This is a genomic window from Pseudomonas sp. FH1 (genome assembly GCF_000510895.2).
Lineage (GTDB): Bacteria > Pseudomonadota > Gammaproteobacteria > Pseudomonadales > Pseudomonadaceae > Aquipseudomonas > Aquipseudomonas azotoformans_A.
Window position 1 is genome coordinate 57,672 of sequence record NZ_AOHM01000005.1, and the last position, 56,455, is coordinate 114,126.

Consider the following 56,455-nt stretch of genomic DNA (forward strand, 5'->3'; position numbering starts at 1 on the left):
CCAGCCCCACGCCGGCTTGCCAACACTTGGCTAAAACATAAATGGCCATGACCTCACCAGCGTTTGCTCCGGCAGCTTCTTCGTCTCGACTGGCACCGACCGATATCCAGCCGACGACTTGCCCACCCAGCTCGGCGACCCACACATCGGACTCGCCCGACTCAATCGAGCGAACCCAAAAGGATTCACGCCGAGCCAGCGTTGCGTCCAACCCCTTCAAGAACTCGGCAGGCATCAGGTCGCGATAGGCTTCCTGCCAACTGCGGATATGCACCTGGGCGATGGCGTTGGCGTCGCCAGGTAACGCTTTGCGGATCATTGATCGATTCCTTATTCAGTCAATGTCCTTCAAGTAAACCCAACCTTCATGACCGTTTACCCTCATGGTATGTTTCGAGCCCCATACGCAAAAGGAGGTGCCATGCAATCGTTAGCCACCAACGCTGCACTGCTGATCATCGACATGCAGCAAGGCATGAACCAGCCCAAGCTGGGGCGACGCAACAATCCGGATGCTGAGGTGCAGATGCAGCGCCTGCTGAATGCCTGGCGCCAATCCGACCGCCCTGTCGTGCATATCCGGCACATGTCCCGCTCGCCCAACTCGGTGTTCTGGCCGGGTCAACCGGGCTGCGAATTCCAGCCAGCGCTGCAACCGCTGGCGCATGGGCATGTGGTCGAAAAGAACGTTCCGGATGCCTTCGTCGCCTCAGGGCTGGAACGCTGGCTGCATGCACGCGGCATCCGACAGTTGGTGATCGTCGGCGTGATCACCAACAACTCGGTCGAGGCCACGGCACGCTCCGGCGGTAACCTGGGTTTTGCGGTGACGGTGGTTTCAGATGCCTGCTACACCTTCGATCAAACCGATTTGTCCGGGCGCCTGTGGCCGGCTGAAGACGTGCATGCGCTGTCGCTGAGCAACCTGGCGATGGACTATGCCGCCGTGATGGAGACCGACGAAATCCTGGTTCATTGTTGACCACGACGGTCAGGTAGCGGGTTGAAACACGCCCTCTTTCACAAGCATATCGATCAGTGATTGCGGCCAGACTGTCTCTTCGGTAGAGCGCAGCGCATTGACAGACCACCAACGATGATCCGCCATGACCTGCGTCTCATGGGCGGTCCATTCCGCTTTTGACAGGTCCTCATCGGGTGCGTGAACCAGATAATACTGCTCAATCGCCAACACCGTTTCCCCGCAAGGCAGCATCAAGGGGACCTTGCGGTCCGCAATGGGCGCCGCAACAGTGTCAACCTTGATTCCCGTTTCCTCACGCAGCTCGCGTATTGCAGCCACCTCGAAGGTTTCACCAGCCTCTACGCCACCGCCAGGCGTAGCCCAATAATTTTGCCCGGCCAATGGTCCGTCTTTATGGACGAACCTGAACAGAAGCACCTCCTGGGAGGGGTTGATCACCAGCAGGCGTGACGCCTTTCGTTCGCGCATTGAATCCATCCCTTCCTTAGGCCGATGTCGTCATATTCAACAATTGCGCAATCGCTTTGCGTAATTCCCCATGCTCACTTTCCGCATACTGCACCGCGTTTTTCCAGTCATAAAACCACGCCGGCATCTTGCGTTTGTCGTCCGGTTCCGAGGCGTAGCGCGGGAAAATGTGACAATGCAGTTCCGGCTCGGAATTGCCTAAAATCTCGTAGTTCATACGCAGCGCACCAGTGGCCTGCAACACCGCATCGCCCAGGAGGGCCATGTCCAGCAGGTAGGCAGTGCGGGCCTCGGTATCGAGGTCGTTCAGACTGGCAACGACCGGGTCAGGCAGCAGCAGGCAGTAACCAGGGAGAAACTGTACATCACCCATGACCGCCCAGCCCGAGGCCATGCGGCATATAACCTTGTCGTTGGTGCTGTTACGGGCCTGTGCTACACGTTCGGTGATAAGCGCCATGCAAAATCCTTGATCAACCTGAAGTCCAGGCGGCATCTTAACGCGATTTCAAGCACTGCCATCCACCTGCGCGCACGGCATAACCTGCTGAAGGTAAGCGTCCAGGACATCGGTATTCGCTGACGAACCCATCGCACCGATATACCCATCAGGTCGCACCAGCACCCACTCGCCCATCGCCAGTTCGTAGGCATGTTTAACGTAGCCATGGTCGTCGAGCACATCACCCTCAGGTCCAACTCTATGGACATGCAAGCCCGGCCGAGTAGGCACCACCCCGCGCGCTACGCCATAACTGAGCACCGTCCAGTGCGTTCCCTTGAACAGATGGAACAGCCGCAACGCCTGCCCAGCGGCACCTCGGACTGGCGCGTCCGGCGCCCGGTCACCCGCTGCAACGCCGTTACGCACGGGGCTCTTCAACGTCAGCGAGGACTCTGGATAGGCAATATCCAACTGATGCACTTCCCTGCCCCGACGCAGTTCGCCGTTCTTCATCTCACCCAGCAGTTGGGTGGACAAACCAAGCACGCAAGCGGCGACAGGCCGACGCTCCGCTTCATAGGTATCCAGTAAATCATCAGGTGCCCCCTGTACCACCGCCGCCAGCTTCCAGCCCAGGTTGTAAGCGTCCTGCACGCTGGTATTCAGGCCCTGGCCACCGGTGGGTGGATGGATATGGGCGGCGTCCCCCACCAGCAGCACCCTCCCCACGCGGTATTGATCCGCCAGGCGGGCATTCATGGTGTAGGCCGACGACCAAGACACCGCGTGCACCTGGATATCGGCGCGACCGGTGCGATGGGCGATGATTACGGTGAGCCCCTCGGCACTGAAATCGACGTCAAGATCCGCGGGAATCGGCCCCTGAATCTGGAACAGCTCGGTGCCGGCCAGGGGGCATATCGCAATTTGGCGCTGCATATCGCCGTCACCAAAACGGTGCCAGGCATCACGCGTGAGGCCGCTAAGTTCGACATCCGCCACCAAAGCGCGTACGCCAAGGGTCTTGCCGGGAAAGCCGATATCCAGGGCATGTCGAACAAAACTGCGCCCCCCATCAGCACCCACCAACCAACGCACACGGATGTGTTCTTCACCTGCGTTGCCGATCAGCCGTGCGGTGACTGCGTTGCCGTCCTGCTCAAATCCAACCAGTTCACAAGCAAATTCAGGCTGATGCCCCCACTCAAGCAGACGTTCGCGCATCACGCGCTCGGTCAAAAACTGCGGCACCATCAACGGTTGTCGGTAAGGCTCGGCGGGCATCGACGCCTTGGATTCTGTGAATTCTGTTTCGCTGTAGCTGCCATCGTCGCGGTAGCGCCGGTCAGTCGGATAGACTCCACCCACTGCCATCAGACGGTCGAGAATACCCAGGTCTTCGAACACTTCCTGAGACCTTGGCTGGATACCTTTACCGCGTGAACCCTGGAAGGGATGCGCATTTTTTTCGATCAGCCGAAAAGTGATACCCCTTCTCGCCAGGTCGATTGCCAAGGTCAGGCCGGCGGCACCGGCACCGCAAATCAGTACATCGACAGCGAATTGCGCTTTCATACTGGATCACCTATATGTGCAATACGCACATATTAAGAGAGGCGAACACCGTGTCAATTAAAAATGTGCAAAAAGCACATATATCCGCCCAACTGCGCGACCTGCATGGTTCATTGGTTGAGATCGTGGGGGTGATGAACCGCCCGCAGCGCGACGAAGCGATGGTGCGCGAAGCCGGGATTTCACTGGATCGCGCCCTGTTTCCGCTGCTGGTGCTGGTGGAAAGGTTGGGGCCGATCGGCGTAGTCGAACTGGCTGACCGCGTGGGCCGTGACTACACCACCGTGAGCCGGCAGGTGGCGAAGCTGGAAAGCCTGGGCTTGGTTCTGCGCCAGGCAAGCGCAGTCGACCGCCGCGTACGCGAGTCGGTGATTACCGAGAAAGGCAAAGCCATGACTGACCGCGTCGACGACGCGCGGGAGAGGATCGGTGTGTCGATCTTCTCCACCTGGGATGAAGGCGACTTCGACAATCTGGTGCGGCTGATGCGCAAGTTTGCCGAGGATATCAAGGATGATTCGGTGCGTGCGACGAAGGGCATTTCCTAAGGCCATGCACGCTTCCTGTGGCAAGCGGGTCAAGCCCGCTTGCCACACAGCATCAATCCAATGCCAATTCCACCACCCCAGCATTCAACCGCACCGGCCAAACCCGCAGCCTCTGATCAGGCGCCTCCAGGCACTGCCCATCCTCGAGCCGGTAATGCTGCTTGTAGATCGGTGCCGCCACCACCAGGTCACCCTTGATACTGCCGATCAAGCCGCGCCCGATCACATTCGCGCCGGATTCCGGGTCATGGTTGTCGATGGCGAACAACGTCTGGTCCTGCGCACCCGGCAGGTAGAACAGCGCCACTTGCGCGCCGTCCAGCCACACCACCACGCCGGAGTTGCTCACCAAATCGTTTTCGCTGCACACACTTTTCCAAGTGGCCAGGTTGCGTTGCGGGTTGGCTTGGCTCATCAGGCAATCTCCTCGGTGACGGGAATCAGGTTGAGTTCGGCGGCCATGATCGGCCGACGTTGACCGCGTTCCTGGACGAAGTGGATGTCCGGGTCGGGGCGTTTGTCGTTGACGAAGGTTCGGAAGCGCTTGAGTTTTTCCGGGTCTGCGAGGGTGTTGGCCCATTCGCATTCGTAGCGGTCGACCACCAGTTGCATCTGCGCCTCCAGCTCTACGCCGAGGCCCAGGCTGTCGTGCAGGATCACGTCCTTGAGGAAATCCAGGCCGCCTTCGAGGCTTTCGCGCCAGACCGAGGTGCGTTGCAGCTTGTCGGCGGTGCGGATGTAGAACATCAGGAAGCGGTCGATGTAGCGGATCAGCGTGGCGTCATCCAGGTCAGTGGCGAACAGCTCCGCATGGCGAGGGCGCATACCGCCGTTGCCGGCGATGTAGAGGTTCCAGCCCTTCTCGGTGGCGATCACGCCGACGTCCTTGCTCTGGGCTTCGGCGCATTCGCGGGTACAGCCGGACACTGCGAACTTGAGCTTGTGCGGCGAGCGCAGGCCCTTGTAGCGATCCTCGATCAGCAGCGCCATTTTCACGCTGTCCTGCACGCCGTAACGGCACCAGGTGCTGCCCACGCAGGACTTCACTGTGCGCGTGGATTTGCCATAGGCATGCCCGGTTTCAAACCCGGCGGCGATCAGTTCGCTCCAGATGTCCGGCAATTCGTGCAGTTGCGCGCCAAACAGGTCGATGCGCTGGCCGCCGGTGATCTTGGTGTAGAGGTCGTATTTTTTCGCCACCTCGCCGATCACGATGAGTTTATCCGCGGTGATTTCGCCGCCTGGAATACGCGGTACCACCGAGTAGGTACCGTTCTTCTGCATGTTGGCCATGAACGTATCGTTGGTGTCCTGCAACGGCACCAGGGACGCGTCCATGATCGGCTGGTTCCAGCACGACGCCAGGATCGAGCCCACCGCCGGCTTGCACACGTCGCAGCCGGTGTGACCACGGCCGTGTTTGGCCAGCAGTTCGTCAAAGGTGAGGATGCCTTCCACGCGCACCAGCGCGTACAACTCCTGCCGGGTGTAGGCGAAGTGTTCGCACAGGCTCTTGTCGACGCTGACGCCACGGGCGATCAGCTCATGCTCGAACACCTGCTTGAGCAAGCCAGCGCAGCCGCCGCATCCGGTGCAGGCCTTGGTCTGGGTTTTGAGCAGGCCGAGGTCGCTGCAGCCGCCGTCGATGGCCGAGCAGATCGCGCCCTTGGTCACGTTGTGGCAGGAGCAAACGGTGGCCGATTCTGGCAGCGCGCCGGGGCCGAGGGTCGGGGCGCCGCTGGACGACGGCAGGATCAGGCTGGCCGGCTCGGACGGCAGCGTGATGCTGTTTTGCATGTATTGCAGCAGGGTGTCGTAGTAGCTGTTGTCGCCCACCAGCACCGCGCCGATCACATGTTTGCCCGACGCGTCCACCACCAGGCGCCGGTAGCTGGCGCTGGCTTCGTCGATGAACTGGTAGCTGCGCGCGCCCGGCGTGTGGGCATGGGCGTCACCGATGGAGCCCACGTCGACGCCGAGCAACTTGAGTTTGGTCGACATGTCGGCACCCACAAACGGCTCGGCGGTTTGCGCGCACAGCAGCGCGGCGACGCCTCGGGCCATCTGGTAGCCCGGCGCGACCAGGCCGAACAGGCTACCGTTCCAGGACGCGCATTCGCCAATCGCGTAGATGTTCGGGTCGATGCTCAGGCATTCGTCGTTGATCACCACGCCGCCACGCGGGCCGATGTCCAGGCCGGCCTGGCGGGCCAGTGCATCCTGGGCGCGAATACCGGCGGAGAACACGATCAGGTCGGTTTCAAGGAACTCGTCATTCGCAAAATTCATACGGTAGCGGTACTGCTCCCCCGCGCTGATGGATTGGGTGGCGCGCGACAAATGCACGCCCACGCCCAGCCGCTCGATCTGCGCCTTGAGCGCCAGGCCGCCGAAGTCGTCGAGTTGCACCGGCATCAAGCGCGGCGCGAATTCCACCACATGGGCTTCAAGGCCGAGGCTTTTCAGGGCGTTGGCAGCTTCCAGGCCCAACAGGCCACCGCCCACTACCACACCGCGTTTCGCATTGGCGGCGGCCTTACGAATCGCGTCCAGGTCCTCAAGGGTGCGATACACCAACCGCGAATCGCCTTCGGCGCCTTCGATAGGCGGCACGAACGGATACGAACCGGTGGCCAACACCAGCTTGTCATAGGCGACGCAGCCGTTGGCGGTGATCACTTCGCAGCGCGCGCGGTCGATCTCCAGCACCGGTACGCCCAGGTGCAGGGTGACACCCGGCGTCTGGTACAACGCGGCGTCGGACAAAGCCAGCGACTCGGCATCGCGACCGGTGAAGTATTCAGACAGGTGCACCCGGTCATAGGCGCGCATCGGCTCTTCGCTGAACACGTGCAAACGGTAGTGAGCCAGTGCGCCGCGCTCGATCAATTGCGCCACACAGTGGTGGCCGACCATGCCATTGCCGACGACGATCAAGGTTTTGAGATGGTTCATAGTAAGCACCCGACAACGCTCATCACGGTTTTAAAAAAGCAAAAAAAAACGCCTGAAACCTTGCGGTTCCAGGCGTCTTTGCCTGTTCTTATGCGGGTTCGGATCGGGCGACTGCGCCGGATTCACCGCTATATGCCCCTGGTGTCGATCTTCGTTGACCGAAGTGGGTTGAGGGGGAGCTTGCAGGGTCTGTGCCAAGCCATCTGATAGCCCGTTACAACAGCCAATGTCGTCGCTTAACCCCGCCAAACGCATTGTTCAGCGCCTCCAACTGGTGCGCTCCGCTTCATAAATGTGCACGCCCCACCCTCTGCTGAACATTTTATTGTGGTGAGCGGGCTTGCCCCGCGCCCAAGTCACCTCGGTCTCAAGAGGGCTGCTGCGCAGCCCAGCGCGGGGCAAGCCCGCTCACCACAACAAGCTCTGCTCACCACAGCAGCCCACTCACCAAAAAACGCCCGTTCACCTAACAAACCCCTCGTGAAAAACCTGGCGCGTGACTTGCTAGGAACACTCCAACCAAGCAGTCAACGCTGACTGCCCTCTCACGACAAAGGCGCCGTGTAATCCCCGTTCTGAACGGAGGGTTGCAAGGCGCCTTTTTTGTTTACGCAGGTTTCAGATGGCCAACCAAAGCATACGCAGCGTGTGTCCTTATTGTGGCGTGGGCTGCGGCATCGTCATGCAGGTGCAAGACAATAAAGTGGTCAAGGTGATCGGCGACAAAGCCCACCCCACCAACTTTGGCCGCCTGTGCACCAAGGGCACCACCTGCGGGCAAGCCATCGCCGAGTCCGGACGCATGGAAAACGCCTATGTACGCCAGGCCCGGCAGAATGACCCGGTGCGCATCGGCATGGACAACGCCCTCCGCGAAACCGCGCGCCGCCTGCGTCACACCCTCGACACCCACGGCCCGGACGCCTTGGCGTTCTACGTGTCGGGCCAGATGTCACTGGAATCCCAATACCTGATCAATAAATTGGCCAAGGGCTTCGTCCGCACATCCAACATCGAGTCCAACTCTCGGCTGTGCATGGCCAGCGCCGGCAGTGGCTACAAACTCTCCCTCGGCGCCGACGGCCCGCCGGGGTCCTATGAAGACTTCGATCGCGCTGAGCTGTTCTTCGTGATCGGCGCGAACATGGCTGACTGTCACCCGATCCTGTTCCTGCGCCTGATGGACCGGGTCAAGGCCGGGGCGAAGCTGATCGTGGTCGACCCCCGGCGCAGCGCCACGGCGGACAAGGCCAACCTGTTCCTGCCGATCAAACCCGGCACCGACCTGGCGTTGCTCAATGGCCTGCTGCACCTGCTGGTCAAAAACGGCCATACCGACCCTGCCTTTATCGCCGCCTTTACCCAAGGCTGGGAGGCGATGCCCGAATTCCTCGAGGACTATTCGCCAGAGTACGTCGCCGCCATCACCGGCCTGGCCGAAGCCGATATCCGCCAAGCCGCCGACTGGATCGGCCAGGCCGCCGAGTGGATGAGCTGCTGGACCATGGGCCTCAACCAGAGCACCCACGGCACCTGGCACACCAACGCCCTGTGCAACCTGCACCTGGCGACAGGCGCCATTTGCCGGCCGGGCAGCGGGCCGTTTTCCCTCACGGGTCAACCCAATGCCATGGGCGGGCGCGAAATGGGTTACATGGGTCCTGGACTGCCGGGGCAACGTTCGGTGTTGGTCGAGGCCGACCGCGCCTTTATCGAAGACCTGTGGCAGATCCCCCACGACAGCCTGCCGCGCCAGGCTGGCAGCGGCACCGTGGCGATGTTCGAACAGATGGCCGCCGGGCAGATCAAGGCCTGCTGGATCATCTGCACCAACCCGGTCGCCAGCGTGCCTAACCGACAAACCGTGATCAAAGGCCTGCAAACCGCCGAACTGGTGATCACCCAGGATGCTTTTCTCGATACCGAAACCAACCGCTACGCCGACATCCTGTTGCCCGGCGCGCTGTGGGCCGAGGCCGAAGGGGTGATGATCAACTCCGAGCGCAACCTGACCCTGATGCAAAAAGCCGTCGACGCGCCCGGCGAGACCCTGCCCGACTGGCAGATCATCGCCAGGGTCGCCTGTGAAATGGGCTTTGCCGACGCGTTCACCTATGCATCCGCCGCTGACGTGTTTGAAGAAATAAAACGTGCCTGGAACCCCAAGACCGGCTACGACCTCCGTGGCGCGAGCTACCCGCGCCTGCGTGAGCAGCCGCTGCAATGGCCCTGCGCATCGGAGGATGGCGCGGACCGCAACCCGATCCGCTACCGGGACACAGGCGCCCTCACCTTCGCCACCGAAAACGGCAAAGCCCTGTTCTTCGCCCGCCCGCATATGCCGCCCGCAGAGATGCCCGATGACGTGTTCCCCTTTGTGCTCAACACCGGCCGCGTGCAGCACCAATGGCACACCCTGACCAAGACCGGCAAGGTCGCGACCCTGAACAAACTCAACCCCGGGCCCTTCGTGGAATTACACCCCGAAGACGCAGCCAATCTGGGCATCAAAAACAAGGATCAGGTCGAGATACGCTCCCAGCGCGGCCGCGCCGTACTGCCCGCCGTGGTCACCGACCGTGTACGGCCAGGCAACTGCTTTGCGCCGTTCCACTGGAACGATGTGTTCGGTGAACACCTGGCCATCAACGCAGTGACCAACGACGCGGTGGACCCGATTTCCTTGCAGCCGGAGTTCAAGCACTGCGCTGTCGCCCTGGCCCGCGTCGAGCTGATCGACCATCAATTCCTGGACCGCCCTTCCCCCGTAGCTGAGGACACTCCCATGTCGCGCCTCGACGCCTTCGCCGAAATCGCCGGCATCCGCAACCTCCCCGCGCCGCCACTGAGCGAGGGTGAGCGTACCTACCTCGCCGGCTTCCTCAGCGGCTTGCAAGCCAATACCGCACGCCAGGCAGTAGACGTGCCGACCCTGCCCGCCAATGCACCGCTGGCCGATGCGTCACGGCTTTGGTTGAACGGCTTGCTCGGCGGTTTGTTCAGCCATACGCAATCCCCCGCAGCGCCCTCCCCGGGCGTCACCTTGTTGTGGGCCTCGCAAACCGGCAACGCCGAAGCCTTGGCCGAGCGTTTTACCAAACGGCTGCGCGACGCGGGCATTACCGTGGAACTGAGCGCGATGGCGGATTTCCCGGCGAGCAAACTGGCAAGCACCCACACCCTGGCGCTGATCAGCAGCACCTTTGGCGACGGCGACCCACCGGACAATGGCGAAGGGTTCTGGCACAGCCTCAGCACCGCCGAGACGCGCCTAGAGTCCCTGCGCTTCGCGGTGCTGGCCCTGGGCGACCCGAGCTACGAGCAGTTCTGCAACCACGGCAAACAACTCGACCAACGCCTGTTGGAACTGGGCGCCACCCGCCTGTTGGAACGCGTCGACTGCGATACCGAATTCGAAGCACTGGCCGATGCCTGGCTACTGCGTTTCCAGCAGACCCTGGCCCCGGCAAAGCCCGTCGCGCCCGCCACCCCCGCCGGGAAAACCAAGCTGTACGGCTCACGCCTGCTACTCAACCGACACCTGAACCCGCACAGCGTCCACAAGGAAACCCGCCAATTTGCCCTAGACCTGACCGACTCCGGGCTGACCTACGAAGCCGGTGATGCCCTGGGTGTGCGGCCGCGCAACTGCCCCGAACTGGTCAGCGAGTTGCTCGACCTCACACGCTTGAACGCCAGTACCTGCGTGAACATCGACACCTTCGGCGACGTGCCCTTGCAACAGGCCCTGACCCAGCACTTCGAAATCGCCCGGCCCAGCAGCGACACCCTGGCTTTCATCGCCGAGCGCAGCGCCAACCCTGGCCTCAAGCACTTGCTCAACCCCGAACATAAGGCCGAACTGAATGACTGGCTCTGGGGTCGGCAACTGGCGGATGTGTTGCTGGAGTACCCCGTCGAGTGTTCGGCGGATGAGCTGCTGGGCACCCTCAAGCGCCTGCAACCGCGCCTGTATTCAATCGCGTCCAGCGCCAAGGCCTATCCTCAGGAAGTGCACCTCACCGTGGCCGCCGTGCGTTACGGCAAACGTAAAGGCGTGTCCTCGACCTTCCTGGCTGACCGGGTCGGCGACGGCGAGGTGCCGTTGTTCATCCAGCCGTCCAAACACTTCCGCACGCCCACTGACGGCGACGTGCCAATGATCATGATCGGCCCCGGCACCGGTATCGCGCCCTTTCGCGCGTTCTTGCAGGAACGTCGCGCGCTGGGTCATCAGGGGCGCAACTGGCTGTTCTTCGGCGAACAGCACGCCGCCAGCGATTTCTACTATCAAGACGAACTGCAAGGCATGCAGCGCGACGGCCTGCTCAACCACTTGAGCCTGGCGTTCTCGCGCGACCAGGCGCAGAAGGTCTATGTACAAGACCGCATCCGCGAACAGGGCGCCGAGCTGTGGCGCTGGTTGGAGGACGGCGCCAGGCTGTATATCTGCGGCGACGCCAGCCACATGGCCAAAGATGTCGACCAGGCCCTGCGCCAAATCGCGCAAACCCACGGCGGGCTTGGCGTCGAGGGTGCCGTGGAGTACTGGCGGCAGCTGAGTGAGCAGAAGCGCTATCTGCGTGATGTGTATTGATTGGATACAGAACAATAAGCAGTTTGTATTGTGTACAAAAAACCCTAAAGATTTATCGAAGTCGGGCCGAAACAGCGGTGATAGCAAATCGCCGCAATCCTGATCGAGGTGCACGACGATTTGGCCGCCCTTCACGCTGATGGTCGTCTCGATGAAAATAAAAAATAAGCTGGTACTCGCATTTGTCTCCGTTGCTTTTATCCCGGTAAGCCTGGTGGCCTTGATTTCGGTCATGAACACGCGGACCCAGGCGGTGGAGCAGTTCATCGACGGCAGCACCCGGGAAATCCGTCAGATTGATGGCAACATCCGCCAGTTCTTCGACGGCACGCTGCAAAACGTCGATCAAATGGCTACTGATCCTGTATACACCTCCGTGAACACGCTGAAGAACTACCAGCCTGCCGACGCCGCAAGCCAGCCCATGCCCGCCGAGGCGCAAGCAGTGATCGACCGCTTCGCGCGCTTTGGCGCCACCCACCCAGCGGCGGCGATCCTGTCCATCGGCCTGGAAGACGGCACCTACGCCAAATGGCCGGATGACCCGCAACTGGCCAAGTACGACCCGCGCACCCGCCCCTGGTACAAAGCGGCCATGGCCAGCCCCGGCAAGACCGTGCGCACCCCCGCGTATTACTACGACAAAGACGACGTCGCCCTGGTGGGCACCGCACGCGCATTGCTGGAAAACGGCAAGGCCAAGGGCGTGTTCGTGGTCAGCGTCTCGCTGAAAAACCTCACCGAACTGGTCAAGAGCATCAAGCTGGGTGAAAGCGGTTACGTGATGCTGGTCGAGGACGGCGTGGTGCTGGTGGATCCGCGCAACGCCGCCCACAACTTCAAGCCGCTCAAGGACCTGGGCACAGCCTATGCGCCGTTGGCCGACACCGCACAGGGCTCCACTGAAGTGGTGATCGACGGCGTGCGCTATATGGCGAACGTGTGGACCTCCCCCGGCCTCGGCTGGCGCTATATCGGGCTGATCGAACACCGTGAGGTGATGGCCGAAGCCACGCGCATGACCTACCTCACCGCCATCATCGTCGCGGTGCTGGTGCTGATCTTCGGGCTGATCGCGGCGGCGTTTTCCAAGGTCATCGTCAAGCCTATCGGCCAGGTCAGCACCGGCTTGCAGTCCATCGCCCAGGGCGAAGGCGACTTGCGCCACGAATTGCAGGTCCAGGGTAAGGATGAAACCGCCGAACTGGCCGGCTGGTTCAACAAGTTCCTGGCGGCGATCCGCCAACTGATCCAGCACATCGGCGCAGCCTCGGCCAACTTGCAGAACGCCTCCAAGGTCAACAGCGAGGTGGCGCACAACATGAACGAGGCGGCCGGACGCCAGCGTGAGGCGGTCGAGCTGGTCTCTACGGCGTTCAACGAAATGGTCGCCACCGCCAACGAAGTCGCACGCTCCTGCAGCGGCGCGGCGGAGTCCGCCGAGAACGGGCACCGCCGCGTGGCCGAGGGCAAGCAGCAGATCGAAGTCACCACCGACAACGTCAACCGCCTGGGGCGCCGCCTGACCGAGTCATCCCAGGCCATGGTCGAACTGGAAGCCGGTAGCCGCAGTATCAACCAGATCCTTGGCACCATCCGCGCGATTGCCGAGCAAACCAACCTGCTGGCACTCAACGCCGCCATCGAAGCCGCCCGTGCCGGTGACCAGGGCCGTGGTTTTGCGGTGGTGGCCGACGAAGTGCGCGCACTGGCCAAGCGCACGTCCGACTCCACTGGCGAGATCGAGCAGCTGCTCGGCACCCTGGAAAACAAGACTCAGGAAGTCACGCAGAAAATGGGCAGTTGCCTCGACCTGTCGAAAGCCAGTGTGTCGTCCATCGAAAGCGCGCGGGACAGCTTTGAAGGGATCCAGACCTCGGTCAACGAGATCCGTGACCAGAACCTGCAGATCTCCGCCGCCGCCGAGGAACAACACAGCGTGGCCGAAGAGATCAACCGGCATATCCAACAGATCTACGACGAAGCGCGCCTGGTGGAAAGCCTGGCCAACTCGGCGCAGGACGATTCGGGGCGGCTGTCAAACCTGTCGGATGAGTTGAATGGATTGGTGGGGCGGTTCAAGTCCTGAGGAAGTCAGCGATTGCCTGCCACATCGCGACCGGGTTGGAATACATCGGGAAATGCCCACACTGGGCAATCGGCGCCAGGCGCACGCCGTTGGCCTGGATATGCGCCAGGTAGGACAGCCCGGCATTCTGCTCGCCGTACATGAACATCTTGGGGCACGGCAGCCCGAGGAACTTGCCCATCAGGTCGGCGTTGTCGGAGAGTTCGACCATCGATTGGAAGATCCCGCGCACGGCACCGGCACGCACCTTGTGGCGCAGGCTTGCCGAGTAAAGCGCGCTGGCATACGCGGGTGCCTGGCGAGTGCGCGCGATGAAGGCGCTGAAAAACGCCTCGGGATCCTCTGCCGGGAAATCCACGATCTGGCGGCTGAGAAAGCAGTCTTCGGGGGCGATATTGCCTTCAATGTCGGTAAAGCTCAGCACGCGCTCCGGAAAACGATGGGCCAGCATCAAGGCAGTCAGGCCGCCCATGGAGTGGCCGACCAGGTGGAAGCGTTCGACCTTGAACTGCGCCAGCACCTGCAAGGCGGTTTCCAGCAGGAACGGGATGTTGATGGTCGCCAGGTCGGCACATTGGCTCTCACCGCAGCCGGGGGCGTCGTAGGCGATAAAGGCATGCCCGTCGAACGCCGGGTGCAGGACGATGTCGGCGTAGTCCTCCTTGGTCGAGCCGAACCCGTGCAGGAACAGGATGGGCGCCCGCTCGCCGTCGCGGTGGATCGCCGCTATCTCCACAGCGGTACCGTCTACGGTCAGTGGAATGAAGGAATGAACGAACGACATGCAAGAGTTCCTTGGCCGAAAAGGTGCCAATTTCAGCGGTTAGCCGCGCGGTGTAAATGACCGATAGCGGAAGGTTGTCATACGCCAATCGTATGAGCCTGGAACTGCGCGACCAACTCGGTCACCAAGGGATTAGGCTGCTCGCTGTTCCAGGCCACCGCCGTGGTAACCACATTGAGTTTCTGGGTCAGCGGCCGTAGCACCACGTTGTCCGGCGCGAGCTTCTTCAGCGACGCTGGCACCAGCGCAATGCCTTGGCCGCAGCTGACGAATGCAATCTGCGAGGCCACCGAGCGCACTTCATGCAGCACCCGTGGCGAGAACCCGCTGGCGCGGCAGGTGGCGATCAGGTTGTCGAAATACACCGGGCTGACCTTGCGCGAAAACATCACCAGCGGCTCGCTGGCCAGGCTCGACAGGCTGATGCGCGAACGTGCGGCCAACGGATGATCGCTTGGCAACGCCACCATCAAGCGATCTTCGCGCACCGGCAACGACTGGATCGCCGGGCCCAGGTCACCGTCCAGCCGGGCGAAGGCCAGATCGATATCCCCGGCTTCCAGCGCCGGCAGCGCCTCGACGCTGTCGATCTCGCGCACCGACACGGTGAGGTGCGGGTATTGCTGCTTGAGTTGATCGATCAGGCCTGGCAACACATCAAACATTGCCGTTGAAATCGCGCCGATGGTCAGCATGCCCGACTGCCCCGCTACCGCCTCTTCCACCGCCAGTTCCAGGCGCTCAAGCTGCTCGGCGAACTTGCGCACTGCCGGCAGGATCGCCGCGCCTACCGGGGTCAACTTGGCGCCCCGCCGGGAGCGTTCGAACAGCTGGACCTTGAGCGCTTGTTCCAGCACCTGGATCTGCTCGCTCAACGGCGGCTGCGACATGCCCAGGCGCTTGGCAGCGCGGCCGAAGTTCTGTTCTTCGGCGACGGCGAGGAACAGCCAGAGGTGGCGGATGAGGCGGAAGTTGATCATGGCGTTTCCATAGGCTTGGCGTATGCAATCAGCAGTTTAGCGCCAATATACCTATCTATTTTTGTTGGGAAACCATCCAGTCGAGAAAGGCGTGAAGTCGAACGGAGAATTTCTCGCCCTCCGCGCTGGGGTTGCGTGCCTCGAACAAAAAGAACGCGAGTTGGGCAACCATCGCCGGGTAATGCTGGAGGAACAGCTTGACGTGGTCCTCAAGCGAGTGCGGCCACATCAAAGCCTGGACCGGGCAAAACAGCTGCGTTGAGCGCACCAGCTTGCGCGATGCTTCACGCTGCAAACGCAGCCGCGCTTCGTCAGTCCGGGCCTGGTCGATGCGCAAGAGATAGCCCTTGAGCACCGCTTCAAAGTCACCGTTCAGCGCCCAGGCAATCTCACGGGATGGGCGGAACGCATCGAAACACGCCGAAAGATCATTGCCCCACACACCACGGCAATGGTGTTTGAGCCAGAACCCCCAGCGGTCTTTGTTCTCGGGTGACAGCACCTGCGCGCAATGACCGATATCGAAGTCGATCTTCGTGATTTCCGGATGCCGCTGTTCCAGGGACAGGCGCGTCAGCTCCAGCTGTTCAAGCAATTCGGGTTGAGGCGGTTCACGAAATATCAACGTGAGATCCAGGTCGGATTCACCGGAAATGGCCTCCGCCCTGGCGACACTGCCATACACATAAATGCCGTCCAGGCCCCACTGCGCCGGTGAAAGGGTGGCGCAAACATCGCTGAGCAACGGCTGGAACTCAGGCTGCAGGGGCAAATCGGTCACGGCCAGTACAAATCCTTGGGCGTCGACACCAGTAGGTTGCGATGAATTCACGGGGCACTGTTTCCTTGAGTCAGACCGGCAAGCATGACGGGCAAGGGGCTGACGGCGCAACGACCTTCAATCCTTGGACTATGCTCAAGCGGCCCCTGACAGCACGCACAGTATGGCCAATTGGATAGGAAGTCCTATGAACCCAACGACCCGCGTTTTAAGCCTGCTCACCCTGCTGCCCATCGCGATGGCGCAGGCCGACGACGGCGGTATCAGCTTCTGGCTGCCCGGCCAGTTCGGTGCCCTCGCCGCTGCGCCGACCACGCCGGGCTGGAGCCTGCCGCTGGTTTACTACCATGTGAATGCCAGCGACGGTCGGCACTCAGCCACCCCGCGCGGCGGGCGCACGGTGGTGGGGCTGGATGCCAAGGCCGACCTGTTGTTTGCCAGCCCGACCTACACCTTCGCCACGCCGGTATTGGGCGGTGCCCAGGCGGCGATTTCGGCGGTGGCGGCCGTGGGGCGTTCCGAGGCGAGTGTCGATGCCACCGTGACCGGCCCACGCGGGCGCTCGTTTTCCGGCGGTACCCACGATGCCCTCAAAGGTGCCAGCGATGTGTATCTGCTCGGCACCCTGAAGTGGAACCACGGCGTGCACAACTTCATGGCTTATTCCATGGGCAACCTACCCGTGGGCGCCTATGACCCGGATCGCCTGGTCAATATCGGCCTGGGCCATGCCGCCCTGGATGCGGGCGGCGGCTACACGTTTTTTGACAAGACCAACGAGTTCTCCGCCGTGGCGGGTGTGACCTACAACTGGGAAAACCGCGACACCCACTACCAGAACGGCATCGATGCACACATCGACCTCAGCGCCTCGCACTTCTTCACCGCGCAGACCCACGCCGGACTGGTGGGTTATTACTTCCGCCAGGTGACCGGCGACAGTGGCAGCGGCGCGGTGCTGGGGGATTTCAAGTCGCGCGTGGCCGGGATCGGGCCCCAGGCCGGGCACTTCTTCAAGGTGGGTGATGAGCTGTGGTACGCCAATATCAAGGGCTACTACGAATTCGACGCCAAAAACCGCCCGGACGGCTGGAACATGTGGCTGTCCCTGGTCATTCCGCTGGCCGGCAAAGGCTGACGCGATTCAGGCACTGTGCCGCTTCCAGTGTTCATAGAACGCCAGGCTGGCGACGTTCTTGTCCTTGGCTTCAAGCATGATGTCGAAGCGGTCGAGAAACTGCAGTGCGTAGTCGTTGGTCCAGCGGTTCCACATTTGGGCGCTGTGGGCGTAGAGGTCGCGCTTGGACACCACCTGCAACAACGCATCCATTTCAAGCTTGTGCTCGGCGTCGAAACCCAGCTCCTGCAAGCTCTCCTGGGGCTGGGAGTAATGCATAGTCGGACGCACGCCGCGCCAGCTTTCAATCACGCGGGCGACGCGTTCCGAGTGGGGGTCGATATAGTCGTTTTCGTTGATCCAGCAGTGATGGATGTCCAACACCACTGGCGCCAGGTCAGCGACTTGCAGGCAATGGTCGAGGCCGTAGGTTTTCTCGTCGTTCTCGAAGGTGATGCAGTTGCGCGCCACCTCCGACAGGCGCGACCACACCGCGCGGGTGCCTTCCACGCCAAGGCGGCCGGCGATGTGCACGTTGCACTTGAGGTCCTGGAAGCGACGGCCGTAGCCCATCATGCGGATCATGTCGGCGTGGTATTCGAACTCGGCCAGGCTGTTTTCCACCACGCCGGGGTTTTCCGACCCGAGCACGCAGTATTGGCCGGGGTGGAAGGACAGGCGGATATCCGACGCTCGCGCCAACTCGCCGATGGCGGCGAAGCCCTCTACCAATTGGCGCTCGATCGCCGGGTCTTGGTACACGGCAGCGACTTTCGGGTGGCTGTAGAACGGCAGCAGGTCACTGCTCAGACGCAACATGCGCAGGGTCGGCGGTAACTCGGCCACATACGCCAACAGGCGCAACTGGGCGGCCAGGTTATGCGTAACCACTTCCACCAGCTTGTCGCGGGCCACTTGCGGGGTGACGCTGTCCATCCAGCGCAACGTGGTGGTGCGTGGGTTAAACGGGCCCTCAATCAGCTTCAACGCACTGGCGGAGAGCAGGCGCTCGGGATGTTTGTACTGGCACGCAAAGCCGATGCGAGGTTGAGTCATGGAGGCGCCTGGGGAGAGAAAAGGACGGGATGATACGGCGTTAGGCCGGGGCGACCCTAGAGGGTTCCCACTATTTCGAAACGTTTCACGCTGAACTTTCTCACACGTGACGCGTTCACTTCCTATGCGCTGTCCCGTCCAGGGGCGTTATACAACAAGGAGCCGCCACCCCATGACTACCCTTCCCGTCTACCGATACGGCCCAGGGCCGCTGCATGCGACCTTGCTCGCCGGTACCGTGCCGTTGTTTCTCGGCGCCTTGCTCAGCGACATTGCCTACACCCAGACCTACCAGATTCAATGGGCCAACTTCTCGGCCTGGCTGATTGCCGGCGCATTGGTGTTCGCCGGCTTCGCGTTTTTGTTTGCGTTGGTCAACCTGCTCCGTGCTGAGCGCAAGGCCGGGCAACCCACGCGTTATGTCCTGCTGCTGTTGGCCACCTGGATACTCGGCCTGGTCAATGCCTTCCAACACGCCAAGGACGCCTACGCGTCGATGCCCGGCGGCCTGATCTTGTCGGCGCTTGTCTTGCTGCTGACACTGGCGGCCACTTGGACCGGCCTGCGCGCGGGAGGTGTTAAATGAAAACGTCCAGCACATTGACGCTATTGAGCGCCGCCCTGCTGCTCACCGCCTGCGGCGGTGAAGGCGACAAGACCCAGGCCCGTGGCCCCGACCCCAAACTGCCGGAGCAACAAAGCAGCCTGTTGCCGAGCATGAAGATTGCCGAGCCCGCACCCTGGGGCGATCAGAAACCCAAGGTGCCGCAAGGCTACAGCGTCACGGCGATTGCCACTGACCTCGCGATCCCGCGTCAGACCCTGGTGCTGCCCAACGGTGACATCCTCGTCGCCGAAGGCCGTGGCGGCAGCGCGGCCAAGCTCAAACCCAAGGATGTGATCGCCAGCCTGATCAAGGCCGAGGGCAATACCAAGGTCAAGGGCGGCAACCGCCTGACCTTGCTGCGTGACGCCGACGGCGACGGCACCTATGAACTCAAGACGGTGTTCGCCGACAACCTCAACGCGCCGTACGGCCTGGCGTTTGCCAACGGCAAGCTCTACGTGGCCAACCAGGATGCGCTGGTGAGTTTCGACTACGCCGACGGCCAGACCAAAGCCGCTGGCCCGCCCACCAAGGTCACCGACCTGCCGGCGCAGATCAATCACCACTGGACCAAGTCCCTGGCGGTGAGTGCCGACGGCAGCCAGCTTTACGTGGGTATCGGCTCCAACAGCAACGTTACCGAACGGGGCATGGAAGTGGAGATCGACCGCGCGATGGTCTGGCAGATCGACGCCGCCACCGGCGCGCACAAGCCGTATGCCACAGGCCTGCGTAACCCGACGGCGCTGACCATCCAACCCGACACCGGGCAACTGTGGACCGTGGTCAACGAACGCGACGAACTGGGCCCCGACCTGGTGCCGGACTACCTGACCTCGGTGCGTGAAGGCGCTTTCTACGGCTGGCCCTACAGCTACTGGGGCCAGAATGTCGACCCGCGCGCCCAACCGCAGAACCCGGCCAAGGTCGCCGCCGCGATCAAGCCGGATTACAGCCTGGGCTCCCATGTGGCAGCGCTCGGCGTGGACTTCTCCATCCCGGAAATGGGCGAGCAATTCGCTGATGGCGTATTCGTCGGTGAGCACGGCAGTTGGAACCGCGACAACCCGGTGGGCTACAAGGTGATCTTCGTGCCGTTCAGCAATGGCAAGCCGTCCGGTGAGCCGATCGACTTTGCCACCGGCTTTCGGGGTGACGACGGCAAGACCCGTGGGCGCCCGGTCGGCGTGACGGTGGACCCCAAAGGTGCGCTGATCATTGCCGATGACTTGGCCAATACCCTTTGGCGGGTGACGCGTAACCGCTAAGCAAAATGTTTGACATGGTTGCCTGAAGCAACAATATAATTGCTTCAGGCAACCATTCGAGCATTCCCGCATGTCCACTCCCCTGCTTGTCGAACGCGCCGGCATCGTGCGCGGCTTCAATCGCTTCTACACCCACCAGATCGGCGTGCTGCAGGAACACCTGCTGCAAAGCGACTATTCGCTCACCGAAATCCGCGTGATGTACGAGTTGTCTACCCGTGGTGATCTCACCAGCGCCGACCTGTGCCAGATGCTCAGCCTCGACGCGGGCTACCTGAGCCGATTGACCAGTGGTTTCGAAAAGAAGGGCCTGATCCAGAAAGTCCGCTCCGCCACCGACGCCCGCGCGGTGCAACTACACCTCACCGACCATGGCCGTGCAGTGCTGGCGCCCCTGGAACAGCAGACCCAAAGCGAAGTCATCGCCCTGCTCGACAGCCTGCCGGAACCCCAACAGCGGCAACTCACCGACGCCATGAAACGCATCCAGGCCCTGCTGCAAGGCACGGCGCCCAGCTATCTGCTGCGCGACCCACAGCCGGGCGACATGGGTGTGGTGGTGCAACAACAAACCGCGTTGTATGCCCGTGAGTATGGCTGGAACTGGGAGTTCGAAGCGCTGGTGGCGGAGACGGTCGCCAAGTACTTGAGAGCGTTTGATCCAACCTGCGAGCGTTGCTGGATCGCAGAAAAGGACGGCGACGTGGTGGGCTCGGTGTTCGTGATCCGCCACGGCGACACCACGGCCCAGCTGCGCATGCTCTACGTGGACGCCAGTGCGCGCGGCATGGGCATCGGCCAACGGCTGGTGGATGAGTGCGTACGTTTTGCCCGGCAGGTCGGCTACCAACGCATGCAGCTGTGGACAGTGGACATCCTCAGCGATGCGCGCAGGCTTTATCAGAAAGCCGGGTTCGAGTTGATCGAGGAAGAAACGATAGACAGCTTTGGCAAATCCCTGGTCAGCCAGACCTGGGCGCTCACGCTGTGAAGCGGTCCCGCGCCGTTGCGGCGCGGGACGTTGGACCTTACAGGTCGGTGATTTCCTTGTGACGCGGCACCAGCGTCTTCATCACACTCCAGGCCACCAGGTAGGCCAGCGCGCAGATGGCGAACATGATCATGTAGCCGGTGTGGATGTCGCCGACGGACTTGTAGTAGTCGAACACCCAGCCGCCGATCTTGGTCATGACCACGCCACCCAGGCCGCCGGCCATGCCGCCGATACCGACCACCGAGGCCACGGTTTTCTGCGGGAACATGTCCGACACGGTGGTGAAGATGTTGCATGACCACGCCTGGTGCGCCGAGGCGCCCACGCCGATCAGCAATACCGGCACCCAGAAGCTGATATAGCCCAATGGCTGCGCCAGCAACACCACCAGCGGGAACAGCGCGATCACCAGCATCGCTTTCATGCGGCCATCGTAGGGCGCATCGCCGCGTGCCATGAAGTAGCTGGGGAACCAGCCGCCGCCGATACTGCCAACCATAGTCATGCTGTACAGCACCGCCAGCGGCATGACGATATCGGCGCCTTTCATGCCGTATTGCGCCGACAGGTAGGTGGGCAGCCAGAACAGGAAGAACCACCACACACCGTCAGTCATGAACTTGCCAAAGGCAAACGCCCAGGTCTGGCGATACGTGAGCAGCTTGAACCACGAAACTTTTTTCTCCACGGCGCCGGCCGGTGCCGGGGTGAAGGGCTGCACGGTCTGGTCGCTGCGGATATACGCCAGTTCTTCAGGCGACAGGCGTTTTTGCTCATCCGGTTTCTTATAGAGCGCGATCCACACCGCCACCCACACGAAACCCAACCCGCCAATCACGATAAACGCCGCTTCCCACCCCCACAAACCGGCAATCAACGGCACGCAGATCGGTGCCAGGATTGCACCGACGTTGGCGCCGGAGTTGAAGATACCGGTGGCCAGCGAGCGCTCTTTCTTCGGGAAGTACTCGGCGGTGGCCTTGATCGCAATCGGGAAGTTACCCGCCTCACCAATCGCCAGTACCGCACGGGACAGCATGAAGCCGGCAATCGACACCGGAATCACCGCCAGGCCAATCGCCCCGCTGATGGCCGCGATGCCCTCGCCCATCGGCACCGAGAACGCATGCATGATGGCGCCTGTGGACCAGATGCCAATCGCCACTACATAGGCCGCCTTGGTGCCGATCTTGTCGACAAAGCGCCCGGCAAACAACATGGAGATCGCGTAGACGAACTGGAACACCGCCGCAATGTTCGCGTAGTCGGTGTTGCTCCAGCCAAATTGCGTAGACAGCTGCGGCGCCAGCAAGCTGAGCACCTGGCGATCAAGGTAGTTGACGGTGGTCGCGAAAAACAGCATCGCGCAGATGGTCCAACGATAGTTGCCTACCGCTTGGCCAACGCGGTGTGCGTTGATGGGCTCGTTCAAGTTCATGGCATCACTTTTTATTTTTGTTAGGTAGGACATATGTAACGTCATATGTCGTCGTACAACTGTCACTTTTATATCGGGACGCCAGAACGCTGTCAATCTGAAAGATTGCCGTTTATCGAGGTATTGCGCGGGTATGTGAAATGTCAGGCAAAAGGAGTTGTAGGATGACGGGCGCGTAGTATCAGGCTGGGTGCCTTACCCGGCACATCGTCAAGCGTACCGAAAGGCTGCATGCCGATTTTTTCCAGCACGCGGATGGATGCCGCGTGATCCGGCCGTACCAACCCGAACACTTCGGGCAAGCCGAGTGTTTCGAAGGCCAGCGTTAATGCATCCCGGCCCAACTCGGTGGCGTAGCCCTGCCCCCAAGCTTCCACCGCAAACCGATATCCAAGATTTATGCGCCTGTCGGTCAGGTAGTCCATCGGCGCGATGCCACCAAAGCCGATGATGTGATCCGGCGCTTCGACGCGTGCGATCGCCCACCAGCCGTAGCCTTGGGATGCCCACTGTGCAAGCCAGTGATCGAGCAGGCGTCGCGCAACCTCCAGGCTGGCCATCGGGCCGGCGGGGTTGAACAGATTGGTCTGCGGATCGCCGTAGATCGCGAACAATCGCTGCACATCACTCGCGTGTGGTCGGCGGTAGGTCAAACGTGAGGCGACGGCGGACATGCGAATTACTCCCCTGTGAATCTGTAAAGTTCAAGCCATCTGCAAAAAAACACAAATAGTGGTGAATTATTTCATGTCCGCTTGTATCTGAACTGACAGAGCGGTGCCATCGCAACGATGGCACCTCCCCTGTTCTGCTTTAGAGTGTCCCGCATGAAATTACGTAAGAAAAGCGTCAAGCCCATCGGATTGAAAGACATCACCATCGTCGACGACACCAAGGTGCGCAAGGCAATCACCGCCGCCGCCCTGGGTAATGCCATGGAGTGGTTCGACTTTGGCGTCTACGGTTTTGTCGCCTATGTGCTCGGCAAGGTGTTCTTCCCCGACGCCTCGCCCAGCGTACAAATGATCGCTGCACTCGGTACGTTCTCGGTGCCATTCCTGATCCGTCCCCTGGGTGGCCTGTTCTTCGGCGCACTGGGCGATAAATACGGGCGGCAAAAGGTCCTCGCCGCCACCATCGTGATCATGTCCTTGAGCACCTTTGCCATCGGCCTGATCCCGTCCTATGCCTCTATTGGCATCTGGGCGCCGATTTTGCTGTTGCTGTGCAAAATGGCCCAGGGTTTCTCGGTGGGTGGCGAATACACCGGCGCGTCGATCTTCGTCGCCGAATACGCCCCGGACCGCAAGCGCGGCTTCCTCGGCAGTTGGCTGGACTTCGGTTCCATCGCCGGCTTCGTACTGGGTGCGGGCGTGGTGGTGCTGATCTCAAGCATTTTGGGCGAAGCCGACTTTGAGTCATGGGGCTGGCGCCTGCCGTTCTTCCTCGCCCTGCCCTTGGGCATTATCGGCCTGTACCTGCGTCATGCGTTGGAGGAAACCCCAGCCTTCCAGCAGCACATGGACAAAATGGAGCAAGGCGACCGCGAAGGCCTGACCCACGGCCCGAAAGTCTCGTTCAAGGAAGTGGCGACCAAGCACTGGCGCAGCCTGCTGACCTGCATCGGCATCGTGGCGGCGACCAACGTGACCTACTACATGCTGCTCACCTACATGCCGAGCTACCTGTCGCACAACCTGCACTACAAAGAAAACAGCGGCGTGCTGATCATCATCGCGATCATGGTCGGCATGCTGTTCGTGCAGCCGTTCATTGGTTTTATCAGCGATAAGATCGGCCGTAAGCCGTTCATCATCGCTGGCAGTATCGGCCTGCTGTTCCTGTCCATCCCGGCGTTCATGTTGATCACCAGCGGCAAGATCGGCCTGATCTTCGCGGGCCTGCTGATCCTCGCTGTGATCCTCAACTTCTTCATCGGCGTGATGGCTTCGACGTTACCCGCCATGTTCCCGACGCACCTGCGCTACAGCGCGTTGGCCAGTGCGTTCAACGTGTCGGTGCTGATCGCCGGCGTAACCCCGACCGCCGTGGCCTGGCTGGTAGAAAGCACCAACGACCTGTACATGCCCGCCTACTACCTGATGGTGTTTGCCGTGGTCGGCCTGATCACCGGCCTGACCATGAAGGAAACCGCCAACAAGCCACTGCGCGGCGCAGCGCCGGCCGCTTCGGACATGGAAGAAGCCAAGGAATTGCTGCAGGAACACCACGACAATATCGAGCAGAAGATCGAAGACATCGATGCCGAAATTGCCGAACTGGAAGCCAAGCGCAAAAACCTGGTCGAGCAGCATCCCCGTATCAACTAAGCCCTGACCCTGCGTGGCGGCCGAGGCCGCCACGCCATAGGAGTGTTCACGTATGGTTCCAAGCGTTACCGCAGCCTCGTTACTCAGCGCAGATGAACGCGCCGCCATCGCCGAAATCGAAGCCACCACCAGCATCCTGCACCTGATCACGCGACTGACCGGGATGCGCTTCGCCGGTATCGCCAAGTTCACCGACCTGGAATGGGTGGTGTGCTCGGTTTACGACCCGCTGCAAATGGGCATCAACGTCCACGATGTACTCGACCTGGAAACCACGCTGTGCAGCGAGTTCTGCATCAATCCCCAGGCGCTCTTCATCCCCGAGATCAGCAAGAACGGCCGTTTTGCCACGCGCCCGGTGGTCAAGCAATACGAGATCGAAAGCTACGCCGGTGCGCCAATCTTCCTGCCCGACGGCCGTTTGTACGGTGCGCTGTGCGCGCTGGACTCGCGCGCCATGCTGTTTGACGACCCCAACCTGCCGGAAACCCTCAGCCTGTTCGCACGGCTGATCGGCTGTATTTTCTACGCCAACCTGACACCCACGATCAGTAGCCCTACCTGAAGAAATGACTCGGCGTCTTGCCGAACTGTTTCTTGAACATGCTGGTAAAGGCGCTCGGGCTTTCATAGCCCAGCTCCAGGGCGATATCGATCACCTTCTCCCCCACCGCAATCCTCTCCAAGGCCAGCAGCAGCCGCGCCTGCTGGCGCCACTGGCCGAAGGTCATGCCGGTTTCCTTGCGGAACAGACGCTGGATGGTTTTCTGGTCCAGGTTCAGGCGCTCGCTCCAGTGCGCCACCGTGGAGGCGTCGCCGGGTTCTTCCTGCAACGCCAGGCAGATGCGCTGCAAGCGCGGGTCGGAAGGTTGCGGCAAGGACAATGGCAGGGCCGGCAGGATGGCCAGTTCGTCGAGGATCAGGTGCATGATCCGCGCATCCCGTGAATCCTCGGCATACGGCGGTTTCAAGCTCACCGACGCCTTGATCAGCTCGCTCAGCAGCGGCGAAATGCTCACCGTCTTCGGTTCGCCCGGCATGTTCGGGAAACGATCCGGGCGCACAAACACGCTGCGCATTTTCAAGGTGCCCACGCACCGCAGGGAATGCACCTGCCCGGCGGGCATCCAGATCCCGCGATTGGGCGGCACCGTCCATTGGTTGAGCGCCGAGTACACCACCATCACGCCTTCGATGGCGTAGAGCAGTTGGTGCTTTTCGTGGCTGTGGTCGGGGATCACCCAGTTTTCCGGGTAATCCGTGGCGGAACTGATGACCGCCCAGGCGCCTTCGTTGATTTCTTGGAGGAATTCGTTCAGTGGTTTGATCATTTCGCCCTTTTTGCAATAGTTGCCGCCCGAATTACGCGAGACAGGCATTCCCGACGAATCTAGCATGAACGCCGAATCATTTTGTAATGGATGGCGACCTTAAGAAGTTGCCGCCTCTGATTAGCTGCCTTGTATGGAATGCCTGCATGTCGACCCTCACCGCGTCACCCGCCGCTGCAACCACCACACCCCAAGCCAGCCCTTTGGTCATGCGCGTCCTCGGCGCCTGCGCCCTGGCGCATTTGATCAATGACCTGATCCAGGCCGTGCTGCCGTCGATCTATCCGATGCTCAAGGCCAACTACGGCCTGTCGTTCACCCAGGTGGGCCTGATCACCCTGACCTTCCAGCTGACCGCATCCCTGCTGCAGCCGTGGATCGGCTATCACACCGACCGCCATCCCAAGCCGTGGCTGCTGCCAGCGGGCATGGTCTGCACCTTGATCGGCATTCTGATGCTGGCGTTTGTCGGCACCTTCCCGGCGATTCTGCTGGCGGCAGGCCTGGTGGGCGTCGGCTCGTCGACCTTCCACCCGGAAACCTCCCGCGTTGCGCGCCTGGCTTCGGGCGGCCGCTACGGCCTGGCTCAATCGACCTTCCAGGTCGGTGGCAACACCGGCAGCGCTTTCGGCCCCTTGCTGGCGGCCGCGATCATCATTCCCTACGGTCAGAGCCATATCGCCTGGTTTGGGCTGTTTGCCGTGTTCGCCATCTTGGTGCTCTACGGTCTGAGCCGCTGGTATCGCCATCACCTCAACCTGTTCAAGCTCAAGCAAGGCGGCAAAGCCACCCACGGTTTGTCCAAAGGCCGCGTGACCTTTGCCTTGGTGGTGCTGGCCGTGCTGGTGTTCTCCAAATACTGGTACATGACCAGCCTGACCAGCTACTTCACGTTCTACCTGATCGAAAAATTCCAGCTGTCGGTCGCAAGCTCGCAGATGTACCTGTTCCTGTTCCTCGGCGCCGTGGCCGTGGGCACCTTCGCGGGCGGCCCGATCGGCGACAAGATCGGGCGCAAGAAAGTCATCTGGTTCTCAATCCTCGGTGCCGCGCCGTTCACCCTGGCCCTGCCCTACGTCGACCTGTTCTGGACGGCAGTGTTGAGCGTGGTGATCGGGTTCATCATCGCGTCGGCCTTCTCGGCCATCGTGGTGTATGCCCAGGAATTGGTGCCGGGTAACGTGGGCATGATCGCCGGGATCTTCTTCGGCCTGATGTTCGGGTTCAGCGGGATTGGCGCAGCGTTGCTCGGTTTGCTCGCGGATACCCACGGTATCGAGTACGTCTACAAGCTGTGTTCGTTCCTGCCGCTGGTGGGCATCCTGACGATCTTGCTGCCCTCGACCAAGGGCGCCTGACCTGCCGATCATCGCCTGGCCGTGTGCCATCACACGGAATGCTCTGAAAAACCTGCGTGTGCGCTTACAATCCCGGTTCTAAACGCACACCAGGCAGACCCGGCAAGAAATGACGCTCGACCCTCCTACGATTTTGGCACTCACCGTCGCCCTGGCAGCCGCTGCCGCCCTGTACCTGGCCGTTGAATGGCGCAGCGTGCGCGAACCTTCGCTGCTGTGCTGGAGCGCCGGTTTCGCCACCATCACCGTTGGTTCCACCCTGGCCCTGCTGCGCCTTAATGGTTACCTGACGATCGGCATCTGGTTCGCCAACGGCTTGCTGGTGACCGCGCACTTCCTGTTTTTGCTGGGCGTGGCGCGGTTCACCCAAACGCGGCTGTCGCTGCTGTGGCTGCTGATGCTGGTGGTGTGGCTGGGCATGCTGATGCTGCCGGCCGATCCTTCCTGGTCCAAAGCCATGCTGGCGGTGCAGTCGCTGCTGGTGGCGCTGCCGACCCTGCGCGCCAGCTTTTTGCTGCGGCCCCATGGCAAATCCCTGAGCATCGGCGCGGTGCAGTTGCGCTATGTGCTACTGATTCATGGCGCGTTCTATGTGGCCAAGGCGCTGTCGGTGCTGATTCCCGGCACCTTGATCGACCTCGCCGCGTTCAAGGGCGAGATCATCCAGATTTCCCTGGTGGAAGGTGCCATGGCGATCATGCTGATCGCGCTGTCGATGACAGGCTCCGAACGCTACCGCCGCGAACAACAGATCGCCCGCCTCGCCGCCCGCGACCCACTGACCGCACTCTACAACCGCCGCGCCCTCGACCTGCGTGCACCGCGCCTGCTAGGCCAGGTCTCGCCGGCGCAACCCGGCGCTTTACTGCTGATCGACATCGACAACTTCAAGTCAGTCAACGACCTCTACGGCCACACCGCCGGCGACCGTCTGCTGATCGCCTTGAGCGAGATGATTCGTAGTGTGGTGCCCCAAGGCGCGCTGGCCGCACGCCTGGGCGGGGATGAATTCGTGATCCTGCTGAACCCGGCGTCCACCGAACAGATCGTCGAACTGGGCAGCAGCCTGCGCGACCAGTTCCATCAACTGGCCTCGCAGACCTTTACCACGCCGGCGCCGGTGACCCTGAGTATCGGCGCCACCCTGTTCGACCAGCCGCCACCCAGCCTCACAGCGTTGATCGAGCAAGGCGATACCACGCTGTATGAAACCAAGCGTGGCGGGCGCGACAGTATTCGCCTGGTCGACCGCACTGGCGCCAGTTCCTACGGCTAAAGGTCGTAACTGACCGCCACGCTGCGCCCGGTCTTTACCGACTCCAACGCACAGTCCGCCAAATGCAACGCATACAGCCCATCGCGCACGCTGGTGGGCAGTGCCTTGCCGCTGTTCAGTGCATCGATGAACTGCGTCAGCTCATTGCGATACGCATCCGCATAGCGTTCCAGGAAAAAGTGCTGCAACGGCTCCAGCGCCTCGGTGTGTTCGGCGCTCCAATGGCGCAAGGTGCTCGGGCGGTGGTTGTCGGTGAGCAGCACGCCGTTGGCGCCGGACACTTCCACGCGCTGGTCGTAGCCGTACACCGCCTGGCGGCAGCAGTTGATGTGGCATTGCTTGCCGGAGGCGGTGCGCAGCAGCACCATCACGCTGTCGTAATCGTCGATCTCGGCCAGGCTCGGGTCCACCAGGCGGCTGGCGATGGCGCTGACTTCCACCGGTTCTTCGCCGAGCAGGTGGCGGGCGGTGTCGAAGTCGTGGATGGTCATGTCGCGCAGGATGCCGCCGGAATGGGCCAGGTAGTCACGCGGCGCCAGGCCGGGGTCGCGGCTGGTGATGATGACCTGGCGTACCGCACCGATCTGCCCGGCGTCGAGGGCTTGACGCAGGCGCAGCATGTCGGGGTCGAAGCGCCGATTGAAGCCGAGCATCACCTGGCCGCCTTGGCGCTCCACGGCTTGGGCGGCGCTGCGGGCCTTGGCGATATCCAGGTCGATGGGTTTTTCGCAGAGCACCGCCTTGCCTGCGGCCACCGCCGCCAGGAGCAGGTCGATATGCGTGTCGGTAGGCGTGCCGATCACCACGGCGTCAATGTCTTTGCGGGTCAGCACGGCGGCGCAATCGTAGGCGGCTTCGCACCCCAATTGTGTGCTCAGCGCATCGACGCCTTCGCGCCAGGGGTCGGCCACCAGCACCAGCGTGGCATGGGGGTGGGCGGCGACGTTGGCGGCGTGAATCTTGGCGATGCGCCCGGCACCCAGAACGGCGATTCTCAGCATGGTCGAACTCCTGATGTTGTTTTTGAGGGAGTACTTAATCCGGCAGGTTGAACGGCGTGACGATCTGCACCTGGGAGGGCGCAATCGGCCCGGCCTTCCATAGCCGGTGGTACTGCAAAATGTGCAGGAACACGTGGCGCGCATCGATCTGCAGGTTGTGATCGATGATCGCCGCGACTTTCTCTTCGCGCAGCAGCTGGCGGTTTTCTTCGTCGAGGTCGTGGCCGATAAAGACCTCCAGCGGCCGGCCCTGGGCGGCAAAGGCATCGACAATCGCGCGATTGCCGCCGCCGACGCTGTACACCGCCTTCAATTCGGGATGCTGTTGCAGCGCCTGGGTCACCCGCTCGAAGGTGCGGTCGTACACCCCGTAGCCGCCGCTGACATCCAGCACCCGCAAATGCGCAGCACGCCCACGCAGCCAGGCGCGAAAGCCCATCTCGCGTTCTTCTTCGCCACGGAACAATTCGCTGCCGATCACCACCGCCACGTCCTGGGGCAGCGCCGGCAGCCAGCGCGCCATCAGGTAGGCGGCGGTCTGGCCGGCGGTGCGGTTGTCCATGCCCACATAGCCGATGCGCTCGCTTTGCGGCAGATCGGTGACCAGGGTCACCACCGGAATGCCCGCCGCAATCAGCTGCTTGACCGCCAGGTTCACCGCCGGTTCATCCGCCGCCTTGAGCACCACGCCCTGGCTGCCGGTGTCCAGGCAGCGTAGCAATTGGTCGTGCATGGCCTGGGGCTCGATCTCTTCGAACAGGTGAAAACGCGGGGCGATCCGGAACGGCGCCAGGCTACCCAGTTGCGCGGTAATCGCCGCCTGCACGGCCGCGCTGAAGCGCTTGGGCGTGTGCATGATCACGTCGACATGAAAGGTGCGCCCCACCGCCAGGCCATTTTTCTCCTGGGACTCCAACTCATCCAGCGCCTGCTCGATGCGCCGCCGGGTCTGGGCGTGCACGCTGCCGCGCAAATGCAGCACACGGTCGACCGTGGCTTTGCTCACTCCTGCCTGGGTGGCGAGTTGCTTGATGGAGAAGTGTTTGGCGCGTTCGAGCATGGGGTTTCGCCTGAGGTGTTTTTGAGGTGTTTTTTGGGCGTTACTGAGGTTTCGCAATGCTAGTCTCAGTTTTGCCCGGCGTCGAGCCAGGCGATGAACAACAACAAAAAATCCTGGAGAACTGCATGCCTAACACCGATCTCGCCACGTCGTTCAGCGGCCAATATTTTGTCGTCACCGGCAGCACCCAGGGCCTTGGCGCAGCGGTGGCGCGCACCCTGGCCGAGCGCGGCGCCACCGGGTTGATCATCTGCGGACGCCGTCGCGCCCAAGGCGAAGAGCAGGTACGGCTGCTGGCACAGCTGGATTGCCAGGCGTTTTTTGTCGAGGCGGACCTTGAGAAGGTCGAGGATTGCCGCGCGGTCATCGACGCGGCACGCACCCACTTCGGCACCTTGCATGGGCTGGTGAACTGCGCTGGCATGTCGGACCGCGGCACCATTCTTGACACCTCGCCGGAGCTGTTTGATCGACTGATGGCGGTGAATGTGCGGGCACCGTTCTTCCTGATGCAAGAAGCGTTGAAGCTGATGATCAGCAACGGTGTGGAAGGCGCGGTGGTGAATATCCAGAGCGTCACCGGGCATGGCGGGCAATCCTTTCTCAGCGCCTATGCGGCGTCCAAGGGCGCGCTGGCGATCCTCACCAAGAACGTGGCGTTCAGCGCGCTGCGCAACCGTATCCGCGTGAATGGCCTGAATATCGGCTGGATGGACACGCCCCATGAAGATGACATCCAGCGCCAGTACCACGGCGCCCAGGATGGCTGGCTGGAGAGGGCTGAACGCGCACAACCGTTTGGGCGCCTGCTCAAGCCCGAAGAGGTGGCGCGCAGCGTGGCGTTCCTGCTGTCCCGCGAGTCGGGGATGATGACCGGTTCGGTGATCGACCTGGAACAAGGCGTGGTCGGTTGCACCGACGGCGGCAGCCCGCAGCCCAATCAGGCGCTGGGAGGTGTGTGATGTCGGTGTTCGTGACTGAACAGGCCGTGCGCCTGGCGGATTTCAGCGAACTTTGCGCGCAACAGGTCAATGCCGAGGATTACCCGCTGTGCGCGCAAGTGCTGAACAATGTGCCGATCTATCAGGCCCAGACCCTGCGCAATGCTGAGCGTTTGACGGCGATGAACGAACTGCATCGCCTGTTCCGCGACGGGCCTGGGGTGATGGTGGTGCGCCGGGCTTATGAAGACCTGGAAGTGGTGGACCGCCACAGCCAGGTGTTCGAAGCGATTTTCGCCAACGAGGCCGTGCAAGGGGCGGCCGCCGACCACTTCGCCAAAGCCGGCAGCAATGGGCGCATCTGGAATTCGTTGCAGAAAGCCGCGCTGGAGTCGCCCGCCTCCTTTGTCGAGTACTACGCCAACCCGTTGCTGGGCTTGATCGCCGAGGCATGGTTGGGCCCGAGCTATCAGGTGACCGCCCAGGTCAACGTGGTGCATCCCGGCGGCCAGGCGCAGCAGCCCCACCGTGATTACCACTTGGGGTTCCAGACCAATGACGTGGTGGAGCGCTTTCCCCTGCCCCTGCACCTGCTGTCCCAATACTTGACGCTACAGGGCGCGGTGGCGCACTCGGACATGCCGCTGGAAACCGGCCCGACCCAACTGCTGCCGTTTTCCCAGCAATACGCCCTGGGCTATCTGGCGTGGCGGCGCCCGGAGTTCATCGACTACTTCCAGCAACACGCCGTGCAACTGCCGCTGAACAAGGGCGACCTGTTGTTCTTCAACCCGGCGCTGTTCCATGCCGCCGGCACCAACCGCACGCCGGACCGCCAGCGCATGGCCAACCTGCTGCAGATCTCCTCGGCATTCGGCAAACCCATGGAAGCCCTCGACCGCGATCGCATGATGCTCGCGGTATACCCGGCCTTGCTCGATAACACTGCGCTGGATGCCCAGGCCGTGGAGGCGGTGATTGCCTGCACCGCCGACGGCTATTCCTTCCCCACTAACCTGGACACCGACCCACCTTTGAAGGGCCTGGCCCCGCAAACCGGGCAGCAGCTGATGCAGCAAGCCCTCGACGAACGCTGGCCGCTTTCGGACTTTGCCGCTGCCGTGGCGCAGATGCGGGCCAAACGCCAAGCGTGAACCCTCTGTTTTAACAACAACAAGAAGAACGGAGCACCACCATGAAGAAGCAACTCCTTGCGGCACTCTTTACCCTGGCAATCAGCCCCTGGGCGCTGGCCGATATCCGTATCGGCGTGAGCATCGCCCAGGTCGACGATGTCTTCCTCGCGCAAATGCGTGACTACATGGCCGCCCACGCCAAGGCACTCCCCGGCGTAACCCTGCAATTTGAAGACGCCCAAGGCGATGTGGTGCGCCAGCTCAATCAGGTGCAGAACTTCACGGCCCAGGGCATGGACGCGATTATCGTCAACCCGGTGGACACGGCAGCCACACAAAAAATGACCGCCAATGCCCAGCAGGCCAAGACCCCGCTGGTCTACGTCAACCGCCGGCCGGATGCCCAGCAGTTGCCACCGGGCGTGGGGTACGTGGGCTCGGATGAGGTCAAGGCCGGTGAAATCCAGATGCGCTACCTGGCCGAGAAAATGGGCGGCAAGGGCAACCTGGCGATCATGCTCGGGCTGCTGTCCAACAACGCCACGCACAACCGCACGCTGGGGGTGAAGACCGTGCTCAAGGAGTATCCCGACATCAAGATCGTCGAGGAGCAGACCGCCGAGTGGCAACGCAACAAGGCGATCGACTTGATGAACAACTGGATCGTCTCCGGGCGCAAAATCGATGCGGTGGCGGCGAATGCCGATGAAATGGCGATCGGCGCGGCCATGGCGATCAGCCAGGCAGGCATGCAGCCGGGCAAGGACATCCTGGTGGCCGGCAGCGATGGCGGCCCAGCGGGGTTGGACGCGGTCAAGAAGGGCCAGTTACTGGTGACGGTGTACCAGGACAATAAAGGCCAGGCGGTGGGCTCGATTGACCTGGCGGTGAAGATGGTGAAGAAGGAGCCGTACACGGCTGAGCTGACGATTCCTTATCAGCAGATCACAAAGGAGAACTACCAGGCCTTTCTCAACCCTTGAAACCTCACTCAATTTCTCCTGCGACTCGACCTAATGTGGCGAGGGAGCTTGCTCCCGCTGGGCTGCGAAGCGGCCCCGCTCTTTGTTTAAAAGAACGGGACTGCTACGCAGTCCAACGGGAGCAAGCTCCCTCGCCACAGGTACGGTGTTCGCCCTTGTTTGAATGGCAGGTAAGTCAAGACGGTCGCGACCTATTCACCACCAGATAAAGCAACGGCCCCACCGACACAAAAACCGCCGTCAGCACAAAATACGGCAGCAGCGAAACCACCGAGCGCCCGCGCCGCCGCGCATCCCGGTACATCCACACACACGCCAGCAGCGCCATCAGGTACAGGTCGATCACCACTTGCGCGGTGTCCGGCCGCGACATCAATTCACGGCCAAAGGCCAACAGCGACTGCTCGACCGTCAGCATCGTCGCCAGGGTGTAGAGCGAGAATCCGAGCAAACCGGCCAGGGCGATAAAGCGACTGTTCATGGGTTCTTCCTTGGCGTGATAGAGGCCCCACGTTAGTGATAAGGTTCGGCCCCTCGCAATGACCTCGGAGGTCATGATTCCGCCATGGACAACCCTGCTACTGCCGGCGAACAACTGCGCCAATTGCGGCGACACGCCAAGCTGAGCCAGCTCGACCTGGCCCTGATCACCGGCATTTCCCAGCGCCACCTCAGTTGCATCGAGACCGGTCGCGCCAAGCCGAGTCCCGGCACGTTACACAACCTGTTGACCACGCTGGAGGCACCGCTGGAGCAGTGCAACCGCGTATTCCTCGCCGCCGGCTATGCGCCGCGTTACGCCGCCACCCCACTCGCCTCGCCCGCCATGGCGGCAATCCGCGAAGCCGTCAGCCATGTGCTGCACGCCAACAATCCGGCCCCTGCCATCCTGCTGGGCAGCCAGTGGGAAGTGCTGGCGGCGAATGCCAGTACCGGCCTGCTGTTTGAATTGGTGGGCATCCGCCCGGATGCGGCTGAGGGCGTGAACTTGCTGACGACGCTGCTGCAGCCAGGCGGCCTGGGCGATCACCTGAGCAATGCCGAGGAGATCCGCACCCTGGCCTGGCAGCGCGCCACCCGTGAGGCGTTGGGCAATCCCGAACTGGCCGCATTACTGGCGAGTTTGCCGACACCGGCCAACACCGAACTGCCCGCGCAGATGCCGCCGCTGGTACTGACCCGCGTGCGCTCACGCCAGGGTGAACTGAGCTTTTTGTCCACCTTCACCACGTTTGGCATGCCCCAGGACATCACCCTGACTTCCCTGCGGATCGAACATCTGATTCCTGCGGACGAGGCCACCTGGCAGGTGATGCGCGGCGCTTATGCGGAGTATGCCGCGCTGGTTTTGTGAAATATCTGTCCGTAGACTGCCGCCATACCCCCACTTGAAGGCGGCGAAAAAAACGTGATGCAAGTTACCGAAGTCTCCATTGCCCAATTGCGCGCTGCGCTGGAATCCGGCCAGACCACGGCCGTTGAACTGGTCAACGCCTACCTGGCGCGGATCGACGCCTACGACGGCCCGCAGACCGCTACCGCTTTGAACGCCGTGGTGGTGCGCAACCCCGACGCCCTGAAAGAAGCCGAGGCGTCCGATGCGCGCCGGGCCAAAGGCGAAACCTTGGGGCCATTGGATGGTATTCCTTACACCGCCAAAGACAGCTACCTGGTCAAGGGCCTGACCGCAGCCTCCGGCAGCCCGGCGTTTGCCCAACTGGTCGCCCAGCGTGACGCGTTCACCATCGAGCGCCTGCGCGGCGGCGGGGCCATCTGCCTGGGCAAGACCAATATGCCGCCGATGGCCAATGGCGGCATGCAGCGTGGCGTGTATGGCCGCGCCGAAAGCCCGTATAACGCCGACTACCTGACGGCGCCGTTTGCCTCCGGCTCGTCCAACGGCGCCGGCACTGCGACGGCGGCCAGTTTTGCTGCGTTTGGCGTGGCCGAAGAGACTTGGTCCAGCGGACGCGGTCCGGCGTCCAACAATGGCCTGTGTGCCTACACGCCGTCCCGTGGCGTGATTTCGGTGCGCGGCAACTGGCCGCTCACACCGACCATGGACGTGGTGGTGCCTTACGCCCGCACCATGGCCGACCTGCTGGAAGTGCTCGATGTGGTGGTGGCCGAAGACCCGGACACCCGTGGCGACCTCTGGCGTTTGCAGCCGTGGGTACCGATCCCGAGCGTCGCCTCGGTGCGCCCGGCGTCTTACGCTGAACTGGCCGTGAGTTCCGAATCCCTCGTCGGCAAACGCTTTGGCGTGCCGCGCATGTACATCAACGCCGACCCCGACGCCGGCACCAGTGAAAAGCCCGGCATCGGCGGCCCCACCGGGCAGAAGATCAACACTCGCGCCAGCGTGATCGACCTGTGGAACGACGCGCGCCAGGCCCTGGTTGCCGCCGGTGCCGAAGTGATCGATGTGGACTTCCCGCTGGTGTCCAACTGCGAAGGCGACCGCCCTGGCGCACCCACCGTGTTTACCCGTGGCCTGGTCTCCAAAGAGTTCCTCCACGATGAACTGTGGGAGCTGTCGGCCTGGGCCTTCGATGATTTCCTGCGCGCCAACAACGACCCGGCCCTCAACCGCCTCGCGGATGTGGACGGGCCGAAGATCTTCCCCCACGACCCCGGCACCCTGCCCAACCGTGAGGACGATCTGGCCGCCGGCATGGACGAATACGTGCGCATGGCCGAACGCGGCATCACTCCGTGGAACGAGATCAGCACAGTCCCCGACGGCTTGCGCGGCCTGGAGCAAACCCGCCGCATCGACCTGGAAGACTGGATGGACACGCTCGGGCTCGACGCGGTGTTGTTCCCGACCGTGGCTGACGTGGGCCCGGCGGATGCTGATGTGAACGAAGCCTCTGCCGATATCGCCTGGAGCAACGGCGTGTGGGTCGCCAACGGCAACCTCGCGATTCGCCACCTCGGCGTGCCGACTGTCACCGTGCCAATGGGCGTGATGGCGGATATCGGCATGCCGGTGGGCCTGACCTTTGCCGGGCGGGCGTATGACGATTCGGCGTTGCTGAGGTTTGCGTCGGCGTATGAGGCAACCGGCAGCAAGCGCCTGGTTCCGCCACGTACACCGCCGCTGGCAGCAGGCTAAACGCGGTCAAACCTGTGGGAGCGGGCTTGCTCGCGAATACGGTCCTTCAGCCACAAATAGGCTGACTGATCCACCGCTTTCGCGAGCAAGCCCGCTCCCACACTTTCGCCTGTATTTCAAATCAGGCGATGTGGAGCACGGCAATCAACAGGATTACCGCATCGATGGCTCAGCCGTGCGCCACTGCAATCATGTCGATCTCCACCGCCGCCGATTTCGGCAACTGCATCACGCCAATCGACGTGCGCGTGTGCACCCCGGCAGCACCCAGAATCTCGTGCAACAAATCCGACGCGCCGTTGGCCACTTCACTCTGCTGATCAAAATCCTCGGCACTGCGCACGTAAACGGTGATGCGCGGGATTGCCTTGACCTGGTCCAGCGAACCCAAGGCCTGCTTGAGCAAACCCAGGCAGCGCAAGGCGCTGATGCCGGCGGCGATTTGCGCCTGGGCCAAGGTCAAGGTGTCTCCGACCTTGCCCGGCAGCACGATGGCATCGCCGACCCGGGGAATCTGGCCGCTGATGTACAGGTGGTTGGCGTCCCGGACCAGTGGTGTGTAGTTGCCACCGACTTTGAATTCGTCCAGCTGATAGCCGAGGCGTAGCTGGGCGGCCTGGTATTTTTCGTCGGGTGTCATAGGCGTGAATCCTCGTTTCGGCGTTGCCACTCATCCACCACGTCGCCCAGGGTCTTGGGCACCTCGTTGCGGATCCAGGCCATGAACGGCCGGTCGAACTTGAACCCTGGGCCGCAGTGCTCAAGCATGAAGCGGCGTACGTTTTGAGTGTTTTTGTAGTGCGGGGTTACCGGAGTGGCGCGGGTAAGGGTGTCGCTGTGCCAGTCAAAATCCATTTTGTCTCTCGGGCAGTGTCAGGTTTCGGCAGTAGCATAGCGATGTGCTACTGGCACAGGAAGCGAGGCATGATTCAATCAATGTGTTGGGACATCGTATAAGTCGACCTGTGGTTTATAACGCCTTCAAGTCTAATCTTTTCAAGATATTTCGAAATTTCACTTTCCTTCCTCACCCGAAATATTGCATGGTTGTACGACGACTTAAGCTGTCGTGCCAGCCCCCAACAACAATAAGGAAACACCCATGCAAAACGTCAAAGTGCTGATCGGTTTTCTGTGCCTGTTCACCGGTTACGTCGCAGCCGCGCCTGCCCCAGCCGAGAAGGATGTGGCCCAAGCGGTCGACCAACTGACCCAAGCCATGCTGCACCTGGACCTCAAGCAGCTTCACGCGCTGACGGCCGACAAGCTCACCTACGGCCACTCCAGCGGCAAGGTGCAGAACAAAGACCAATTCATCGCTGACCTGGAAACCCATACCAGCGCCTTCAAGACCCTGGAAATGCAAAACCAGACCATCACCCTGCAAGGCGACACCGCACTGGTACGCAACCACTTCCACGCCCTGGCGGTGAACAGCGGGGTTGAAGTGCCTACCGACATCGACAACTTCCAGGTCTGGCAGAAGCAAAAAGGCAAATGGCTGCTGATCGGGCGTCAGGCCTACAAGTACTGATACCTTGCGGTGAGCCGCTGAAACCGGCTCACCACGCCACCACCTTGCGCACCTTGAGCAACGCTTCGCGCAGTGCCGAGATCGGCACCGAACCCAAGGCCAACCGCAACGCATGCGGGACATGCGCCGAGACGGCGAACGGCTCGGCGGTCGACACGGCGATGTTGTCACGCTGCAAGGCCATGGCGATCTGATCGGCCCGGGCGTCTTCCGCCAGGGGTAGCCACAAGAAGTAGGACGAGGGATGGCTGATGTACGCCAGTCCTTTGAACACCTGAGCCGCCAGGGCCTGTCGCGCCTGGGCATCCTCGCGCTTTTGCGCCTCAAGCTGCGCCACCGTGCCATCCTCCAGCCAGGCCACCGCTATGGCGCTCATCACACCGGGCACATTCCAGGTAGTGGCCATGATGGTGCGCTCCAGCGTCTTTACCCATTCCATCGGCGCCGCGATAAACCCCACGCGCAGGCCGGTCGCGACACTTTTCGACAGCCCGCCCACGTACACCGTGCGTTCTGGCGCTAGCGTCGCCACCGGTGGCGGTGCGTCTTCAGCGAGGAACGCGTAGGCCGCGTCTTCAATGATCATCAGATTGTGCTGACGGGCGATGGACACCAGCCGTTCGCGCTGGGACAGAGCCATCACCCAACCGAGGGGATTGTGCAGGGTCGGCATGCTGTACACGGCGCGCACGGGCCGCTTGCGACACAGGTTTTGCAAGGCCTGCAGATCCGGGCCGGTCGGCGTCACCGGGATCGCGACAATTTCCAGGTGCAGGGTCTCGGCCAGCACCTTGAACCCCGAATAGGTCAACGCATCCACCGCAATCACATCGCCGGGTTTGAGCAGCGCCATCATCGTCACCGCCAGGCCATGCTGGGCGCCGCTGACCAGCAGCACCTGCTCGGCGTCGACACTGAGCCCGCGACTGAGCAAATGCCGCGCAAAGGCTGCGCGCTCATGCAGGCGCCCGGCGTGGGGCTGGTAACGCAACAGTGCTTCGAGGTCGCCAGACAGCGCCAGTTGGCGCAACGCCGTGCGCAACAGCTCCGCCTGGCCCGGCAACGAGGGGTAATTGAAATTGAGGTCGAGCATGCCCGCCGTCACCGTCATCTGCCCACTGCCCTGCCCTGGCGGCAACGCGATCTCGCGCACGAAGGTGCCACGCCCGGTTTCGCCGCTGACCAAACCCATGGCTTCAAGCTCGGTGTACACGCGGCTGGCGGTGACCAGCGCCAGGCCATGCTCGGCGGCCAGTTGCCGGTGCGTCGGCAGACGCGTGCCGGGCGGCATGTTGCCGCTGCGGATGGCTTCGGCAAAGGTATCGACCAGGGACTTGTAGCGGGCGCGTGGCATTGGGATGTATCCATGACAATTTTTTGATTGTCCTAATGCTCGCCCCTAGGATGGCCAGAACGCAACCCCTCCGGCTACGGGCACTCCCTCATGGAACGTACATCCCCCCTCAACACCCTGGATACCAGCACCCAGGGCTGGATCAACGGCTTTATTGGCGTGGTGATTTTCAGCGGCTCATTGCCCGCCACCCGATTGGCCGTGATGGAATTCGACCCGGTGTTTCTCACCATGGTCCGTGCCGCGATCGCCGCCTTCCTTGGCGTGATCCTGCTGTGGCTGTTCAAGGAAAAACGCCCCGCGCGCAATCAGTGGGTGCCGCTGGCGATTGTCGCCTTGGGCGTGGTGATCGGGTTTCCCTTGCTCACCGCCCTGGCGCTGCAATACGTGACCTCGGCCCACTCCATCGTATTCATTGGCCTGCTGCCCCTGGCCACGGCCGTATTTGGCGTGTTGCGCGGCGGCGAGCGGCCACGCCCGGTGTTCTGGCTGTTCTCGATCCTGGGCAGTGGGTTGGTGATGGGTTATGCCGTGGCCCAAGGCTTGAGCGCCGCACCGGCCGGCGATCTGCTGATGCTGCTGGCGGTACTGGTGTGCGGCCTGGGTTATGCCGAAGGCGCCAAGCTGTCGCGCAGCCTGGGCGGTTGGCAGGTGATCTGCTGGGCGCTGGTGGTGTCGATACCGGTGGTGGCGCCGTTGAGCCTGATGCTTGCGCCGTCGACCTTCAGCGGCATCAGCCTGCCCGCCTGGTTGAGCCTGGGCTACGTGTCGCTGTTCAGCATGTTGATCGGCTTTGTGTTCTGGTATCGCGGGCTGGCCCAGGGTGGTATTGCCGCCGTCGGCCAGTTGCAGTTGCTGCAGCCGTTTTTCGGGCTGGCGCTGGCGGCGGGCCTGCTGCATGAGCAGGTCAGCCTGGGGATGGTGCTGGTGACGGTCGCGGTGATCGGCTGCGTGGCCGGCGCAAAGAAGTTCGCCCGTTAACGCTGCGGCGCGACCATCTTGAACTTGATGTTGATGTCGTTGGACACCACGCTGTTGCCGGCCCACTCACCCTCGCCGATCTTGAAGTCACCACGCTTGAGGACGAACTCACCGTCGAACACACCAATGCCGCTCTGCTCCTTGAGCACCACGTCCACGTCCACCGGGCGCGTGGTGCCCTTGATGGTCAGGTTGCCGCTGATCGTGTAGCGGTTGTCGCCCAAGGCTTTGACACCGGTGGACTCGTACACACCCACCGGAAACGTCGCGGTATCAAACCAGGACGCGCGTTGCAGCTCGTCATTCGCGTCCGGACTACCCGCGTCGATGCTCGCCAGCTGGATCTTGAGCAAGGCATGCCCGGTCTCCGGCTTTAGCGTGTCGAAGGTCAAGGTGCCTTCAAACTCGCTGAACGTGCCGTACACCCGCTGGCCCAATTGCTTGTAGGTGAAGCTGATCTGGCTGGCGGTGCGGTTGACGTCCTTGTACTCCACCGCCTGAGCGCTGGAACCATAAGCAAGGATCAAGGCCAGTACGGTGACCGGGGACATAAGACGTTTCATGCAACGCTCCGCAAAGGAAAGGACACAGGTACTGAACTAACACGCCATACCAGGGATTTATTCCATTCGGGCGTTTGTCCTGCTAAACAGAGTAGTCGCCCCACCCATAATAAGGATGTTGCATGCACACCCCCTCACTCCAGGACCTCACCGCGCCGGAAGGCATCTGCTACGGCTGCGGTGGCAGCAACCCCCACGGCCTGCACATCAAAAGCCGCTGGGACGCGGACGGCATCCACCTGGTCGCCGAACACCTGCCCGAGGCCCATTACAGCGGCTGGCCCGACCTGGTCTACGGCGGCCTGATCGCCATGCTGGTGGACTGCCACTCCAACTGGACCGCCATGGCCTACCACTACCGCGCCGAAGCGCGCGAACCCGGCAGCCTGCCGCGCATCGACTGCGTCACCGGCAACCTGGGCATCAAATTCATCAAGCCGACGCCCATGGGCATCACCCTCACCCTGCGCGCGCGGGTCGACGATGACGTGGGACGCAAGACCCGCGTGATCTGCGAGGTGTACGCCGGTGACGTGCTGACCGCCATCGGCGATTCGATCTTCGTGCGTGTCGACACCGGCCAATTGGCCGCCGCCGCCCATGGTCGCGAAGGCTAATCCTGGGCTACATTGACCGCCACCGCTAATCGAGGATACACCGATGACTCGTCTCACCGCGAAAGACTTTGCCCCCGAACTGCTGGAACTCTATGACGGCTACGCCCACGGCAAGATCAACCGCCGCGAATTTCTCGACCGCGCTGCGCTGTTCACCTTTGGCGGCCTCACCGCTTCGGCCCTGCTCGCAGCCCTGAGCCCCAACTACGCGCTGGCCGAGCAGGTGAAATTCACCGACCCGGACATCGTCGCCGACTACATCACCTACCCATCGCCCAAAGGCAACGGCACGGTGCGCGGCTACCTGGTGCGCCCGGCCAAGGCCACGGGCAAGCTGCCGGCGGTGGTGGTGGTCCACGAAAACCGCGGCCTCAACCCCTACATCGAAGACGTCGCCCGACGCCTGGCCAAGGCCGGCTTCATCGCCCTGGCCCCGGACGGCCTGACCTCGGTGGGCGGCTACCCCGGCAACGACGAAAAAGGCGTGGCCCTGCAACAGACCGTCGACCCGACCAAGCTGATGAACGACTTCTTCGCCGCCATCGAATGGCTGATGCACCACGACCGCAGCACCGGCAAGGTCGGGATTACCGGCTTCTGTTATGGCGGCGGCGTGACCAACGCGGCGGCGGTGGCCTACCCGGAACTGGGCGCGGCGGTGTCGTTCTATGGACGCCAGCCGGAGGCCAAGGACGTGCCCCGGATCAAGGCGCCGATCATGTTGCACTTCGGTGAACTGGACACGCGGATCAACGAGGGTTGGCCGGCGTATGAGCAGGCGCTCAAGTCCGCCGGAACCACGTATGAAGCGTATATCTACAAAGGCGCCAACCATGGCTTCCATAATGATTCGACGCCACGCTATGACGAGGCGGCGGCGAATCTGGCGTGGGAAAGGACGCTCGGTTGGTTCAATAAATACTTGGCCTAGTGCTCCAGCGCGTAACGCCGGCAATGGTCGAGGTAGCCCTGCTCATGGCTACCCACCAGTTGCACAACACTGCTCCATAACCATGACGGCGCATCCAACTGCCTGGAGCGGTTCTCCTGCAGCACCGCCATCCAGTCTTTGCGTGTAGCACGGTCCATCTGCCGGGCATGCGCAATGCCCACGACCCGTGCCAGATAACCCGCCGCGTGCATGGCGTCGATCTCGCTCAACTCGTCCAGCTCCAACTTCATGTCCTGGGGCAACAGTTCGCGGATAAAGAACCCATGATCCAGAAATCGTGTCGCCACCATGCGCTCCCCCAGGCCCGGTGAAAGCTGACGCGCGCCCTCCACCACACGGCGACCATTGTCCCTGGGCATTTTCGCCCGCGCCACACGGGGTGCCGCCGCGCCGACGGCTTCCTTGATGTCGATCAGGCAATACGCCTGGTCATCCTTGTCGCCGACGCCGAGCAAGGCGGCATAACGCAACAAACCGAGCGAGCTGCAGCCCTTGACCCAATAGGCCGAATCCAGCAACTCGACCCTGGCATCCTTGGGGCGCCCTTTGAGCGAGGTGACCAATTGATGGATGTCATCCGAGGCACACAGGGTTTCCAGCGCGTTTTTTTCGGCCCGCGACAACGACCAGAAATGCTTGCCCAAAGGAATGCTCGGCCGGGCGTTTTCAATACGTTCACGCGCCAGGTTTTTCCAGGTGCGCTCCACGGCACTGCGCATGCCGGCCTTGACCTGGGACGGACGCGGCGGGGCTTCGTCGGGTTTATCCTTGAACGCCTGTTCGTAGCCCACCATCATTTCTTCGAGCATGCGTGCGGTGGTGACTCCGGGCAGGTCCGAACCGCGCGCGGCAGTGGCCAGGGACAACGCCAGGCGCACCAGGTCGTGAGCGGGGTTGCCGATCACCGTCTGGTCGAGGTCGCGGATGTGCATGTCAATACGGCCCTTGCTGTCGCCGGTCGGTCCCAGGTTGCCGGCATGGCAATCGCCACAGATCCAGATCGCCGGGCCATGGGGTAGACGCCTGCCGGGCTGGCTGTGCAACCACTCGTAGAATTGCACGGTGCTGCCGCGCACGTAGGCGTGGGCCGAGCGCGCCATCTTGAGGTTTCGCAATTGGGTCAGGTGGGACATACGGGCGGAGGGGCGCGGTGTTTTCATGGAATAACTCAAGACAGGTGTTGCGGTAGAGCGCTGCCCTTCAGAAAATGTTTCATTATGTTTCAAAAATAAAACCCTTCAGTGCTGCGCGACCCGCTCCTGCAACCATCCCTTGAACGCCAACATTGCTGGTGTTCCAGCCCGCGACTGCAAACGCGTCAACCAATAGCTGCCCGTGCTGATGCCGACGTCGAACGGCTGGCGGATCACGTCGCTCTCCAGTTGCCGCGAAAACATCATTGCCGGTGCCAGTGCTATTCCGATGCCTTGCAAGGCGGCTTCCATCATCGCCAACGAAGAATCGAACACGATACTGCGCGGCACCAGGGTATCGGCTGGCAAACCGGCGGCCTGGAACCACAGGTTCCATTCATCGGCGCGGTAGGAGCGCAGCAAGGTGTGTTTAAGCAAGTCTTGCGGTGCGTGCAGTTGCTCGGCCAACTGCGGCACACAGAGTACGGTGAGAGGCGCTTCCAGCAACTCGCAGGCTTCAGTGCCGTGCCAGGCACCCGCGCCGAAGCGGATCGCGTAATCCAGGCCTTCAGCCGCCACGTCGACACGGTTGTTGTGGGTGGACAGGCGCAGGTCGATAAACGGGTAACGCGCCTGGAACTCGGGCAGCCGTGGCAGCAACCAGCCCACCGCAAAGGTGCCCACCGCGCCCACCGTGAGTACCTCGCGGTAATGCCCGCCTTCGAATTGGCTCAAAGTCTGGGCGATGCGGTCAAACGAATCTCGCACCACCGGCAACAAGGTTTCGCCCTCGCTGGTGAGCATCAGGCCACGGGGCAGGCGCTTGAACAATGTCACGTTCAACTGCGTTTCCAGGCTTTTGACTTGATGGCTGACCGCCGCCTGGGTCACGCACAACTCGATGGCGGCGCGGGTAAAGCTCAAATGCCGGGCCGAGGCTTCAAAGGCGCGCAGGGCATTGAGGGGAAGATGGGAGCGCAGCATGCTTGACCCCAATTAATCTAATGGCAGGTGCGAGATATCATCGTTTGCCCAACGCCCGCGAACTGCCTACATTGGCCACGCCCGCGCAGGCTCTTCATTCAATCGATCACTCTCATGGAAGCGATATCATGCCTCAACTCTCCCTGTCCGGAGTGCGTAACTTTGGCGCCCTGGCGTTATTTCTCGCCACCGGCCACTGCCTGGCCGCCGACGACCTGCGCGCCGAGGTGGACGCCAGCGTCAAGCCGCTGATGCAGCAACAGTCTATTCCAGGTCTCGTTGTCGGTGTCATCAAAGACGGCAAGGCGCAATACTTTAACTACGGCGTGGCCAGTAAAGACGCCAAACAGCCCGTCAGTGAAAACACGCTGTTTGAAATTGGCTCGGTGAGCAAGACCTTCACCGCCACCCTCGCCGGCTATGCCGTGGCGAGCGGCAAACTGACCCTCACCGACCCGGCCAGCCAGTACCTGCCAGCGTTGCGCGGCGGCAAGTTCGACCACATCAGCGTGCTCAACCTGGGCACCTACACCGCCGGTGGCCTGCCGCTGCAATTCCCCCGCGAAGCGGACAATACCCAGCACATGATCAGCTACTTCCAGCAGTGGAAACCCGACTTCGCCCCCGGCACCCAGCGCCTGTATTCCAACCCAAGCCTGGGCCTGTTCGGCTACCTGGCGGCGCAGAGCCTGAAGCAGCCGTTTGATCAACTGATGGAGAAAACCCTGCTACCGAAAATGGGGCTCAAGCACACGTTCATCACTGTTCCCAAGAGCCAGATGAACCTGTACGCCCAGGGCTATGGCAAGGACGGCAAACCCGTGCGCGTCGGCCCCGGTGCGATGGACAGCGAAGCCTACGGCATCAAGACCAGCGCTTCGGACCTGTTGCATTACGTAGAGGTCAATATGCGCCCGGCAACACTGGACCCAGTGCTGCAACAAGCCATTACCACCACGCACACCGGCTACTACACGGTCGAGCGCATGACCCAGGGGCTGGGCTGGGAGATGTACCCGTACCCGATCAAGCTGGATGCCCTGGTGGATGGCAACTCGACAAAAATGGCGATGGAGCCGCATCCGGTCAACTGGCTGACCCCAGCGCAGGCGCCGCACGCCGACACACTGGTGAACAAAACCGGCTCCACCAACGGCTTTGGCGCGTATGTGGCGTATGTGCCGAGCAAGGAAATGGGGGTCGTGATCCTGGCCAACAAAAACTACCCGAACGGGGAACGGGTGAAAGTGGCCCATGCGATCTTGAGCGCGCTGGACCACTGATCCCCAGAACCCGGTAGCCGGTTACATACCGAGCCAGTGCGGCAGTGCAAGGGAGATAAACGGCAAGTAGGTGACCATGATCAGGAACACCAACAGAATCATCAACCACGGCAACGCCGCACGAATGGTCTGCCCCAGGCTCAGCCCCGTCACCGCCGAGGTCACGAACAGGTTCAACCCCACCGGCGGATGCACCAGGCCGATCTCCATGTTCACCACCATCACGATGCCCAGGTGAATCGGGTCAATGCCCAGCTTCATGGCAATCGGGAAAAAGATCGGCGCCAGGATCAGCACGATGGCCGAAGGCTCCATGAAGCTGCCCGCCACCAGCAGCACCACGTTGACCATGATCAGGAAACCAATCGGCGTCAGCCCTTCGGAGATCACCCACGCGGTGATTTCCTGGGGGATCTGCTCGGTGGTCAGCACATGGGCAAACAGCATGGCGTTGGCGATGATGAACATCAGCATGATCGCCAGGCGCCCGGACTCCAGCAGCACCTTGGGGCAATCGCGCAGCTTCATATCTTTGTAGACGAACAGCGCAACAAACGCCGAGTACACCGCCGCCACCGCCGCCGCTTCGGTCGGAGTGAACATGCCGCTGTAGATGCCGCCGAGGATGATCACCAGCAGCAACAGGCCCCAGAACGCACGGCGCGCGCAGGTCAGCCACTCGCGGAAGGTCGCCCGTGGCTGGGCTGGCAGCTTCTTGATGCGCGCGACGATATAGATCGCGATCATCAGCATCAGGCCCAGCAGCAATCCCGGAATCACCCCGGCCATGAACAGCTTGCCGACCGAGGTTTCGGTGGCCGCCGAGTACACCACCATCACGATCGACGGCGGAATCAGGATGCCCAAGGTGCCCGCGTTACAGATGATCCCGGCGCCGAACTCCTTCGGGTAACCGGAACGCACCATGCCCGCCACGGCAATCGAGCCCACCGCCGCCACCGTTGCCGGTGACGAACCGGACAGCGCCGCAAACAGCATGCACGCCAGCACCGCCGCAATCGCCAGGCCGCCACGGATATGGCCGACACAGGCGTTGGCAAAGTCGATCAGGCGTTGCGCCACACCGCCGGTGGTCATGAACGCGCCGGAGAGCAGGAAGAACGGAATCGCCAGGAAAGTATAGGCGTCAGAGGTCTCGAACAGCTTGATGGCCAGGGAACTCACCGAGTCCTGGCTGAACATCAGGATCGACACGGCGCCGGACAGCCCCAGGGAAATCGCGATGGGCACGCCGAGGAACATGAACACAAACAACAACAGGAATAGACAGAGCACGGCCATCAGTGACGCTCCTCATGGCTGCCGGCCAATTTGCTGGCCTCACCAGCCTCGTCGGCCAGCCCCAACCCGACCTGACGGTGGGTAAAGATGCGGTAGAAAATTTCCAGGTAACGGATGAAGACCATGGCAAATCCGATAGGCACGATCACCACGATGTCACCGACGTCCACGCCGTACTGGTCGAGGTCTTCGGCGCCGATATGCGCGCCCATCACGGCGCTCACCCACTTGTAGCTGGCGACCATGAACAGCCCGGCATACGCCAGGCAGCACAGGCACGCGAGCATGCCGAGTACACGTTGTACCGGGCGCTTGGTCAGCTTCACCAATGCATCCACGCCAAGGTGGCCGGCGGTACGCACGCCGTAGGAGATACCGAAGAAGATCAGCCAGCCGAACATGGCCTTGGTCAGCGCCACGCTCCAGGTCATGTCCTGGGCCCAGGTCATGGTGTGATCGCCCAGGGCATTGAAGAAGTTGCTGCTCAACGCCCACTTGTCTGCCAGGGCAAAGAACAGCGTGTAGATGTTGTTGAGCATGACGTAGACGAATGTCACCAGGGTCATGGCGGCCAGCAGGAAGGCAATAAAACCTTCCTCCAGGTGCTCCCAGACGCGCCTTAGCGTTTGCATGGCAAAACCTCGCGAAAATGAGATGGGTAATGCAAGGCTCAGGATGGAACCGGCTCTAAATGTGGGAGCGGGCTTGCTCGCGAATGCAGTCTGTCAGTTGATAACCCTGGTGACTGACCCACCGCTTTCGCGAGCAAGCCCGCTCCCACATTGGCGCTCGGTACCACCCGCGCTTACTGGTTAGACGCGTCTGCCGCCTTGATCAGGTCAGCCCCGATCTCACCCTCGAACTTCTGCCACACCGGGCGCATGGCTTCGCGCCACAGCTGGCGTTGCTCCGGGGTCAGTTCGATGATTTCGCTGGTCTTGGAATCGACGATCTTCTGCTTGGCTGACTGATTCAGCGCTTCGGCCTGCTTGTTCACCTCGACGGTGACCTCGACCATGATCTGCTCCAGCGTGCTGCGGATGTCCGGTGGCAGGCCGTTCCAGAACTTGGCGTTGGTGATCACCATGTAGTCGATCAGGCCATGGTTGGACTCGGTGAAGTACTTCTGCACCTCGTTGACCTTCTGGCTTTCGTAGTTCGACCAGGTGTTCTCGGTGCCATTTACGGTGCCGGTCTGCAAGCCTTGATACACCTCGGCAAAACTCATCTTGCGCGGGTTGGCGCGGATCGCCTTGAACTGCTCTTCCAGCACGCTTGACGCCTGCACGCGGAATTTCAGGCCACGGGCGTCCTTGGGCTCATGCAGCGCCTTGTTCGACGAGAGTTGCTTGAGACCGTTGTGCCAATAGGCCAGGCCGAGGATGTTCTTGTCCTGCATGGAGGTCAGCAATTCCTTGCCCTGGGCCGCCTGGAAACGGTCGACCGCAGCCAGGTCGTTGAACAGGAACGGCAGGTCATAGATCTGCACTTGCTTGGTGTACTGCTCGAACTTGGCCAGGGACGGCGCGAGCATCTGCACGTCGCCCAGCAGCAGCGCTTCCATTTCCTTGCCATCGCCGAACAGCGACGAGTTCGGGTACACCTCGACCTTGACCTTACCGGGCAGGCGTTCTTCCGCGAGTTTCTTGAACAGCAACGCGCCCTGGCCTTTGGGGGTGTTTTCGGCAACCACGTGGGCGAACTTGATGACAATCGGGTCCGCCGCCTGGGCCAGGCCCGCGGCAAACAAGGTGGCGGCGCACAGCAGCGCCCGGGAAAGCTTGAGCATGGGAAATCACCTTCTTATTGTTGTGTTGTAGGGCAAGGTGCCTGATGTCACGCGTGTAGTGAATTTCGATTTTTTGATACCTGCGTTCGGCCTGGACGAACGCTAGATCTGAGCGGCCAGCAGCCGTTGCGCGCGCAGCAACACCGGCGCATCCACCATCTGCCCATCGATCTGATAGGCCCCTGCCCCATGGGCGCCGGCCTCCACCACCCGCTGGGCCCAGGCCAGGTCTTCGGCGCTGGGCGCCAACGCCTGGTGAATCACCGCCACCTGCTTGGGGTGGATACACAACGCGCCGGCAAACCCCATCTCATAGGCATGCCGAATCGAGCGGCGCAGGCCTTCGGGGTCGTCAATGGCCGGGTGCACGCCGTCCAGCGGTGCGACCAGGCCGGCGGCACGGGAATGCACGATCAACGCCAGGCGCGCCTGGTCCAGGGCGAACTGCGCGGCCGTGGAATGGCTGCTCAGGTTCAGGTCCAGCGCCAGGTCCAACCCGCCGAACGACAGGCGTTCTACCTGCGCTGCATGGGCTATCTCGGCCACCGCCAGCAAACCCCGCGCACTCTCGATGATGGGCCAGATGACTTTGCCGGTGGCCGCCACCACGGCGACCTGGGCTGCGCTTTCGACCTTCGGCAACAGCACGCCTGCCACATTCGGATGCGCCTTGCAGAACGCCACATCCTCAAAGTGCTCGGCATGTTCCGGCGCGTTGATCCGCACCCACACCTGGGCGGCGGGGTTGGCGGTCAAAAACGCTCCAAGGTTATCCCGCGCCTGGCGCTTGAGCGGCTCTTCCACCGCATCCTCAAAATCCACGATCACCGCGTCGGCACCGCTGGCCAAGGCTTTGGAAAATCGCTCCGGTCGGCTACCGGGTACAAACAACGCCGAACGAACCAATGGCTTGGGCATTTGTAGAATTCCTTATGGTTAGATCACACCGCGCGTGCGCAGGCTGTCGATGGCGTCTGCGGCGTAACCGAGCCCTTCGAGAATGCCTTGGCTGTGCTGCCCCAAACCTGGAACAGCGTCCATGCGCGGGGTGAACGCAGCATTGCGCGCCGGCGGCAACAGCGATGGCAACGCACCGGCCGGGCTGTCGACTTCGCGCCAACTGTCACGGGCCTTGAGCTGCGGGTGATCCCACACGCCTTGCATATCGTTGACCCGGGCGCTGGCGATCTGTGCGTCTTCCAGGCGCTGGATCACCGCCTCGGCATCCAACTGCGCAAAGCTGTCCACGATGATCTGGCGCAGCACGTCGCGGTTGGCAGAGCGCTTGAAGTTGGCGGAGAAACGCTCGTCAGTCGCCAAGGACGGGGTGAGCAGCACCTTGTCGCAGAACGCCGCCCATTCGCGTTCATTCTGCAGGCCGAGCATTACCGTGCCGCCGTCGCCGGTGGGAAACGGTCCATAGGGATAGATCGTCGAGTGCGCCGCCCCGGCACGCGGCGGCTGCGGTGCGCCGTCGAACGCGTAGTACATCGGGTAGCCCATCCATTCCACCAGGCTTTCCAGCATGCTCACATCGATGCGACTGCCCTTCCCCGTCTTGCCGCGCAGCAGCAGCGCCGAGAGGATGCCGCTGTAGGCGTACATGCCCGCCGAGATGTCCGCGATGGAACAACCGGCCTTGGCCATCTGGTCGTCGCCAGGGCCGCCGGTGACGGAGAGAAAGCCGCCTTCGCTCTGGATCAGCAGGTCATAGGCCTTTTTCTTTTCGTACGGCCCGCCTTCGCCATAGCCGGAAATATCGCAGACGATCAGGCGTGGGAAGCGCGCATGCAACGCCTCGAACGACAAGCCCATGCGCGCGGCGGCGCCGGGCGCGAGGTTCTGTACCAGTACGTCGGCGTCAGCCAATAAGGTATCGAGAATAGTGCCCGCCTCGTCCTGCTTGAGGTCCAGCGTCAGGCTTTCCTTGGAGCGGTTGGTCCACACGAAATGCGAAGCCAGGCCACGCACACGTTCATCATAGCCACGGGCAAAGTCGCCTGCGCCGGGGCGTTCCACCTTGATCACGCGGGCGCCCAGGTCGGCCAGTTGACGGGTACAGAATGGCGCGGCAATCGCGTGTTCCAGGCTGACAACGGTGATGCCGTCCAGCGGTCTTGGGTTAGTCATGACAGTTCCTCAAAGCCAGTCGGCCATGGATGCGGCGTTGCGCAGGTCCCAGACCTTGTCGATCAGGGCATTGGCCTGGGCCGGTGTGCGGGCGTTGCTGAATTGGCTGAGGCGCTGGAATTTATCAGCCAACTCCTCACGGTTCAGGGTGTTGCCCGGATCGCCTTTGGGCTCGTCGATGGCGCCGTGCAGCGTGCGGCCATCCAGCGTGGTGACGGTGACGCGACCGAGCCAGCGTTGCGGGTAAGCACCGTCGACGTCGGGGTCGAGGGTCATGCTGACCTTGTCGCGAAACGCCGAGACCGCTGGATCGGTCAACGCCAGCTCATGGAACTCGGTGAGCCCGGCCTTGCCATGCACGGCAATCAGGCCCAGCACGGTGCCCATGGAGAACTTGGCCTGGTGCACGCTGGTCGGTACTTTCACCCTGCCCAATACATCGATGGCGCCTTGGTGCACGCGTGTTTCCACGTGGGCGATCTGTTCGGCGTGCAGGCCTTCGCGTTGCATCAAATCCAACAGCGCATCGGCGGCCGGATGGGTATGGCGGCATGAGGCGTGGAACTTGAACGAGGTTTCCAGCAACGCCCAGCGGCTGCCCAGGTCGGCGGACAACTTGGCAGGCTCGGCATCACGGGACATACCGGCCGCCAGACCTTGATCGCCCTCCAGAATATTGCGCGCGCCGGTCAGGCCGTCCGCCGTGAGGTAAGCGGCGAGCAAGCCGTCCGCCGCCGCTTTCGCCGTGTGCAGTTGCTTGGAATCGGCGGCATCGCGCAGGAACTCCCACAACCCGGCCGCCTGGGTGCCCGCGCTGCCGAGCAGGTTGATGAATTGTTCTTCGTTGAAATCCAGCAACTTGCCTACGGCTACCGCCGCCGCCAACGTGCCGACGGTGGCCGTGGTGTGAAAGATACGGTAGTGGGAACGGCCCATGAATTCGCCGATGCGGATACCCGCTTCATAACCGGCTACCGACGCCAGCAGCAAATCGCGGCCGGATTTGCCGAGGTCCTGGGCGGCCGCCAGCGCTGCTGGAAATACCACGGTCGCCGGGTGCAGCACGGAGCTGTTGTGCAGGTCGTCCTGCTCGACCAGATGGGATGAAGCTGCGTTGACCAGCGCGGCGAAATACGCGCTGGTGCTGCCGCCATTGACGATCACCTGCGCCGGACCGCTGCTGGGGCCCATTTTCTGCGCATAACGCTCGAACAACGGAATCGGGTGCGCGCCCTGGCTTGCCAGCGCCGAGGCCAGCCAGTCCAGGTACAAATCTTCGGTGCGCGCCAGCACATCTTCCGGCAGTTGCGCGTAATCCAGTTCGGCGAGGAACCGACACAAGGCTTGGGTATGGCTCATGGTCAGGCCCTCAGAAGCTGCGTGGCAGTTCGAGCAGATGCTCGGCCACGTAGGACAGGATCAGGTTGGTGGAGATCGGCGCCACCTGGTACAGGCGCGTCTCGCGGAATTTGCGCTCCACGTCGTATTCGCAGGCAAAGCCGAAACCGCCGTGGGTTTGCAGGCAGGCGTTGGCCGCTTCCCAGGACGCCTTGGCCGCCAGGTACTTGGCCATGTTGGCGCTGGCCCCGGCATTGGCGCCGCTGTCGTATTCCTCGCAGGCACGCCAACGCATCAGGTCGGCCGCTTCGATCTCGATATGTGCTTCAGCAATCGGAAACTGCACGCCCTGGTTCTGCCCGATGGGCCGGCCAAACACCACGCGGTCGCGGGCATAAGCACTGGCCTTTTCGATAAACCAGCGGCCATCACCGATACACTCGGCGGCGATCAGCGTGCGCTCGGCGTTGAGGCCGTCGAGGATGTATTTAAAGCCCTTGCCCTCTTCGCCGATGAGGCTGTCCAGGGGCAACTCCAGGTTGTCGAAGAACAGCTCGTTGGTTTCGTGGTTGACCATATTGGCGATGGGCTGCACGGTCAGGCCGTTGCCGATGGCTTCGCGCAGGTCCACCAGGAAGATCGACATGCCTTCGGATTTTCTCTTCACCTCGGCCAATGGCGTGGTGCGCGCCAGCAGGATCATCAGGTCGGAATGCTGGATCCGCGAGATCCACACTTTCTGGCCGTTGATCACGTACTTGTCGCCGCGTTTTATCGCGGTGGTCTTGATCTTGGTGGTATCGGTGCCGGTGGTGGGCTCGGTCACGCCCATGGATTGCAGGCGCAATTCGCCGCTCGCAAGCTTGGGCAGGTAGAAGCGTTTCTGTGCCTCGCTGCCGTGCCGCAACAGGGTGAACATGTTGTACATCTGGCCGTGTACGGTGCCGGAGTTGCCGCCGCAGCGGTTCACTTCTTCAAGGATCACCGAGGCTTCCGCCAGGCCCAGGCCGGAGCCGCCGTACTCTTCGGGGATCATCGCCGACAGCCAGCCGGCGTCGGTCAGTGCCTTGACGAAGGCTTCGGGGAAGCCTTTTTCCTCATCAATCCTGCGCCAGTACGCGGCATCGAATTCGGCGCACAAAGCGCGCACACCTTCGCGGATGGCATTGAGTTCTTCATTGTCATTGGGGTTCATTAACGGCTCTCCACCTGTTGTTCTTGGATTATTCGAAATGCACGCTGGCTTGCTGCGCCAGGCCATCGACGTTGCCGGCCCACAGCTGCGCCACACCGGTTTCGATCACGCGGCCGCCCACTTCAAACGGCTGCGGCGCAATCAACGGGCGCACGCCGCGATAGGCAAAACGGCGCAAGGTGGCGCCAGGGTTGGCGCGGCAGAATGCGCGCAGGCTCAGGGTGGCGATCAGCGGCCCATGCACCACCAGGCCTGAATAGCCTTCGGTGCCGGTGACATAGGGGTAGTCGTAGTGAATGCGATGCCCGTTGAAGGTCACGGCGCTGTAGCGAAACAGCAGGGTGGGCGTGGGATCGACGGCTTCAGACCATTCGCCCTGCTCCAGCGCATAACCGCTGCCGGATTTGGGCGGTGTGGGTTCGCGGTAGACGATGTCCTGTTCCTCACGGATCGCCAGGCGACCGTCCTGGGAATAGTCGTGGCGCACGGTGACAAACAGCAGCGAACCGGTGCGACCGGTTTTCTCTTCGACTTGGGTAATGGTCGACACGCGGGTCGCCGCCTCACCGGCCCGCAGTGCCTGCAGGAACTCGATGCGCCCACCGGCCCACATGCGGTTGCGGTTGTCAGCCGGCGGCAGGAAACCGCCACGGGCCGGGTGGCCGTCGCTGCCTAGTGCGGTTTCCGGCAGCGGGTCTTGGAAGAAACACCACTGCCACAGCGGCGGGATGTCCGCGCCGTCTTCGGGCACTTCTTCACCGAAGGTGGCGGCAATACGCTTGAGCAGGTTATGGCTGAGGTGGTCGTGGGCGGTTTCGCTTCGGCCGATCCAATCGGTGGCGCTCATCGGGTGCAGGTCCTCGGGCAGTGAGTGTCTGCCCCGGATCATGCAAGCCTATCGCCGTTCTGAGAATTTGCATTTCAATAAACCGGCGTTCGGTTATGCTGAACGCCGCCATCCTGTACCGGGAGCCTTGCATGCACTTCGATCTGGCCGACCTGCGGCTGTTTATCCATATCGCCGAATCCCCCAGCCTGACCCAGGGCGCCAAGCGCGCGTTCCTCTCGCCGGCCGCAGCCAGCGCAAGGATCAAGGCGCTCGAAGGGCAACTCGACACCCGCCTGCTGTACCGCGACAGCCGTGGCGTGGAGATCACCCCGGCCGGTGAGCGTTTGCTGCACCATGCGCGGTTGATCATGCGCCAGGTGGATTACCTCAAGAGCGAATTCACCCAATACGGTGTGGATTCGGCCGGGCATATCCGCATCTTTGCCAACACCACGGCCGTCACCGAGTTCTTGCCGGAGGTCCTGGCGGGCTTCTTGTCACAACGTCCCGGCGTGACCGTCGACCTGCAGGAACGCCTGTCCCGCGACATCGTGCGCGGCGTGCTGGATGGCACCAGCGACATGGGCATCATCGCCGGCCCCGTGGAAGCCTCGGGCTTGCAGGTGTTGCATTTCAGCACCGATGAGCTGGTGTTGATGGTGCCGGTCGGCCACCCCTTGGCGGAACAACCCTCGGTCACGCTGGAACAGACCCTCGCCTACCAGCATATCGGCCTGCACGAAGGCAGCACCTTGCTGAGTTTCCTGCGCGAGCACGTCGAGCGGCTCGGCAAACATTTGTCGCTGCGTATCCAGGTGTCGAGCTTCGAGGCGATCTGCCGGATGGTCGAGGCCGGTGTGGGGATCGGGATCATTCCGGAGTCGGCCGCCGTGCGTCACAGCCGCACTATGCAATTGGTGGCGGTAAAGCTGGATGAGCCCTGGGCGATTCGCGAGCGCAGTATCCTGGTGCGGGAGCTGGAGGCGTTGCCCGGCACCATTCGTGCGTTGATTGCCACGTTGATGCCGGACTCGGTCAGTGCAGGCTGAGGTTACGCAGGCGCGCACCTTCGACGGTGATATGGCTCAAACGCCCCTGGTCATCGAATAACAGCCAGCCCTCCCCGCTGCGACGGATGTTCACTTCGTAGCGGGGCCAATGCAGCACCGCACACAGGTGGTCACTGGCGCGATGGATAAAGTGCCAGCGCGTGTCGCGTTCGCCAGCGATATAGCCGAACACCAGCCAGT

The 56,455-nt window shown here is 62.1% G+C and carries 54 protein-coding genes (2 of these 54 only partly in view); 23 read left to right on the forward strand and 31 right to left on the reverse strand.

Features of this window, described 5'->3' with window-relative positions; genetic code table 11:
- On the reverse strand, positions 1–319 hold the 5' portion of the coding sequence (locus tag H096_RS02335) for a GNAT family N-acetyltransferase (protein WP_033896572.1). 203 nt of this gene lie to the left of the window's left edge; only the first 319 of its 522 coding nucleotides appear in the window; the start codon lies at positions 317–319; its stop codon lies beyond the left edge, outside the window.
- A gap of 102 nt (positions 320–421) precedes the next feature.
- Between H096_RS02335 and H096_RS02340 the strand changes: the two genes are divergently transcribed.
- Positions 422–982, forward strand: a complete 561-nt coding sequence (locus tag H096_RS02340) for a cysteine hydrolase family protein (RefSeq protein WP_033896573.1) — start codon at positions 422–424, stop codon at positions 980–982.
- Positions 983–991: 9 nt separating this feature from the next.
- On the opposite strand, the gene H096_RS02345 is transcribed toward H096_RS02340, so the two are convergent.
- The 3 genes from H096_RS02345 to H096_RS02355 are packed head-to-tail and all read right to left on the reverse strand — an operon-like array spanning position 992 to position 3,473.
- A complete protein-coding gene (locus H096_RS02345; RefSeq protein WP_033896574.1) occupies positions 992–1,453 on the reverse strand; it encodes an NUDIX domain-containing protein in 462 nt (153 codons plus the stop codon).
- A gap of 16 nt (positions 1,454–1,469) precedes the next feature.
- Entirely contained in the window at positions 1,470–1,913 is a 444-nt protein-coding gene (locus tag H096_RS02350; protein WP_033896576.1) for an HIT domain-containing protein, read from the reverse strand.
- Between the two features lie 48 nt (positions 1,914–1,961).
- A complete protein-coding gene (locus H096_RS02355) occupies positions 1,962–3,473 on the reverse strand; it encodes an FAD-dependent oxidoreductase (protein ID WP_033896577.1) in 1,512 nt (503 codons plus the stop codon).
- A gap of 50 nt (positions 3,474–3,523) precedes the next feature.
- Here H096_RS02355 and H096_RS02360 point away from each other — a divergent pair, with 50 nt between their 5' ends.
- On the forward strand, positions 3,524–4,021 hold the full coding sequence (locus H096_RS02360) for a MarR family winged helix-turn-helix transcriptional regulator (RefSeq protein ID WP_033896578.1): 498 nt from the start codon (positions 3,524–3,526) through the stop codon (positions 4,019–4,021).
- 52 nt (positions 4,022–4,073) lie between these two features.
- Here the strand turns inward: H096_RS02360 and nirD are convergent, their stop codons facing one another.
- Together nirD and nirB are read right to left on the reverse strand one after the other, a co-directional pair.
- Complete coding sequence (nirD, locus tag H096_RS02365; RefSeq protein WP_033896579.1) at positions 4,074–4,436, reverse strand: nitrite reductase small subunit NirD; 363 nt, start codon at positions 4,434–4,436, stop codon at positions 4,074–4,076.
- A complete protein-coding gene (gene nirB / locus H096_RS02370) occupies positions 4,436–6,976 on the reverse strand; it encodes a nitrite reductase large subunit NirB (protein ID WP_033896580.1) in 2,541 nt (846 codons plus the stop codon). The genes nirD and nirB overlap by 1 nt, the downstream gene beginning before the upstream one ends.
- A 622-nt stretch (positions 6,977–7,598) precedes the next feature.
- Here nirB and H096_RS02375 point away from each other — a divergent pair.
- Both H096_RS02375 and H096_RS02380 read left to right on the forward strand, forming a co-directional pair.
- Positions 7,599–11,573 (forward strand): bifunctional nitrate reductase/sulfite reductase flavoprotein subunit alpha, encoded by a 3,975-nt coding sequence (locus H096_RS02375; RefSeq protein WP_033896581.1) that lies wholly within the window; start codon positions 7,599–7,601, stop codon positions 11,571–11,573.
- Between the two features lie 151 nt (positions 11,574–11,724).
- Positions 11,725–13,662: a methyl-accepting chemotaxis protein gene (locus H096_RS02380; protein ID WP_033896642.1), complete on the forward strand. Its 1,938-nt coding sequence runs from the start codon at positions 11,725–11,727 to the stop codon at positions 13,660–13,662.
- Here the strand turns inward: H096_RS02380 and H096_RS02385 are convergent.
- From H096_RS02385 to H096_RS02395, 3 genes are all read right to left on the reverse strand, one after another.
- Positions 13,652–14,446, reverse strand: a complete 795-nt coding sequence (locus H096_RS02385) for an alpha/beta hydrolase (protein ID WP_033896582.1) — start codon at positions 14,444–14,446, stop codon at positions 13,652–13,654. The genes H096_RS02380 and H096_RS02385 overlap by 11 nt on opposite strands.
- 77 nt (positions 14,447–14,523) lie before the next feature.
- Entirely contained in the window at positions 14,524–15,426 is a 903-nt protein-coding gene (locus tag H096_RS02390) for a LysR family transcriptional regulator (protein WP_033896584.1), read from the reverse strand.
- 55 nt (positions 15,427–15,481) lie between these two features.
- Positions 15,482–16,258: a nucleotidyltransferase domain-containing protein gene (locus H096_RS02395; RefSeq protein ID WP_033896585.1), complete on the reverse strand. Its 777-nt coding sequence runs from the start codon at positions 16,256–16,258 to the stop codon at positions 15,482–15,484.
- Between the two features lie 136 nt (positions 16,259–16,394).
- Here H096_RS02395 and H096_RS02400 point away from each other — a divergent pair, with 136 nt between their 5' ends.
- Complete coding sequence (locus H096_RS02400; RefSeq protein ID WP_033896586.1) at positions 16,395–17,345, forward strand: transporter; 951 nt, start codon at positions 16,395–16,397, stop codon at positions 17,343–17,345.
- 6 nt (positions 17,346–17,351) lie between these two features.
- Here H096_RS02400 and H096_RS02405 read toward each other — a convergent pair whose 3' ends face one another.
- On the reverse strand, positions 17,352–18,380 hold the full coding sequence (locus tag H096_RS02405; protein WP_033896587.1) for a UV damage endonuclease UvsE: 1,029 nt from the start codon (positions 18,378–18,380) through the stop codon (positions 17,352–17,354).
- Between the two features lie 172 nt (positions 18,381–18,552).
- Between H096_RS02405 and H096_RS02410 the strand changes: the two genes are divergently transcribed.
- The 3 genes from H096_RS02410 (at position 18,553) to H096_RS02420 (ending at position 21,246) form a co-directional block, all read left to right on the forward strand.
- Positions 18,553–18,966, forward strand: a complete 414-nt coding sequence (locus tag H096_RS02410; RefSeq protein WP_033896588.1) for a DUF2231 domain-containing protein — start codon at positions 18,553–18,555, stop codon at positions 18,964–18,966.
- Entirely contained in the window at positions 18,963–20,255 is a 1,293-nt protein-coding gene (locus H096_RS02415) for a sorbosone dehydrogenase family protein (protein ID WP_033896589.1), read from the forward strand. Before H096_RS02410 ends, H096_RS02415 begins: the two co-directional genes overlap by 4 nt.
- Before the next feature lie 70 nt (positions 20,256–20,325).
- Positions 20,326–21,246 carry a helix-turn-helix domain-containing GNAT family N-acetyltransferase gene (locus tag H096_RS02420; RefSeq protein WP_033896590.1) on the forward strand — a complete coding sequence of 307 codons (921 nt, stop codon included), beginning with the start codon at positions 20,326–20,328 and terminating at the stop codon, positions 21,244–21,246.
- 37 nt (positions 21,247–21,283) lie between these two features.
- Here H096_RS02420 and H096_RS02425 read toward each other — a convergent pair whose 3' ends face one another.
- Both H096_RS02425 and H096_RS02430 read right to left on the reverse strand, forming a co-directional pair.
- Complete coding sequence (locus H096_RS02425) at positions 21,284–22,687, reverse strand: MFS transporter (RefSeq protein WP_033896592.1); 1,404 nt, start codon at positions 22,685–22,687, stop codon at positions 21,284–21,286.
- 143 nt (positions 22,688–22,830) lie between these two features.
- Entirely contained in the window at positions 22,831–23,361 is a 531-nt protein-coding gene (locus H096_RS02430) for a GNAT family N-acetyltransferase (RefSeq protein ID WP_033896593.1), read from the reverse strand.
- A 153-nt stretch (positions 23,362–23,514) separates the two neighbouring features.
- On the opposite strand from H096_RS02430, the gene proP reads away from it, so the two are divergent.
- Both proP and H096_RS02440 read left to right on the forward strand, forming a co-directional pair.
- The gene (gene proP / locus H096_RS02435) at positions 23,515–25,017 is read left to right on the forward strand and encodes a glycine betaine/L-proline transporter ProP (RefSeq protein ID WP_033896594.1); all 1,503 of its coding nucleotides are present in this window, start codon (positions 23,515–23,517) and stop codon (positions 25,015–25,017) included.
- A 52-nt stretch (positions 25,018–25,069) separates the two neighbouring features.
- Positions 25,070–25,582 carry a GAF domain-containing protein gene (locus tag H096_RS02440; RefSeq protein WP_033896596.1) on the forward strand — a complete coding sequence of 171 codons (513 nt, stop codon included), beginning with the start codon at positions 25,070–25,072 and terminating at the stop codon, positions 25,580–25,582.
- Here H096_RS02440 and H096_RS02445 read toward each other — a convergent pair.
- Positions 25,575–26,396 carry a helix-turn-helix transcriptional regulator gene (locus H096_RS02445; RefSeq protein ID WP_033896597.1) on the reverse strand — a complete coding sequence of 274 codons (822 nt, stop codon included), beginning with the start codon at positions 26,394–26,396 and terminating at the stop codon, positions 25,575–25,577. The genes H096_RS02440 and H096_RS02445 overlap by 8 nt on opposite strands.
- A gap of 98 nt (positions 26,397–26,494) precedes the next feature.
- Between H096_RS02445 and H096_RS02450 the strand changes: the two genes are divergently transcribed.
- Both H096_RS02450 and H096_RS02455 read left to right on the forward strand, forming a co-directional pair.
- Entirely contained in the window at positions 26,495–27,706 is a 1,212-nt protein-coding gene (locus H096_RS02450) for an MFS transporter (RefSeq protein WP_016979981.1), read from the forward strand.
- A 109-nt stretch (positions 27,707–27,815) separates the two neighbouring features.
- A complete protein-coding gene (locus H096_RS02455; RefSeq protein WP_033896600.1) occupies positions 27,816–28,982 on the forward strand; it encodes a GGDEF domain-containing protein in 1,167 nt (388 codons plus the stop codon).
- Here the strand turns inward: H096_RS02455 and iolG are convergent.
- Complete coding sequence (gene iolG, locus H096_RS02460) at positions 28,979–29,983, reverse strand: inositol 2-dehydrogenase (protein ID WP_033896602.1); 1,005 nt, start codon at positions 29,981–29,983, stop codon at positions 28,979–28,981. The genes H096_RS02455 and iolG overlap by 4 nt on opposite strands.
- 34 nt (positions 29,984–30,017) lie before the next feature.
- The gene (locus H096_RS02465) at positions 30,018–31,043 is read right to left on the reverse strand and encodes a LacI family DNA-binding transcriptional regulator (protein WP_033896603.1); all 1,026 of its coding nucleotides are present in this window, start codon (positions 31,041–31,043) and stop codon (positions 30,018–30,020) included.
- Positions 31,044–31,168: 125 nt separating this feature from the next.
- On the opposite strand from H096_RS02465, the gene H096_RS02470 reads away from it, so the two are divergent.
- From H096_RS02470 to H096_RS02480, 3 genes are read left to right on the forward strand one after another with little or no spacing between them, the layout of a single operon-like run.
- Positions 31,169–32,005: an SDR family oxidoreductase gene (locus H096_RS02470; RefSeq protein WP_033896604.1), complete on the forward strand. Its 837-nt coding sequence runs from the start codon at positions 31,169–31,171 to the stop codon at positions 32,003–32,005.
- A complete protein-coding gene (locus H096_RS02475) occupies positions 32,005–33,138 on the forward strand; it encodes a phytanoyl-CoA dioxygenase family protein (RefSeq protein WP_033896605.1) in 1,134 nt (377 codons plus the stop codon). The genes H096_RS02470 and H096_RS02475 overlap by 1 nt, the downstream gene beginning before the upstream one ends.
- A gap of 41 nt (positions 33,139–33,179) precedes the next feature.
- Positions 33,180–34,103, forward strand: coding sequence for a sugar ABC transporter substrate-binding protein (locus tag H096_RS02480; RefSeq protein ID WP_033896606.1), 924 nt, complete (start codon positions 33,180–33,182; stop codon positions 34,101–34,103).
- 175 nt (positions 34,104–34,278) lie between these two features.
- On the opposite strand, the gene H096_RS02485 is transcribed toward H096_RS02480, so the two are convergent.
- Complete coding sequence (locus H096_RS02485; protein ID WP_033896607.1) at positions 34,279–34,584, reverse strand: DUF2834 domain-containing protein; 306 nt, start codon at positions 34,582–34,584, stop codon at positions 34,279–34,281.
- Between the two features lie 84 nt (positions 34,585–34,668).
- On the opposite strand from H096_RS02485, the gene H096_RS02490 reads away from it, so the two are divergent.
- Both H096_RS02490 and H096_RS02495 read left to right on the forward strand, forming a co-directional pair.
- Entirely contained in the window at positions 34,669–35,457 is a 789-nt protein-coding gene (locus H096_RS02490; RefSeq protein WP_033896608.1) for a helix-turn-helix domain-containing protein, read from the forward strand.
- A 54-nt stretch (positions 35,458–35,511) separates the two neighbouring features.
- Complete coding sequence (locus H096_RS02495) at positions 35,512–37,221, forward strand: amidase (RefSeq protein WP_033896610.1); 1,710 nt, start codon at positions 35,512–35,514, stop codon at positions 37,219–37,221.
- 169 nt (positions 37,222–37,390) lie between these two features.
- Here H096_RS02495 and H096_RS02500 read toward each other — a convergent pair whose 3' ends face one another.
- Together H096_RS02500 and H096_RS02505 are read right to left on the reverse strand one after the other, a co-directional pair.
- A complete protein-coding gene (locus H096_RS02500) occupies positions 37,391–37,861 on the reverse strand; it encodes a RidA family protein (RefSeq protein WP_016979453.1) in 471 nt (156 codons plus the stop codon).
- The gene (locus tag H096_RS02505) at positions 37,858–38,076 is read right to left on the reverse strand and encodes a DUF6434 domain-containing protein (protein ID WP_033896611.1); all 219 of its coding nucleotides are present in this window, start codon (positions 38,074–38,076) and stop codon (positions 37,858–37,860) included. The genes H096_RS02500 and H096_RS02505 overlap by 4 nt, the downstream gene beginning before the upstream one ends.
- Positions 38,077–38,323: 247 nt before the next feature.
- Between H096_RS02505 and H096_RS02510 the strand changes: the two genes are divergently transcribed.
- Positions 38,324–38,755, forward strand: coding sequence for a nuclear transport factor 2 family protein (locus H096_RS02510; protein ID WP_016979456.1), 432 nt, complete (start codon positions 38,324–38,326; stop codon positions 38,753–38,755).
- Positions 38,756–38,783: 28 nt separating this feature from the next.
- On the opposite strand, the gene H096_RS02515 is transcribed toward H096_RS02510, so the two are convergent.
- Entirely contained in the window at positions 38,784–40,109 is a 1,326-nt protein-coding gene (locus tag H096_RS02515) for a PLP-dependent aminotransferase family protein (protein ID WP_033896612.1), read from the reverse strand.
- 90 nt (positions 40,110–40,199) lie between these two features.
- Between H096_RS02515 and H096_RS02520 the strand changes: the two genes are divergently transcribed.
- Entirely contained in the window at positions 40,200–41,090 is an 891-nt protein-coding gene (locus H096_RS02520; protein ID WP_033896613.1) for a DMT family transporter, read from the forward strand.
- On the opposite strand, the gene H096_RS02525 is transcribed toward H096_RS02520, so the two are convergent.
- A complete protein-coding gene (locus H096_RS02525) occupies positions 41,087–41,653 on the reverse strand; it encodes a YceI family protein (protein ID WP_241495477.1) in 567 nt (188 codons plus the stop codon). The two genes, H096_RS02520 and H096_RS02525, sit on opposite strands and share 4 nt — an antisense overlap.
- Before the next feature lie 122 nt (positions 41,654–41,775).
- Between H096_RS02525 and H096_RS02530 the strand changes: the two genes are divergently transcribed.
- Positions 41,776–42,270: a thioesterase gene (locus H096_RS02530; RefSeq protein ID WP_033896616.1), complete on the forward strand. Its 495-nt coding sequence runs from the start codon at positions 41,776–41,778 to the stop codon at positions 42,268–42,270.
- Positions 42,271–42,313: 43 nt separating this feature from the next.
- Positions 42,314–43,201 (forward strand): YghX family hydrolase, encoded by an 888-nt coding sequence (gene yghX / locus H096_RS02535; RefSeq protein ID WP_033896617.1) that lies wholly within the window; start codon positions 42,314–42,316, stop codon positions 43,199–43,201.
- Here the strand turns inward: yghX and H096_RS02540 are convergent.
- Entirely contained in the window at positions 43,198–44,382 is a 1,185-nt protein-coding gene (locus H096_RS02540; protein ID WP_033896618.1) for a DUF2252 family protein, read from the reverse strand. The two genes, yghX and H096_RS02540, sit on opposite strands and share 4 nt — an antisense overlap.
- A 78-nt stretch (positions 44,383–44,460) precedes the next feature.
- Positions 44,461–45,339, reverse strand: a complete 879-nt coding sequence (locus H096_RS02545; protein WP_033896619.1) for a LysR family transcriptional regulator — start codon at positions 45,337–45,339, stop codon at positions 44,461–44,463.
- A 128-nt stretch (positions 45,340–45,467) separates the two neighbouring features.
- Between H096_RS02545 and ampC the strand changes: the two genes are divergently transcribed.
- Complete coding sequence (gene ampC / locus H096_RS02550; protein ID WP_033896620.1) at positions 45,468–46,622, forward strand: class C beta-lactamase; 1,155 nt, start codon at positions 45,468–45,470, stop codon at positions 46,620–46,622.
- 21 nt (positions 46,623–46,643) lie between these two features.
- Here the strand turns inward: ampC and dctM are convergent, their stop codons facing one another.
- The 8 genes from dctM to H096_RS02590 all read right to left on the reverse strand — a co-directional run bounded on the left by dctM (position 46,644) and on the right by H096_RS02590 (position 55,223).
- Positions 46,644–47,924 (reverse strand): C4-dicarboxylate TRAP transporter large permease protein DctM, encoded by a 1,281-nt coding sequence (gene dctM / locus H096_RS02555; protein WP_033896621.1) that lies wholly within the window; start codon positions 47,922–47,924, stop codon positions 46,644–46,646.
- Complete coding sequence (locus H096_RS02560; protein WP_033896622.1) at positions 47,924–48,556, reverse strand: TRAP transporter small permease; 633 nt, start codon at positions 48,554–48,556, stop codon at positions 47,924–47,926. Before H096_RS02560 ends, dctM begins: the two co-directional genes overlap by 1 nt.
- A 173-nt stretch (positions 48,557–48,729) precedes the next feature.
- Entirely contained in the window at positions 48,730–49,713 is a 984-nt protein-coding gene (locus tag H096_RS02565) for a TRAP transporter substrate-binding protein (protein ID WP_028616372.1), read from the reverse strand.
- Between the two features lie 102 nt (positions 49,714–49,815).
- Positions 49,816–50,631 carry a CoA ester lyase gene (locus H096_RS02570; protein WP_033896624.1) on the reverse strand — a complete coding sequence of 272 codons (816 nt, stop codon included), beginning with the start codon at positions 50,629–50,631 and terminating at the stop codon, positions 49,816–49,818.
- 18 nt (positions 50,632–50,649) lie between these two features.
- On the reverse strand, positions 50,650–51,843 hold the full coding sequence (locus H096_RS02575) for a CaiB/BaiF CoA-transferase family protein (RefSeq protein WP_033896625.1): 1,194 nt from the start codon (positions 51,841–51,843) through the stop codon (positions 50,650–50,652).
- Between the two features lie 9 nt (positions 51,844–51,852).
- On the reverse strand, positions 51,853–53,202 hold the full coding sequence (locus H096_RS02580) for an MmgE/PrpD family protein (RefSeq protein WP_033896626.1): 1,350 nt from the start codon (positions 53,200–53,202) through the stop codon (positions 51,853–51,855).
- A gap of 10 nt (positions 53,203–53,212) precedes the next feature.
- Positions 53,213–54,376, reverse strand: coding sequence for an acyl-CoA dehydrogenase family protein (locus H096_RS02585; RefSeq protein WP_033896628.1), 1,164 nt, complete (start codon positions 54,374–54,376; stop codon positions 53,213–53,215).
- Positions 54,377–54,404: 28 nt separating this feature from the next.
- Positions 54,405–55,223 (reverse strand): MaoC family dehydratase N-terminal domain-containing protein, encoded by an 819-nt coding sequence (locus H096_RS02590; RefSeq protein WP_033896629.1) that lies wholly within the window; start codon positions 55,221–55,223, stop codon positions 54,405–54,407.
- 131 nt (positions 55,224–55,354) lie between these two features.
- Here H096_RS02590 and H096_RS02595 point away from each other — a divergent pair, with 131 nt between their 5' ends.
- A complete protein-coding gene (locus H096_RS02595) occupies positions 55,355–56,254 on the forward strand; it encodes a LysR family transcriptional regulator (RefSeq protein ID WP_033896643.1) in 900 nt (299 codons plus the stop codon).
- Here H096_RS02595 and H096_RS02600 read toward each other — a convergent pair.
- Positions 56,241–56,455, reverse strand: partial view of a bpX6 domain-containing protein gene (locus H096_RS02600; protein ID WP_033896630.1) — the final stretch only. The gene runs 2,662 nt beyond the window's last position; the window shows 215 of its 2,877 coding nt (coding positions 2,663–2,877); its start codon lies off the right edge, out of view; it ends in the stop codon at positions 56,241–56,243. The genes H096_RS02595 and H096_RS02600 overlap by 14 nt on opposite strands.

Bases quoted from the DNA above. Each gene is read 5' to 3' on its own strand.
- H096_RS02415 (WP_033896589.1), top strand. From the start codon at position 18,963: ATGAAAACGTCCAGCACATTGACGCTATTGAGCGCCGCCCTGCTGCTC.
- H096_RS02565 (WP_028616372.1), bottom strand. From the start codon at position 49,713: ATGCTCAAGCTTTCCCGGGCGCTGCTGTGCGCCGCCACCTTGTTTGCC.
- proP (WP_033896594.1), top strand. From the start codon at position 23,515: ATGAAATTACGTAAGAAAAGCGTCAAGCCCATCGGATTGAAAGACATC.
- H096_RS02520 (WP_033896613.1), top strand. From the start codon at position 40,200: ATGGAACGTACATCCCCCCTCAACACCCTGGATACCAGCACCCAGGGC.
- H096_RS02515 (WP_033896612.1), bottom strand. From the start codon at position 40,109: ATGCCACGCGCCCGCTACAAGTCCCTGGTCGATACCTTTGCCGAAGCC.
- H096_RS02345 (WP_033896574.1), bottom strand. From the start codon at position 1,453: ATGCGCGAACGAAAGGCGTCACGCCTGCTGGTGATCAACCCCTCCCAG.
- H096_RS02570 (WP_033896624.1), bottom strand. From the start codon at position 50,631: ATGCCCAAGCCATTGGTTCGTTCGGCGTTGTTTGTACCCGGTAGCCGA.
- H096_RS02500 (WP_016979453.1), bottom strand. From the start codon at position 37,861: ATGACACCCGACGAAAAATACCAGGCCGCCCAGCTACGCCTCGGCTAT.
- H096_RS02475 (WP_033896605.1), top strand. From the start codon at position 32,005: ATGTCGGTGTTCGTGACTGAACAGGCCGTGCGCCTGGCGGATTTCAGC.
- H096_RS02390 (WP_033896584.1), bottom strand. From the start codon at position 15,426: ATGATCAACTTCCGCCTCATCCGCCACCTCTGGCTGTTCCTCGCCGTC.
- H096_RS02355 (WP_033896577.1), bottom strand. From the start codon at position 3,473: ATGAAAGCGCAATTCGCTGTCGATGTACTGATTTGCGGTGCCGGTGCC.
- H096_RS02545 (WP_033896619.1), bottom strand. From the start codon at position 45,339: ATGCTGCGCTCCCATCTTCCCCTCAATGCCCTGCGCGCCTTTGAAGCC.
- yghX (WP_033896617.1), top strand. From the start codon at position 42,314: ATGACTCGTCTCACCGCGAAAGACTTTGCCCCCGAACTGCTGGAACTC.
- H096_RS02510 (WP_016979456.1), top strand. From the start codon at position 38,324: ATGCAAAACGTCAAAGTGCTGATCGGTTTTCTGTGCCTGTTCACCGGT.
- H096_RS02480 (WP_033896606.1), top strand. From the start codon at position 33,180: ATGAAGAAGCAACTCCTTGCGGCACTCTTTACCCTGGCAATCAGCCCC.
- H096_RS02405 (WP_033896587.1), bottom strand. From the start codon at position 18,380: ATGACTCAACCTCGCATCGGCTTTGCGTGCCAGTACAAACATCCCGAG.
- H096_RS02400 (WP_033896586.1), top strand. From the start codon at position 16,395: ATGAACCCAACGACCCGCGTTTTAAGCCTGCTCACCCTGCTGCCCATC.
- H096_RS02410 (WP_033896588.1), top strand. From the start codon at position 18,553: ATGACTACCCTTCCCGTCTACCGATACGGCCCAGGGCCGCTGCATGCG.
- H096_RS02470 (WP_033896604.1), top strand. From the start codon at position 31,169: ATGCCTAACACCGATCTCGCCACGTCGTTCAGCGGCCAATATTTTGTC.
- H096_RS02450 (WP_016979981.1), top strand. From the start codon at position 26,495: ATGTCGACCCTCACCGCGTCACCCGCCGCTGCAACCACCACACCCCAA.
- nirD (WP_033896579.1), bottom strand. From the start codon at position 4,436: ATGAGCCAAGCCAACCCGCAACGCAACCTGGCCACTTGGAAAAGTGTG.
- H096_RS02590 (WP_033896629.1), bottom strand. From the start codon at position 55,223: ATGAGCGCCACCGATTGGATCGGCCGAAGCGAAACCGCCCACGACCAC.
- H096_RS02540 (WP_033896618.1), bottom strand. From the start codon at position 44,382: ATGAAAACACCGCGCCCCTCCGCCCGTATGTCCCACCTGACCCAATTG.
- H096_RS02455 (WP_033896600.1), top strand. From the start codon at position 27,816: ATGACGCTCGACCCTCCTACGATTTTGGCACTCACCGTCGCCCTGGCA.
- H096_RS02425 (WP_033896592.1), bottom strand. From the start codon at position 22,687: ATGAACTTGAACGAGCCCATCAACGCACACCGCGTTGGCCAAGCGGTA.
- H096_RS02430 (WP_033896593.1), bottom strand. From the start codon at position 23,361: ATGTCCGCCGTCGCCTCACGTTTGACCTACCGCCGACCACACGCGAGT.
- nirB (WP_033896580.1), bottom strand. From the start codon at position 6,976: ATGAACCATCTCAAAACCTTGATCGTCGTCGGCAATGGCATGGTCGGC.
- H096_RS02440 (WP_033896596.1), top strand. From the start codon at position 25,070: ATGGTTCCAAGCGTTACCGCAGCCTCGTTACTCAGCGCAGATGAACGC.
- H096_RS02560 (WP_033896622.1), bottom strand. From the start codon at position 48,556: ATGCAAACGCTAAGGCGCGTCTGGGAGCACCTGGAGGAAGGTTTTATT.
- H096_RS02380 (WP_033896642.1), top strand. From the start codon at position 11,725: ATGAAAATAAAAAATAAGCTGGTACTCGCATTTGTCTCCGTTGCTTTT.
- H096_RS02505 (WP_033896611.1), bottom strand. From the start codon at position 38,076: ATGGATTTTGACTGGCACAGCGACACCCTTACCCGCGCCACTCCGGTA.
- iolG (WP_033896602.1), bottom strand. From the start codon at position 29,983: ATGCTGAGAATCGCCGTTCTGGGTGCCGGGCGCATCGCCAAGATTCAC.
- H096_RS02490 (WP_033896608.1), top strand. From the start codon at position 34,669: ATGGACAACCCTGCTACTGCCGGCGAACAACTGCGCCAATTGCGGCGA.
- H096_RS02585 (WP_033896628.1), bottom strand. From the start codon at position 54,376: ATGAACCCCAATGACAATGAAGAACTCAATGCCATCCGCGAAGGTGTG.
- ampC (WP_033896620.1), top strand. From the start codon at position 45,468: ATGCCTCAACTCTCCCTGTCCGGAGTGCGTAACTTTGGCGCCCTGGCG.
- H096_RS02385 (WP_033896582.1), bottom strand. From the start codon at position 14,446: ATGTCGTTCGTTCATTCCTTCATTCCACTGACCGTAGACGGTACCGCT.
- H096_RS02420 (WP_033896590.1), top strand. From the start codon at position 20,326: ATGTCCACTCCCCTGCTTGTCGAACGCGCCGGCATCGTGCGCGGCTTC.
- H096_RS02485 (WP_033896607.1), bottom strand. From the start codon at position 34,584: ATGAACAGTCGCTTTATCGCCCTGGCCGGTTTGCTCGGATTCTCGCTC.
- H096_RS02575 (WP_033896625.1), bottom strand. From the start codon at position 51,843: ATGACTAACCCAAGACCGCTGGACGGCATCACCGTTGTCAGCCTGGAA.
- dctM (WP_033896621.1), bottom strand. From the start codon at position 47,924: ATGGCCGTGCTCTGTCTATTCCTGTTGTTGTTTGTGTTCATGTTCCTC.
- H096_RS02340 (WP_033896573.1), top strand. From the start codon at position 422: ATGCAATCGTTAGCCACCAACGCTGCACTGCTGATCATCGACATGCAG.
- H096_RS02375 (WP_033896581.1), top strand. From the start codon at position 7,599: ATGGCCAACCAAAGCATACGCAGCGTGTGTCCTTATTGTGGCGTGGGC.
- H096_RS02445 (WP_033896597.1), bottom strand. From the start codon at position 26,396: ATGCCTGTCTCGCGTAATTCGGGCGGCAACTATTGCAAAAAGGGCGAA.
- H096_RS02580 (WP_033896626.1), bottom strand. From the start codon at position 53,202: ATGAGCCATACCCAAGCCTTGTGTCGGTTCCTCGCCGAACTGGATTAC.
- H096_RS02350 (WP_033896576.1), bottom strand. From the start codon at position 1,913: ATGGCGCTTATCACCGAACGTGTAGCACAGGCCCGTAACAGCACCAAC.
- H096_RS02525 (WP_241495477.1), bottom strand. From the start codon at position 41,653: ATGAAACGTCTTATGTCCCCGGTCACCGTACTGGCCTTGATCCTTGCT.
- H096_RS02595 (WP_033896643.1), top strand. From the start codon at position 55,355: ATGCACTTCGATCTGGCCGACCTGCGGCTGTTTATCCATATCGCCGAA.
- H096_RS02530 (WP_033896616.1), top strand. From the start codon at position 41,776: ATGCACACCCCCTCACTCCAGGACCTCACCGCGCCGGAAGGCATCTGC.
- H096_RS02465 (WP_033896603.1), bottom strand. From the start codon at position 31,043: ATGCTCGAACGCGCCAAACACTTCTCCATCAAGCAACTCGCCACCCAG.